We start from the raw sequence: 56,549 nt of genomic DNA, 5'->3' as shown, positions 1-56,549 counted from the left end.
CCTCTGCATACGGCGCCTCGAAAAGGCCGAGCCGGAACTTCGCCGTCAGCACTCGACGAACAGCTGCGTCGATCACCGCTTCGTCGACGAGTCCGTCGCGCACGGCCTGGGCGAGCCGCGAAAAGGCGGGGTCGAACATGCACATCTCCATGTCGACACCGGCGGAGACGGCGCGCACAGCGGCATCCGTGAGGTCTTTGGCGAAATGCTGCGTTTCGAGCGAGCGCACTGCGTTGTTGTCCGAAACCACGAACCCGTCGAAGCCGAGCTCGCCGCGCAGGACATCGGTGAGCAGACGGCGGTTGCCCGACGCCGGGACGCCGTTGTAGTCCATGTACGCGCTCATCACGTTGACCGCTCCGGCGTCGATCGCCGCCTGGAACGGCGGGAGGTAGACATTCCACAGCTCCGATTCCGAGACCTCGACATCGTCGTAGTCCCGGCCGCCCCGGTTCGCGCCGTAGCCGACGAAGTGCTTCGGTCCGGCCAGGATGCTGTCACGTCCGAGTTCCCCTTGGAAGCCTCGCACCTGAGCGGCGGCGACCGCAGCGCCCAGGACCGGATCCTCCCCCGCCCCTTCGATGATCCGGCCCCATCGGGCGTCGCGGGCGATATCGACCATGGGCGCGAACGTCCAATGGATGCCCACCGCACGTGCCTCGCGCGCCGCGGCGGACTGCGCCGCCTCGACGATCTGGGTCGACCACGTCGCAGCCAGCGCGAGCGGCACCGGGAAGATCGTCCGGATCCCGTGGATGACGTCGAAGCCGAAGATCAGCGGAATGCCGAGGCGGCTCTCCTCGACGGCGAGACGCTGCATCCGATTCGCTGTCGCCGGGTCCTTGACGAACAGGACCGACCCTGTCCCTCCCCCACGGATCGCGGCTTCCACGATCTTCGGCTGTTCGGCGTACGCGCGCTGCTCGGGCGGCAACGTTTCAAGGTCGAGGCCTTCCGGCACCTCGATGCCGAGGTGGAAGAACTGCGTCAGCTGACCGACCTTCTCCTCCAGCGTGAGACGTGAGAGAAGATCGGCGACTCGACCTTCAACAGGAAGATCTGCTCGGCGGAACGGCTCGGTCATGATGTCCTTCGATTTCGGGGCGCAATCTGCCGCTAGGGCGCGCGGAGGGGTAGTTCACGCTCTGTGGTCGCACGGGTGGGGCCACCCGACCACCGAGGGGTCAGCGGACGCTCTTCACCTTGAACAGGATGATCAGGCCACCGATCAGGGCCAGAACGCCGGCGACCACGTAGAGCAGCGGATAGTTGCTTTCGCCGGCGCTCGCGCCCCAGAGCAGTACGACCGGCGCGAAGAGGGGCGCGGCGAACTGCGGAATCGATGTCGAGAACTGGGCGATGGCGACGAAGCGGCCCGCTTCGGTGTCTTGCTCGGGCAGTACATCGAGCATCAGCGCGCCATCGACGGCGGAGAAGATGCCGAGGCCGAGGTTCATGGCGAACAGGCCGATCATCAGGAGGGTGAAGTCGGGCGCAAGCGCGGAGACCGTCGTTCCCGCGGCGAACAGCAGACCAGCCACCACGATGAAGGACTTGCGACGCTTGAGTCGATCGGACAGGAAGCCGCTCAGCGCGGCTCCTCCGACTGTCGCAGCGATTCCGACGAGCGCCGTGATCGCGATGATCCCGCCGATCTCATCTACCGGAATGCCGAGCTTCGACGCGAAGAAGAACGTCGTAAACGTGGTCGCCATGGTGACGCCGAAGTTGAACGTGAACCGGCCCAGCCAGTTCCAGGAGAAGTCGGGGTACTTCTTGACGTTGTAGCCGTAGCCGGCGAGGAACGAGCGCACCGACGCCTTCGGGCGGGTCGGGAAGCCACGGCCGTCCGGCTCCTTGATGAAGATCACGAAGAGCAGGATCAGGATGGCGCCGGGGATACCCGGAACGAGGAAGAGAAGGAGGCTTGTCCCGGCGAATGCGCTCGCAAGCACCACGCCGAAGATGGGTGCCACCATGACGGCGACGCCGTTGAGGCCCGCCACCTTTCCGCGCTGGGACTCCGGGAGTCGATCGCCCAGCGAGCTGGTGAGCTGCAGCGCGGCGATGCCGAACCCGAACTGGGTCACCGCCCACCCCGCGATCGCGATGCCGATGTTCGGAGCCGTAGCGACGATGACAAGGCCCGTCAGGCCGATGAGCGTGAGTCCGAGGAGCCACGGTCGACGACGGCCAAACCGCGACCGGGTGCGGTCGCTGAGGATGCCGATGATCGGGCCGAGGAGCACGACGACGAGCGAGCCGACACCGGTCACATAGCCGAGATACTCGTCGTGGCCTGGCGCGATGCGGCTCACCAAGACGGACAGCGAGTAGCCGATGGGCGCGACCAGCGCCATCATTGCGCCGAAGGTCGCCAAGACCATCAGCCAGATGTAGAGGGCACTCACCTTCGGCCTGTCCCCCACGGCGACTGTGCCGGTGAAAGACATCTCCTCGCCGATGACAGTGGCCTCGTTGAGGGCAGGCGAGGCTGCCGAGACAGTTGGGACCGGGAACGGCTCGGGTGCGGGGTGGTCTTGGGGCGTCATGGATCCTCCTCGATCGTGCACGCAGCGACCATCGCTGGGTGAGTCTTAGGTGCAGGCGACAGCTTCGGTATCGCGCGTTACCTGCATTGAAGCACAGCTAGGTATCGCGCGTCAACAGCGCTTATGCTGATCTCATGACGACGACCAGCGAAGACGTGGCGCGGCACGCCGGCGTCTCCCGCGGCGCTGTGAGCCAGATCTTGAACGGACGGGGCGAGCGCTTTGCGAGCGCGACGCGCGACCGCGTACGGCGTGCGGCCGAGGAACTGGGGTATCAGCCATCAGCGGCCGGAAGGACCCTCGCGAAGGGGTCGAGCGATATCGTGCTCGCCATCCTGCCGAACACGACCTTCGGCGGGAACATTCAGGACATCTTCGAGAACGCGACCGAGGACCTCGCCTCTCGTGGTCTGACTCTGCTGCTGCACCTCGCGACCTCGTCGACGGCGCCTCTGGACCGGGTGATCACCGGCATGAAGCCGCGCGCAGTGGTCTCACTCACGCCCTTCACCGTTGAGGAGCGTGCGCTCCTCAACGAACGCGGTGTGAAAGCGTTCGATCCGGTCAGCGACTACGTCGGCACGAATGTCGACGCAACGATCGGCAAGCTCCAGGCGACTCATCTGATCGAGCGGGGATACCGAAAGATCGCCTTCGCCCATCTTCACGACGCGCGCCAGGATCCGTTCGGCGCTGACCGTGAGGAAGGCGTCCGGGTGGCATGCCGCAAAGCGGGCCTCCCGGAGCCCACATCCCTCAACCTCGCGATCGATCTCTCGGACGCGTTGAGCGCGATCTCAGCGCTGGACCTGCCGGGGGTCGGCATCGCCTGCTACAACGACGACGTCGCTACCGCCCTGATCTCCGCCGCCGCAACCAACGACTGGCGCATCCCCACCGATGTCGGGATCATCGGAATGGACAACACGCCGCTCTCCGCCGTCACCTATCCTCCACTGAGCACCATCGGCTACGACGTGAAGGCGGCGGCGCATAATCTCATCACAACGACTCTGGCCGGCATCGGTGAACCCGTCGACGAGCGGCCCCAACTCGACCCAGCCTTCGAGCTGATCCCTCGCGGCACGACCTGAACCCCTTCGCGCAGCGAACCTCTTCTAACCCCTGAGCTCACCACGCTCGCGACGCCGTCCGCAGAGGCGTCCGAACTCGCGCTTCGGGTCCCGCTCGACGAATCCCGCCCCGTTCGCGGGCTGAACCGCGTGGCGCGACGCATAGACGATGGCGGCCATGCATCCATCGGGGCTGATGACCATCGACCTCAGCACTCCTTGTTCGACGACATCGCCCGAGGTGCACAGCGCCAAGCCGCGGAGCAAGGGCTGCACCTGCAGATCGGGTTCGACGACCCTGGCCTCCTGGACGCGCACATGGCCGCGCTCATTGACGAGCGCGTCGCCCGACTGTTGATCGCGCCGATGCCCGATCACCAGGCAAGCATCGAACGATCTCGCCTCACAGGATGCCCGGCCGTCGAAATTGAACTCCAACGGGACCGCTTCCTCGTGTCGGGTCGTGATCGACAACCCACTAGATGTGACCCACGTCTCGGCACACCCCAGCACGCAGGGCTTTTACCCCTCCGTCTCCCCGTGGGCAGACGGAGGGTACGACGGCGGGGACACGTCGCCGTCTGAGCAAACCGCTTAACGCCGTCTTTCCAGGGTGAGCAGACAGGGCAGCTAGAGGCGCCGAGACTCGGACTCATCCGCTGACCAGCACTTCAACCCCTGAGCCGTGCCCACATCTGAGACGGAACTACCCGGATCGAGAAGGATCAAAACCCCTGGAAACACGCCTCAGAACGACGTCAAATCGGGCGAAAAGTGGCGGAGACGGAGGGATTTGAACCTCGCCTCGAGGGATCCGCGCCGATCCCTGCCGTGCACTCTGAGTCGGTCTTCCGCGGAAGCCCGCGAACTACGCCGATGCGACTTCAGTCGTCGTGCCTTGTCGTTCCTGGCGAATCTCGCTCAACCGTGGGCACCAGGTGGGCACGAAACTGACGCCCCGCCTGGCGCTTCACGGCTGACGTGGTGCGCTTCGGCACTGCCCAGATTGCCGCGAAACCGTTCACTTGGAAAAGCCCAACACCGCACCCCGGACGTGTGTCTCTCCGGCGTGTCGTCGACGCACTCCGCGCTCCGAACGAGCAGCCTGCCGCCGCCATGAGGACGGAGAGCGCGTTCCGCATGGCGCCGACCTCCGGCACCACACGGATCCTCCTGCGCGCATAGGCACGGTCAGGGCCTCCGTCGTGCATGCTCGCTGTCAGGCGGCTCCTGTGCGCCCAGTCGTCGTGCTCGCTCTCACCGATCCGTCGGCGGGTGATGCACCAGCGCCGAGCTGCTGACGCGCATACGCGAGGCCGTATCAATGGCATCCTTCAAGACTGTTTGCAGCACGCGGGATATAGTCCTCGCGTGACCGAATTAGTGTCGAGTAGCACACGAAATGCGCGTGCGCGGCTATCCGCGCCGCAGCTCTCGGCGAGGATCAGCGTCGAGCAGTCCGCGAGCATCATGGCGCGGATGATCGCTTCCGGTTCGGCGGAGACACGCGCAGACCTGGTGCGCGAGACCGGGCTCGCGCGATCCACAGTCACGACCGGCTTGAACGCGCTTCAGCGGATCGGCCTGCTGGCGATCGACGGACATCTGCAGCAGATCGGTCGCGGGCGCCCGGGCGAGCGGATCAGCATCGCACCCGGGTTCGGGGTCATCGTGTCAGTGGAGATCGACCGACCGTTCACGAGGGTCGCGCTTTACGACTACGGCCAGGCCGAAGTCGCCTCGTCGGTGATCCCGGCCACACTGGCCGACGATCCCCGCCACGTCGTCGATGAGATCGCAAAGGTGGTGCGGAGCGCAATCGACACGATCCCGCACGCGCCGAGTCTGCGGTTCGCCACTGTGGGCGTCAGTGCGCCCGTCGACGTCAATCGCGGAATGGTGGTCGGGCCCCCGTTCATGGAGGGGTGGGACGGCTTCGCCCTCGAGCGGGAGCTGCGAGGCGTCCTGGGGTGCCCCGTGATCCTTCGAAACGAGTCCGACCTGCGAGCCCTCGGCGAGGCTCGCTCCCTCCCGCCGTCCGAGACACCGCTGGTGTACGTGCGGTTGGAACAGGGAGTCGGCGCAGGGTTCACCGATGGCGCCGCGGAGATCTTTTCAGGGGTCGACGGAGCGGCCGGTGAGATCAGCCACATGCGGTCGACCGTTCAGGAGGGTCGACCCTGTTCGTGCGGGGGTACGGACCACGTGTCGACGCACGGCTCCGTCGCGGCGATGATCGAGCGCTGGCAGGCGCTCGATCCCGCGCGCTCGGAAGACGGCGAAGCGGAGTTCTTCCGCGCGCTCCGGCTTCGCGACCTTGATGCCACGCGGATCGCGACCGACGCGGCCAGGGTGCTCGGCGCGGCGCTCACCGAGATCCTGCTGGTGCTCAATCCCGCGCGCATCATCGTCGGCGGCACGATCCTCGAGGCATCCGATGCCATCCTGGCGACGATCCGAGGCGTCATCTACGAGACGGGTCTGCCCCTGGCCACGCGCAACCTGACCATCGCCGCCTCGGTGCTGGGCGAATCGGCCGGACTGCGCGGCGGACTCATCCTCGCCCTCGAGGAGTCGCTGTCCGCAGAGAGCCTCGCAGGAGTCGAGGCGGCATCCGCCGCACACCTCGTCTGAGCGTGGTCAGAACGAGGGCAGGAGCGCGCCCGCGGCCACGTCGTGAGCCGCACATGACTGCGCCGAGTCCAGCACGGCCTGCGTGAGCTGCACCGCGCGAAGGCCGTCCGCGAAGGTGGGAAGTCCTTCGGGCGCCTCACCGCGTGTGGCGCTGTATACATCTGCGATGAAGGCCCTGAAGGCGTCGGCGTACCCCTGAGGGTGTCCGGCGGGAACGCGATTCAGCCTCGCCTGCTGCGCTGACGCCGATGGATCCCCCCGCTGCACGATCACGGCGCCGTCCTCCCGGCCCAGCCAGACCGAGTTAGGGTTCTCCTGATCGAACACGGCACTGCCGAGGCTGCCGTCCAGTTCTATCCAGAGACGGTTCTTGCGTCCGGCCGCCACCTGCGAGATGACTGTGTTGACGAGCATCCCCCGTGCGGTGGTGAATGTGGCGACGGCGGTGTCTTCGGTGCGCACCGTGATCATCTCCCCGGTGGCGGATCCGGAGAACGAAGCCCCTCCCGTCCGGGGCCTCTGTTCGTAGGCGATCGAGGTGCGGGCCTGCACCGTGACGATCTCTTCCCCGGTCAGGAACTCGACCAGATCGCACCAGTGGGAGCCGATGTCGGCGAATGCCCGCGACCGGCCACCGACCGCGGCATCCACGCGCCAACTGGAAGAGGACGGCGCGACCAGCCAGTCCTGCAGATAGGAACCGTGCGCGAGGAGGAGTTCGCCGAACTCGCCCGCGATGCGTCTCGCGCGGATCTCGCGCACGAGCGGGTGGTACCGGTAGACGAAGGGGACGGCGGTGACCACGCCGGCGGCCTGCGCGATCTCGACCATCTGCTGCGCGTCGGATGCCGAGATGGCGAGCGGCTTCTCGCAGATCACATGGATGCCGCGCTTCATCGCCGCAACGGCATAGTCGCGGTGGGTGTCATTCGGGCTGCACACGTGCAGCACGTCGATCCTCGAGTCCAGTGCATCGTCGAGCGACCGGAACGCCCGCGCGACACCCCACTGTCGCGCCGCATCCTCACCGCGGGAGGGCGAGGAACCGAGCACGCCGACCACTTCTGCGCCGGCAGCTCGGGCCGAGTCCAGGTGGACCTTGCCGATCATTCCGGTGCCCGCGATCGCGACGCGTGGAGTCGTGGTGGCGATAGTCATTTCGTGCACTCCCGGATCATGCGGACTCGGCGAAGGGATAAGCGACGTACGCGAATGCCGACGAGTCCGGAGCCCAGCTGTTGACGTTGAGCGTCCCCTGCCCGCCGAACAGGCGGACGACGTCGCGGGGCTCACCGCCCGAGGCCGGGACGATCCGCAGCGTCACGTCGACGTCTGCGGGGTGACTCACGGTGCCGGGCTCGTAGCTGATGTAGAGCACGGACTCGCCTTGCGGATCGAGATGGGGGAACCAGTTCACCCGTTCGTCGAAGGTGAGCTGTTCCGCTGCCCCTCCCTCCGCTGGCATTCGGAACAGCTGTGCATGACCCGGCGTGCGGGCGGCCTCCTCCGAGTTGTAGTACAGCCAGACTCCGTCGGGCGAGTACTCCGGACCGTCGAAGGGCACAGCACCGTCGGAGAGCAGCCGATCGGGTCCGCCGGCGGCGGGGATGGTCGCCAGGTTGCGCCGCCCGCGTGGGTCGTCCCCGAGCGGTTCCACCGCGACGTAGGCGAGGGTGCCCCCGTCCGGTGTGATTCCGTGCAACCAGTAGGTGTAGCCCGATCCGTCCGGCTGGTCGTTGGACACCTGGACGGGATTCCCGCCGCCGATCGGGATGCGGTACAGGTGTCCGGCCGCGCTGAAGTAGATGGCGGTGCCGTCAGGAGACAGCACGTGATCGTTGTTGACCGTTCGGATCTCCCCTGTGTCGATGGGGGCCAGCTCACCTCCCACTGCCGGGATCTGCCAGAGGCATCCGCCTCCGTTGACCACCAGCCGGTCGTCGGGCGTCCAGTTCGGCGCCTCGATCAGCTCATCGGTCTGGAGGACGAGCCGGTCCGTCCCTGTGGCGAGGTCATGCACTCGCAGCTGCGAGACCTGGCCAGGCTGCAGATCCTTACGTCCGGCGCCGCGGCCGGGAGCAGGCATCAGGAGAGCTCCTTGACCCGGATGTTGCGCCAGCGGCATGCGGAGTCGCGCCCCCAGCGCGCCTCACCCATCTTCGGGTCGGTGTCGTGCACCTCGAGGGCGATATGGCCGCGTGAACCGAGCGTCTCGGCGACGGCGTCGGCGTCGTAGTTCGGGAAGTCCAGATGGGCCAGATCGATCTCCGAGATCTTGACTCCGTTGATCCACGTCGTGATGACGGGCTTGAGGCCCACCACTCGGATACGGAATTCGTTCCAGCCGCCGGGGTTCCACGCGGCGAGGAACTCGTCTGCTGTGGCGCCGTAGGTCAGCAGCTCATGCTTGCCGTCGAGCGGCTCGAGGGTGGTCGCCGGGTCCTCCTCACGCAGCCGGACCAGCTGGCCGTCCTCGTCCAGGTCGGCGTCCAGGTTGAAGGAGACCGCGTGGAACCCGCCGAGCCCGTTGCCGTAGTACCCGCCGATCGAACCGGACTTTCGGTGGTCCACGAGTATCTGGAATCCTCGCCACGAGTCGCGGGTCTTGCGCACGAGGATGCCGGAATCGGCGGGCCAGTCGGGGTTGGCCTCGAGCACGAGCTCGAAGTCTCCGAAGGTGCGCTCTGTGAGGAGGAATCCGCCGAACCCGCTGCCGGGTTCGTCCTGGCGCCCAACGATCGCGCCGTCCTCGACAGTCCACGCCGCGGGGCGATTCGGCGCGGCGTCGAAGTACTCGTCTGTGAACCGTGCACCAGCGGGGCGGTCGGCTTGGAGCTCGCGCAGGGTCGGACCGCCGATCCACATCGGGCCGTAGACCCGGGGTGTCGCGAACCATCCGTCCAGGTCCTCTCCGTTGAAGAGGGACTCGTATCCGGTTTCCGTCTGAGTGGTCATGGTGTCCGTTCCTGGTCGGGTCGATCGATTCGCAGCGTGGGCCGCCGGCTCCGTCATTTGACGGCTCCGGCAGTCAGCCCGCGGACGAACCACTTCTGGAAGATGATGTAGAGGATGACCATCGGCAGGATGCTGAGGGTCATCGATGCGGTGAGGCCCGCGTAGTCGGTCGCGAACTCCCCGACGAGCCGGTTCGCCGCGGGCTGCAGCGTCTGCAGTGCGGGGGCCGGTACGAGCGCGCTCGACAGCAGCAGGTCGTTCCAGATGTTGAGCATCTGGAAGATGGCGATCGTCGCCACGCCCGGTGCCGCCAGGGGAAGCATGACTCTGCGGAAGATCTGCCACTCGTTGGCGCCGTCGATCCGCGCCGCCTCGGCGAGCTCGTTCGGCAGGGCCTCGAAGAAGGTCGTCATCAGGAACGCCGAGAACGGGATCCCGCCCGCGGCGTACACGAGGATCAGTCCGGCGTGCGTGCCGAGCAGTCCCATGGACTTCAGCTCGATGTAGATCGGGATCAGCGTGGCGACGCCGGGTACGAACAGCGCGCTGATGATCAGGGCGAACATCAGCGGCCGGCCCCGGAACCGGATGCGAGCGAACGCGTATCCGGCGAGCGTCGAGCAGACGACGATCAGAACCAGCGCGAGCCCGGTGACCAGCACGCTGTTGAGGAAGTTGCGCCAGATTCCCATCTCAACGAGCGCGGTGATGTACCCGTCGAAGACGATCTTCTCGGGGATGAGCGGCCCGCCGAACACGGTCTGGGGTTCGCGCAGAGAGGTCGCGACCATCCACAGCAGCGGGATCATCGCGAACGCCGCGAGCACGATGAGCGCGAGGTGCCAGATGATGCGGGTGGGGCGGATCTTCGCACGCGTGGGGCGACGGTGCGCCACGTCGACGGTCATAGCGGGGCCTTCCGGAATCGGTACTGGATGAGCGTGACGACACCGGTAACGACGAACACCACGAGGGAGATGGCCGACCCGTATCCGAAGGCCGATGTCGCGCCGGACGCGTTGCCGAACGTGAGGAGGTACGTGTAGGTGCTGAACGTCTCCGACGCGTGCAGGGGTCCGCCTTTGGCCATTACCCAGTTGAGGTCGAACACCTTGAGTCCGTGGATCACATTGAGCATGACGACCACGCCGATGACCGGCCGGAGCATGGGGATGGTGATGCTCCACGCCTCCCGGAACTTGCCGGCGCCATCCATGCGGGCGCTCTCCTCGATCGACGGATCGATGTTGCCGAGGCCCGCGTAGATGATCAGCATGAACAGTCCGCAGGACTGCCACAGCGTGACGAGGATGATCACGGGGAGGACTGTCGCCGGGTCGCCGAGCCACGGGTGCACGAGTGCACCTAGCCCGACGGCGTCCATGATCTTGGCGACGAAGCCCATCTCGTTGTTGAGCCCGAGCCGCCACAGCATGCCGGTGACGGTGAGGGAGATCGCGGCGGGGATGAAGAACAGCGTCCGGTAGAGGGCGCCGCTGCGGCGCGGACCGTAGTGGATGATCAGCGCGAGTGCGAGCGGGAAGACGGTGAGGAGCACGGTGGTCGCCACGGTGTAGACGATCGTGTTCCCCGCGGCCTGCAGGAAGATCGGGTCGTTCACCATGGTCACGAAGTTCCGCAACCCGACGAACTTCGTTGCGCCGAAGCCGTTCGACGAGGTCATCGACAGGTAGACCATCTGCACGATGGGGTACAGCGTGAACGTTCCGAACAGCACCATCGCCGGGGCGACGAACAGCCATCCGGTGGCGGAGCGCCGCGAGGTGCCCGCGGCGCGGGGGGCGCGCGGCAGTCCGCTGCGACGCCCCCCGGTGACGACACGCTCAGTGGTGGGCAGTGTCATGGTCATGTCAGTGCTCGTCTCGCCTACAGCGCCCGGGCCTGCTCGACCGCGCGCTGGATCTCCTCGGCGACGTCTTCAGGAGTTCCCTGGCCGCCGAAGATCTTGGTGACGCCCGTGCCCACCGCATCGCCGGTGCCGGTGCCGAAGGAGATGTGCGGAGCACCGTCGCCGTCGAGCAGCCATCCCGCGAACTCCTGGACGAACGGGTTCTCGATGCCCTCGGCAGAGGCCACCGTCGCCGGCAGCGACACCATCCGGTTCTGCATCGCCTCGTAGCGCTCGGGCTCATACAGGAACGCGAGGAAGTCCAGCGCAGCCTGCTTGGTGGCGTCATCGAGGTTGGCGCTCACCGAGAGGGTGTAACCCGCCTGGTTGCCCGTCCAGTGACGGTCCCCCGACGACCACGCCGGGTTCTTGAAGACGCCGAGGTCGTTCTGGACGAAGTCGGGCGCAGCCTGCTCGAGCCCGGTGAGGCCGCTCGACGAGAAGTAGAACATCGCCGACTTGCCCGTGTAGAACGACGCGTAGGCGGCATCCTGGTCGACGCTGAGCACACCGGGGTCGAAGACGCCGCCGTCGACGACCTCCTGGAGCTGGGTGAGCGCGCTGATCACCGGCTCGCTGTCCCATGACACGTCCGGATCCGTCAGCGCGTCCAGCGCGTAGGCCAGCTCGGTGTCGTCCTCCACCTGCGAGATGAGGGGCCAGAAGAAGTCCGCGAGCTGGCTGGGGTTGTTCCCCACGATCGCCACCGGGTTGAGGTCGGACTCCGCGCGGATCTGCTGCGCGAGCGCGATCAGATCGTCCCAGGTCTCGGGCTCCTCCCACCCGTGCTCCGCGAAGACGGTCTTGTTGTAGTACAGACCGAACATCTGCGCCGCCCACGGCACGGCGTACTGCCCGCCGTCATACTCGGCCTGACGATTCGTCGACGGATAGAACTGATCGATGAACTCATCTCCGAGCTCCGCCTTGAGATCGAGCGTCCGCCCCGCCTCAGCAAGCTGCAGCGCGAGCGCCGCCGGCATGTAGACCGCGGGATCGTCGTCGGCCTGCAATCGGGCCTGCAGTGCCGGGACGTACTCCGCGAAGGCGTACTGCTGCATCTCGACGGTCACGTTCGGGTTCTCCGCCTCGAACTCGTCGATCGCACCCTGCAACTCGGACTCCCACGGGACCATCCAGTTCCAGAACTGCAGTGTGATCTGTTCATCGCCACCGGCACCCGACGGGTCCGCCTGGCATCCCGTCAGGCCGGCGACTGCCGCCGCGACGACGGCGAGCGAGACTCCGATGGCACGGAATCCTCCTGGCTTGGTCATGCTGTCCCTCCACCTCTCTGTGATGAGCAAGACGCTCGAGTTCCCAGCCCGTGTGACGCACTCCCGGCATCCTCGATCGGGTGGGACTGGTTCGAATTGAACGCGGGGCAACGATAGGTCGGCATCGTCGGCGGTATCAACGATCGTTCAAGGATCATTCGAGAAAGATTTCGGCATTATTCGCGTCGTTATGTGTCAACTTTTGAACTGAAAAAGCCTTATTGAGTCCTTGGATGTCATCGTGGCGGTAGGTCAAGATCGCTTGACCCCGCGATCCATCCACAGACTCGAAGGCGAGAAACCGGTGCTCCTGATCGACAACCCCGAGATGCCCCCTCTCCGTGGCGGCCCCCCGCTCCGATGGGGCACCGTGGGCGCCGGCCTGGCAGCGGGCTGGTTCGTCACCGGTCTGCACAGGCACACCGATCACCGCGTGCAGGCCGTGGTATCGGGGCGACCCGAGCGAGCCCGCGAATTCGCGGAACGTGAAGGCATCCCGCGGACGCATCCGACCGTCGAGGCCCTGCTGGAAGACGAGTCCGTCGACATCGTCTACATCGCGACACCCAACAGCACGCACGCGGCGATCGCCGAGGAGTGTCTGCGCGCCGGGCGGCACGTTCTGGTCGAGAAGCCGTTCGCGACGACGGCCGAGGATGCCCGGCGCATCCTCGAGCTCGCGCGGGAGCGAGGTCTGCTCGCACTCGACGCCACCTGGACGCGGTATCAGCCGAAGTCAGCGGTCGTGAGGGCGGTCATCGCGCGCGGCGACATCGGCACTCCCCTCAGAGTCGAGGCTGCGCTCGGACACGTCAGCGACATCGGTTCCACACGCCGCCAGTTCGACCCCACGCTCGACGGCGGAGTGCTGTTCGAGATGGGGATCTACAGCGTCGACATCGCCGTTCGCCACCTCGGACTCCCCTCCCGCATCTCAACGACCGGCGTCGTCGGGCCCTCCGGGGTGGATGTCGAAGCATCCGTCGAGATCGAATTCGCCACCGCGAGCGCTTCCGCATCGGCTTCGTTCGTCTCGGCCCCATCGAACCGGGCGATCATCACGGGAACCGAGGGCACGATCGAGGTCGCCGACCAGTTCGTGCTCGGCAACACGGTGATCGTCGACGGGCGCCACGGCCAGGGCGTATGGATCGACCAGACGCTGCCCGGTCCCGACGGACTCGCGTGGCAGGCGGTGCACGCGGCCGACTACATCGCGCGTGATCTCGTCGAGTCGCCGCTTCACCCACATGTCGAGACGATCGCCACGATCGGCGTGCTGGAGCGAGCACGCCACGAGCTCGGAGTGACGACACATTGAGTGCCGCCGACACCTTCGCCGACCTTCGCACCGAGCGTCGGTCCCCCTATCGCTTCGTCACTCCCCCCGCGTCGGCACGGGTGAGCGCTGAGGAGACGGCGAGCACATTGGCGAAGCTGATCTCGTGCGCGGCGGCGAACACCAAGGTCGACCTCGTCGCGCAGACGGGGCTGTCACGCTCGGCCGTGGGGCTCGGACTGCAGACTCTCGCGGAAGCGGGGCTGGTACGGATCGCAGGTCAACGGGCGACGCCAGGGCGCGGCAGGCCCGCCGACCGTCTCGAAATCGACCCCCGATCGGGCGTCATCCTCGCCGCGGAGTACAACGTCTCCCGCGCGAGGGTGCATGTCTACGACATGGGACAACGCCTTCTCGCCTCACGCGTGCTGACCATCGACATGTCAGACGGGCCGGAGGCAGTGCTCGGCGATCTAGTCGAGGTCTACCGCGACCTGACGGGTTCCGACAGCCCTCAACTGCGAGCCGTCGGCCTGGGCCTGCCGGGGCCCATCGACACGCATCGCGGCGTCCCCGTGCGCCCGCCCGTCATGCCCGGCTGGGACGGGTATCCGGTCGCCGACTTCCTCAGTGCCCAGCTGCAGTGCGACGTCGTCCTCGAGAACGATGTCAACCTGCGCGCGCTCGGCGAAGCTCGAGCGCTTCCCGCCGACCAGAGCCCCCTCCTCTACGTCCTGGTCGACGTCGGCATCGGCGGGGGCCTCGTGCAGTCGGACGGGCAGCTGTATGAAGGCTCCGACGGAGCAGCCGGCGACATCGGACACATCCGGGTCGCGGGCGCCGCGGACGTGCCGTGCGTGTGCGGGCAGTACGGATGCCTCGAGGCGGTCGCCTCCGCCTCCGCGATGGCCGAAGCATCCTCTGACAGTTCGGGCGACGTAGCGGATGTCGCGGACTTCCTGGTTCGTCTGCGCCACGGCGACGAACGCGCTGTTCGGGCCGGCAGGGAATCGGCCGCCGTCATCGGCGGAGTGATCGCGGACCTCGTGCACTTCGCCAACCCGGCGCGAGTCGTCATCGGCGGGCCGGTCGCCCTCGCGCACGAATCGATCCTGTCGCGCATCCGCGGCGTGGTCTATGACCGCGCCCTGCCGCTCGCCACCCGAAACCTCGCGATCTCGGGCCCGGTACGCGGTGTCGAATCCGGAGTCGGAGGCGCACTCGTACTCGCCATCGAGCGGGCGCTCGGCCCGGCGGCGATCACTCGCGCGATCGCCGGACGCGGCGGCCACGATGCGACGACCGGACCGGCGGCGGGAGCGCGACGTGGCTGAGCATGCGGTCACCCTGTTCACCGGGCAGTGGGCGGACCTGCCGTTCGAGGAGGTCGCGCGACTGGCGGCGTCATGGGGGTACGACGGCCTCGAGATCGCGGCCTCCGGCGATCATCTCGATCTGCAGCGCGCCGACGAAGATGACGCCTATGCGAAGTCGCGGCTCGAGATCCTGGATCGTCACGGGCTGAAGGCGTTCGCGATCTCGAACCACCTCGCCGGTCAAGCGGTGTGCGACGCGCCGATCGACTTCCGCCACCAGGCGATCCTGCGCCAATACGTGTGGGGCGACGGGGACGCGGAAGGGGTGCGGCAGCGCGCCGCCGAAGACATGAAGCGGTCCGCACGAGTAGCCCGCAAGCTGGGCATCGAGGTCGTGGTCGGGTTCACGGGGTCGAGCATCTGGCCGTACCTGGCGATGTTCCCGCCGGTGCCTGGATCCGTGATCGAGGGCGGCTTCGAGGACTTCGCCGCGCGCTGGAACCCGATCCTCGACGTATTCGACGGCGAGGGCGTGCGGTTCGCGCACGAGGTACATCCCGGCGAGATCGCGTACGACTATTGGAGCTCGGTGCGAGCTCTCGAGGCTATCGAGCATCGCGAGGCATTCGGGTTCAATTGGGACCCGTCGCACATGATGTGGCAGAACATCGACCCGGTCGGGTTCATCTGGGACTTCCAGGACCGCATCTACCACGTCGACTGCAAGGACACACGGATGCGGCCGCGCAACGGCCGCGCGGGTGTGCTCGGCTCCCACCTGCCCTGGGGCGATCCGCGCCGCGGCTGGGACTTCGTCGCCACCGGGCACGGCGACGTGCCCTGGGAGGACTCGTTCCGCGCGCTCGACGCGATCGGCTACACAGGCCCGATCTCGATCGAGTGGGAGGACGCCGGCATGGACCGCTTCCACGGTGCCGCCGAGGCCGTCGGCATCGTCCGATCCCTGCTCTGGCCGGGCCCCGAAGCGTCCTTCGACGCCGCCTTCCGCAACCAATGATGAGGACCGACATGACCGAGACCGCCAACTTCGAAGACACGATCTCGAAGCTTCAGGCGCAGCGAGGGATCTGCACCTTCCCCGCTCTCGACCACGCCGAGGCACGGAAAATCGGAGCCGCCGTCGCGCGCCTCGCCGAGGCCGCGGAGCATCCCGTAGCGATCGCCGTCTTCCTCGGAGAGCAACGGGTATTCCACGTTGCCTTCGCCGGCACGACAGCCGAGCACGACGACTGGCTGCGACGAAAGCGGAATACCGTGCTGCGTCATGACGCACCCAGCCTCGAAGTGGCGCTGCAGTACCGGGTCAGCGGTCGAAACCCCGACTGGCTCGACCCGAGGGAGTTCGCGGTAGCGGGCGGCGCATTGCCTCTTCGCGTCGGCGACAACCTCGTTGGCGTGGTGGCGGTCTCGGGTCTCACCAATTCGATGAGTGCCGATCACGACCTGGTGATCGAGGCGCTGGCGTCGCTCGAGCGGTAGATGTCGAGACGCGCCCGCGACGAGATGCCGTCGAGCACGCGGCGGGCGCGCGAGATACCCGCAGTTCGCAGTCGGGAGGAACATCAGTCGGCTGCTCCGCACCCGATCGCTCCGCGCGCTGATTCCGGCTGAGGGTGGCGACTCGGCGCGTCGACGGAGTCGGACGGTAGCGGGTCCGCTCGCGCGCAGTGCTCGGTCAATGAGCGCAGCCGTGCATCGTTATGCGCCATCCGACCGCGGCACTGACGGGACGCACCGCGTGCGGGTTCAGACACGCCCACGCCTTGACGAAGGTCGGCGGACCCCGCCTCGCTCGGGCAGGAGTGCCTGCGCAGTCGCCGCTCTCATGGCCGAACGTCGGAGGCGAGCGACTGTGCTTGCGATGAATCCAGCGAGCTTGCTGGCGACTCGGGCGGCAAGCCCCGTGCGGGCGTGGACGACTTGTCCCATTCTTGGATGGACTCTTCCAGGAAGCCGTCCCAGTCCTTTGCACGGCGAACAGAAGTTGGTGCACCTGATCATCCGTGGGAACCATGAACCTGTTGTTGAGGATCGCGTCGACGACCTGCTCCCCCACCTCCTCGGGCAGCTTCGGGAGGAACTGCGCGCCGGGCCCCGTGTCACCGTCCCCGATCCGAAGGTGCGGATGGTGGCGGCGATGTTTGTGATAACCGGCCCCGGACACAAGACGGTTACCCGATCCCCTTCGGACGGAGATAGAGTGCCAGACCCCCCGAGAGCTGAATGATTTCAGCCTTCGATGCTGCGTACGGCAGCCGATCGAAGGCATGCGAATAGAGCCCCGCGCAGGAGGCGGTGTTGACGATGTGCCCGGCCCTCTGCTCGAGGAGCAACGGGAGGAAGGCTGCGTTGCTTCGCACCACGGGCATCAGGTTGATGTTAAGCACGCGTTGCCATTCGTCGACATCAATGTGGCTCTTCGGAATCAAGGGTGTAGGTGGGGTCTGAAGCCTCCGGCCTCGAGCAGCGACCGCGCGATGTAGTGGGGGAGGTTGCGGAACCCGAGCGCGGAGCCGCGGAGGTGCTCGAGCCGCCCGTTGATCGCCTCCGTCGGCCCGTTGGATGTGCCGGGCCGGTCGAAGAACGCGAGCACGTCGGCGGCGCGTTGCTTCAACGTCCGACCGAGGCGTCGCACCTCGGTGCGAGCGGCAGGAACGCTGTTGCTGACCGCGTCGATCACGGCCTGCATCATCTCCTTGGCCTCCTTCTTGTCGGGTTCGCGGTAGGCCGCGACGATGCGCTGGTAGATGCCCCAGGTTGCTTCGACCTCGACGTGCTCCTCGTTGCCGAACACCGCGTCCAGTCGGATCTTCTGCTTGTCAGTGAGCAGGTTTGCACCGGTAAGGAGGGTGCGTCGCGCTTTGTAGAGAGGGTCGTTCTTCATCCCGCGGCGCCCGAACAGGTCCTGCTGAACGCGTCGTCGGCACTGGTCCAACGCGTCGCCGGCGAGGCGGACAACGTGGAAGGGATCCATGACCGGGATGGCGTCGGGGAGTTCTTCGGCGGCAGCGGTCTTGAAGCCGGCGAACCCGTCCATCGCGACGACTTGGATCTGCTTGCTCCACTCGGTCGGCCGCGCCGCGAGCCACTGCTTGAACACTGCCTCCGAGCGGCCCTCGACCATGTCCAGCAGCCGCGCCGGCCCGGTCTTGTTTCTCGCGGGTGTGAGGTCGATGATCACGGTGACGTACTTGTCGCCGAACCTGGTGGGACGCCAGACGTGCTCGTCGACACCGATCGTGGTCACCCCGTCGAACCTGGCCGGGTCGTCGATCAGCCGCCGCTTGCCTTCGGCGAGGATCGCGCTGTTCGCGGTATGCCACGACACCCCCAGGCCTGCTGCGGCGCGGGAGACGGTGAGGTGGTCGACCACGGTCGCGGTGAGTGCCCACCCGACCCCGCCGCGGGAGATCTTCGCGCGCGGCGCCGCTGCCTTCGTCGTGTCCTGCCGCCAGGTCCGCCGGCAGTGGCCGCACCGGTACCGGCGCACCCGGACCAGCAGCGTCGTCGGCCGATGCCCGAACGGCTCGTGCGCGAGCGGCCGGGTCACGGTGTCCCGCGGAACGCCCTCCGCACCGCACTTCCGACACCACGGGTCGTCCTCGACGACGCGGCACTCCAGCACCGCCCGATCGGGCTCGATCACCTGCCCGACGGCTTCGAAGCCCAGACCGTCGAGACGGCAGAACGTGGTCAGGTCAGGGGTCGCGAACGTAGGGTGGTGCACGTCGAGGTCTTCCGGCGGATGGGCAGTGTGAGAACTCCCATCCTGGAAGACCTCGACGCCCATCCGTGAACTTTCACGGGCGCAGCGTCGACGAGCCTCCGCAGCTCGTCGGCCGGTTTGTGCCCGCGCCTAATCGAAGCGAGCGCCCTCGGCGCGCGGACTGCGAATCGCAAGCAGCAGAACTACAACCGCACCCACAGGAACGATCGCGAGCAATGCCCACCATCCAGACAGGTTCGAGTCGTGCAGCCGACGCGCGGCCACGCTCACCCCAGGGATAACCGTCGCGAGCATCCACAGCCCCGCGAAGAGGAGCGCGAAGGACGCGATCGGGTTGCTCGGCACATCGCCTACTGCCCAGGCCGGGATGCCGAGGTGCGCATACAAGAGCGAACCGAACGGCCCCAACGCTACCGTCGGCTCCGGGGTCTGACCAGTCACCAGCACCGGAACACCGACCTGCGCGATCAGCAGCACGACAGCATTGATCAGCTGCCACCACCAGTACTCGCTCCGGCTCGCTCGACCACGCACACGAAGAGCGTGGCCGACGAAGCGACCCATCGCGTCGGCCATCGACGCGCCGCGAAGCGGCTCACTGATGGGAATCGTCACCGCCGCGTAGCTCACGTCGCGATCCTAGCGGGACGAGCCTCACTGACCACGTCCCGAACAACGACACTTACACCCTCAACTTCGAAGAGCCATCAATGTCCTCAGGAGCTCCGCGTGTGAGAACTCCTGCATTGTTCATCACGACGTCGACGCTCCCGTAACTGCGGAGGGCAGCTTCGCGCAACTCTTCGAACGCGCTTACATCTGCGACATCCGTGTGAACGGCCACAGCATTCGCGCCTAAATCCTTGATCTGGGAAACAGTGGTCGCTGATCCAGCGTCGTCGATATCCGCGACCACCACGTTGGATCCTCGCCGCGCGACAGCGAGAGCCGCACCTTTACCGATTCCGCTTGCTGCCCCGGTGATGATGACCGTGGCATTGACGAGCGCATCCATCCGTGCACCTCTTTCGTGTTTTCGTGTAAGCCCACCGTTTAGTCACTCACCGGCGGAGAGCGTGACGATCGCGTCGCCCAACCCCTCCGCGGTTGCACGCACCGTGATGACCCCGACGCCCGTCGGCCTGATCACCGCGAGAGCCCTCCCATCGAAAGTGGTGGTGGAATTTGCCCGATACCCATCTGTCGGGTCCGGCCGCGCCGATCCGAGACCCTGCAGCTCTCCTGGACCGTTTGCTGTGACCGTTACTCTCCGCTCGCTCGAGGGTGCCAACCGTCGTCCCGACTCGCCCTCGTGGCAGCTACGCAAAGAGCGCCGCCATCCGCATCAAGGTCCTGGACGCGTGCGTCGAAGCGTTCGCCAAGACCGGGTTCTACGGCGCCACCATGAAGGACATCGCTGCGCGCGCCGGCATCAGCTACAACGGACTCCTGCACCACTTCCCCAACAAGGAGGTGCTGCTCATCGCCCTGCTGGAGCATCGTGACGCGCGCAGCACTCACGTCTTCGAGGAAGCGGACGCGAGGATCGCCAACACCCCGAACCACTCCATTCGCGCCATGCTCGACGTCGCTGTCGACAACGAGCTCGAGCCCGGCCTCATCGAGCTGCACGCAACCCTCTCCGCGGAAGCCACTTCACCCGGCCACCCCGCGCACGAGTACTTCCGGCGGCGGTATCAGGGCCTGCGCAACTTCTATGAGTCCGCATTCCAAACGATCGCGGATCGTGGAGAACTCACCACGACTCTTCAGCCCAAGGCACTCGCGGCCATGTTCATCGCGCTCATGGACGGCCTCCAGGTGCAGTGGCTGTACGCACAGGACAGCCTGCACATCGCAGCGCCGCTGCGCGAGTTCCTCGACTCCGTCATCGCGACCGATCCGCCGCGCTGACCCTCAGTCGAAGAGCCGAGAGACGGCACAGAGGTGACGCAAGAGCTCCGCCCCCTTGTTACGACACGGCCTTTTCGGGGTGGTGCCCACCGCCACTCTGAAGCTGTCACCAATGTGTTGGCACACCCTAAGACGGAGGACTTTTGCCCCTGCGTCTCCTCGTGGGCAGACGGTGCGCACGGCGGCGGGACAGTTCGCCCTCTGAGCAAAACGCTAAACGACGTCCGCCCAGAGCAAGCAGACAGGGCAGCTAGAGGCGCCGAGACTCGGACTCATCCGCTGATCAGCACTTCCGCCCCTGAGCCGTGCCCACATCTGAGACGGAACTACCCGGATCGAGAACGATCGAAACCCCGGAATCACGCCTCAGAACGACGTCAAATCGGGCGAAAACTGGCGGAGACGGAGGGATTTGAAACACGCCGAGAGCGATCCTGGTTGATCCGTCTGAACCTGACTCGGCCGAGATACCGCGCAATCACGCGGAACCCGATCAGTGCGATTGCATCATCCTCGGTCCTGAATCCACCTCATTCCGCGTCGACTGTGGGCATGCCGTGGGCAGGAATTGTTCGCCGGCGTGATCGTGGACACGACCGGATCCTTCGACCTCGTGTTCTGGACGGCCGCCGTCATCTCCCTCCTCGGCGCCGTGTTCTACCACTACTTCGTACGCAAGCCGATCATCCGTCCGGAGGAGCTGGGCCTGGCGCCCTCCCCGGCGGCCGACGAGTCCGAGAAGGCGCAGGTCGACGCATGAAGATCACCGCGATCGACACGTTCGTCCTGACCAGTCCGCTCCCGAAGCCCCTCGCCTACTCGCAAGGCTGGGTCACGGCCCGCTCGACCACCGTCGTCAAGGTCACGACCGACGAAGGTCTCGTCGGCTGGGGCGAGACGTTCAGCGTGGGCCTCTAGCCGCCCGAGATCGCGGCATCCGTCATCCGCAGCGCGCTCGCACCGCTCGTGATCGGACGCGACCCGCTCGAGACCGACGTCATCTGGGACGAGCTGTACGTCCGCAGCCGCGACTTCGGACGCAAAGGTGTGGTTGTCGGCGCGATCAGCGCGATCGACATCGCGCTGTGGGACATCCGGGGAAAGGCCGCGGGACTTCCGGTGTTCAAGCTGCTCGGCGGCGCGTTCCGCGACCGCATCCAGTGCTACGCGACCGGCTTCTTCCGTCTGGAGGGCCAGGGCGAGAGCGCAGGAATGGCGGCGGAGGCCGAGCGCCACGCCGACGACGGGCACACCCTCATGAAGGTGAAGCTCGGTTTCGGAGTGCGCGACGACGTCGTGACGATGAACGCGATCCGGGATGTTGTGGGCCACCGGGCCGACTTCATGATCGACGTCAATCACGGCTACGGGCCGAACGACGCAATCCGCCTCGCGAGCGCGCTCGAGGACTTCGACCTGCGATGGATCGAGGAGCCGGTCGTGCCGGAGGACCTCGCCGGCTACCGCCGCGTGCGAGACGCCATCCGCACCCCCGTGGCCGGTGGCGAGGCCGAGTACACGCTCTACGGCTTCGCGGCGCTGTTCGATGCGCAAGGCGTCGACATCGCGCAGCCCGACATCTGCCTCGCGGGCGGCTTCACGGCACTGAAGCACATCAACGTGCTGGCCCAGTCCCACGGCGTGCAGGTCAACCCGCACGTCTGGGGCACCGCGATCGGACAGTACGCGTCGCTGCACGCGCTGGCCAACACTCCGACGACGCATCCTGGCCTCTACGCCGATCAGCCTCTGTTCGAATACGACACCTCGTCGCACCCGTTCCGCACCGCGCTCGTGTCGGAGCCCGTGCAACACGTCGACGGCTGGCTCGACATCCCGCGGGGTGTCGGGCTCGGCTTCGAGCTGGACGAGGAGTTTCTGCGCGCTCACGCGAGTCCGCAGATCTGAGGACCCGCCGTCTCGCGGCCGTCGGGCACAGGAGATCCGGTCGGATGTGGCGACACGTCCGACCGGATTCTTCTGTCACCCGGCTGGTGGTCGACAGCGTCGCCAGGACCGCGATGTCCGATCGCACCCGCCCGCGGCTCGGACGGCGGGGCGCGCTCAGTCGGTGAAGATCTGACCGATCGGCGTGCGCTTCTCCGACTGGAACGCGTCCTCGGAACGGCCGTCTGCCCAGTACGCCGAGAGGGACATCTCCTGTCGCGGGATGCCCCACTCTTCGTTCAGGATCGCACCGATCCGCTTGATCGCCTCCCGCTCACCGTGCGCGAACACATCCACCGCGCCCGCGGGACGCTCGAGGCGCCGCACGGCGTCGACGAGCAGCGCGCCATACGGAGCCGTCCCGCCGGCAGCGGCTGCGCCGTCGCGGTGCAGCCACACCATCTGCACCCCGGCCGGGGCGGCCAGTCCCACCTCCGACTGCGTGTCAGCCACTTCGATCAGGGCGATGCCGCGGGCATCGTGCGGGAGCGCCTCGAGGGCTGCGGCGAGCGCGGGGATCGCCGAGTCGTCCGCGACGTACAGGTACGTGACGTCGCCGTCGGCGGGGGCATACCCACCGCCCGGGCCAGACAACGCGACCCGGTCTCCCGGCTGTGCCTTCGCCGCCCAGGGACCGGCAAGTCCCTCATCGCCGTGCACGACGAAGTCCACCGCGATCGTCCGCGCGTCGTGGTCGACGGAACGCACCGTGTACGTGCGCCGAACGGGCAGCTCGTCGCGCCCGAGGGTCTCTCGCAGCGCATCGAGATCGTACGGCGGTTCCAGACCCGACCCCGGCTTCGCGAAGAGGAACTTCACGTACTTGTCGGTCTGCGACAGCTTGACAGCATCGGCCTCGTCGACGAATCCTGCGAACGCGTCGCCGCCCAGGTGGACGCGCACGAGCTGGGGCGCGATACGTTCGGTGCGCACCACCTCGAACACCCGTTGCACTCCGCGGGGTCGACCGCCGCCGCGTCCTCGCTCACCCCGCGGCTCGCGCCCGTCACGTGCCCCGCCGCGTCCGCCGCGCGTCGTCCCGTTCGATCCCGACTCGGTGCTCACGAATCCACCCGCATCAGTCATGTCCTCAGTCCCTCACTCTCACAACGAGCTTGCCGGTGGCGTGCCCACCCGCGATCTCTACCAACGCCGACCCCGCGTCCTCCAGCGGCACGACGCGGCTCACCGTCGCATCGAGCACGTTCGCCTCGACGAGCGCCAGGAGCTCGGAGAGCATGCGACCCAGATCCCGGACGTGCCGATCCCGGCCCGCGCTGTAGGCGGCGCCGAGGGAGATCTCATGAATGGAGGGCGAGATCGTGAATGGGGCGACCGCATCGAGCTCGGCGCGCCCGGCGATGCAGGCGATACCGCCGGCGTGGCTGAGTAGTCCGAGGTTCGCCGTCGCACTCGTCGCGCTGACGGTATCGACGACCGCATCGATGCCGTGGTCGCCCGCTGACGATCGGATGAGCTCCTGTGCTTCGGGGTCGCGGTAGTCCACCACGGCATCGGCGCCCAGCGCGCGCAGGCGGTCGAACCGAGAGGATGCCGTGGCGATCACTCGGGCGCCCGCGCGTTTGGCCAGCTGGACCGCGAATCCGCCGACACCGCCGTTGCCTGCTGTAACGAGCACGGTGTCGCCGGACTGCACGTGTAGCCGACGCACGACTGCCTGGTAGGCGGTCATGCCGGCGCACGGCAAGGCTGCCGCGGCGGTGAAGTCGACGCCGTCTGGGATCCGCGCCAGCGCGCGCTCGTCGGCGATTGCGTACTCCGCGAGGCCTCCGCGTGCACGGAGGTCGCCGTGGAAGGCGACTCGTTCACCCGGCTCGAACTCCGCTTCGGGACTCACAGCATCCACGACTCCGGCGACATCCAGACCGAGCACGTGCGGCCACCGCCACGCCGGGCTTCCGCGCCTCGCGAGTCCCGCATCGACCGGATTGAGCCCGCAGGCCTCGACACGAACCCGCACGTAGCCCGGGGTGGGCTCGGGTCGGTCGGCCTCGCCCGGCACGAGAGCGTCCGGTGCACCAGGCGCAGGGAGCAGCATCGCGCGCATTCGACTCATGTGGTGACGACCTCGGGCTCGGGGCGGGACTCGGCGACGAGGAGCCTACCCACACTTCCTCGGGGATTCAGAACTTGTAGCGGAAGGTGTCGGGGTCCATTCCGGTCCGCTGGTCACGGTTGAGCGCATCGATGGCGGCCATCTGGTCTGCGGTCAGCTCGAAGTCGAAGAGTGCGATGTTCTCGCGCATGCGCTCGGGGGTCGAGGACTTGGGGAAGACCACGATGCCGGACTGGAGGTGCCACCGCAGCACCACCTGCGCCGGCGTGCGCCCCAGTTCCGCGGCGATGCCGCCGATGACGTCGTCCTTCAGGAGCAGCCCCTGGCCGATCGGCGACCATGCCTCGGTGACGATGCCGTGGGCCTCATCGAAGTCGCGGATCGGCTTCTGCGACAGATAGGGATGGAGCTCGATCTGATTGACGGCGGGAACGATGTCGGAGTCGCCCAGAAGTCGCTCGAGGTGCGGGATGTGGAAGTTCGAGACGCCGACCGCCGGGAAGATGCCGTCACGGTACGCCTCTTCGACGGCCCGCCACACGATCATGTAGTCGCGCACGGTCGGCAGCGGCCAGTGCAGGAGGAACAGGTCGGGCGTCTTGACGCCGGCGTCGACGATGGTCTGGTCGATCGCCCGGTGTGCTTCGTCGTAGGTGAGGTGCGCGTTGCTGAGCTTGCTGGTGAGGAAGATCTCGGCAGGGTCGATGCCCGACTCGGCGATCGCCTCGCCCACCTCGCGCTCGTTCCGGTAGCCCTGCGCGCCGTCGATGTGGCGGTACCCGGCTTCGAGCGCGGCAAGGACGGCCGCCTTCGTGTCCTCCGGTTCGATCTGGAAGACCCCGAACCCGAGCTGCGGGATGCTGACACCGTTGTTCAGGACGATCTGGGGAGCTGTCATGCGACGCGACCTTTCATTCGCAGTGAGCGTGCGCGGTCTGCGCGCGCGCCGCTCGATCGGGAGGATGTCCCGACTCGGCCGTGTTTCCGCGGCCAGAGCACGGATGAGACGATAGCCGCGGACACGCGACTCCTCGCGCGTCTAACGTGCAACCTAACCCTGCACGCCTCCTCGAGACCGTGCGTCCCTCCCCCGGATAGGGTGGGTGCGCCGACAACGGTGTCATCTCCGAGAGTCGCTCAGGGACGAGACGCAGAAGGCGGAGACCATGACCACACCAGATGCAGGGGCATCGCAGGCGAGAGCCCACGCGACCATCCGCGATGTCGCGAAACTCGCCGGCGTCGGCATCAAGACGGTGTCGCGAGTGATCAACGACGAGCCCAACGTCTCGGCCCTGACCCACCGAAACGTCATGCGCGCGATCAGCGAGCTGAACTATCGACCGAATTACAACGCGGGTTCGCTTCGACGCAGCGGCGGCAAGACCCAGACGTTCGGACTGGTGGTCGGAAACGTCGCCAATCGCTTCTGGGGCGCGGTCCACCGGGGTGTGGAGGATGTCGCATCCGAGCACAACGTGGCCGTGCTCGCCGCGAGCCTCGACGACGACACCGCACGCGAGGAGCGGATCATCGGCGAGCTGCTCAGCCGCCGCGTCGACGGACTGATCCTCGCCACGGTGAGGCCAGATCAATCCGCGCTGGTCGTCGAGCAGCAGCGCGGCATCCCGATCGTGTTCGTCGACCGGGAGCCCGAGAACATCGACGCCGACGTGGTCGTGACGAACAATCGCGGTGGGGCCGAGCAGGCGACCGCTCACCTGATCGCGCACAGGCACCGTCGCATCGGATACCTGGGAGAGCCGGGCGGGATGTCGCAGGCTCAGCGTCGTCGCATGGGGTTCAACGACGCTCTCGCCGCCGCCGGCATCGCTGCGAGCGACTCGCCCGTCATCGATGACCTCCGCGACTCCGACGCCGCGCACGCGGCGACGCTCGAGATGCTGACCCGGGCCGACGCGCCGACCGCGCTCTTCTCGAGTCAGAACCACGTCACGATCGGCGCACTGCATGCCCTCCGCGAGCTCGGCCTGCAACGCGAGATCGCGATCGTGGGGTTCAACGACGTCGCGCTGGGCGACCTGATCGAACCAGGCCTCACCGCAATGGCCCAGAACCCTTACCAGATGGGTCGCATCGCAGCTGCGCGCGCGTTCGCACGGCTCGAAGGTGACACCGTCTCACAGCGCATCGTCGTGCGCAGCGTCCTGATCCCGCGCGGCTCGGGCGAGATCCCGCCGAGGCGGACGTGAACGCGGCCGGACCGGTGCTCGGTTCCTCATCGGCGCTGTGGGATGCCGACCCTCGTCTCGCCGGCATCCTCCATCGCCTGTCGGCCACCCTGCAGACAGCCGAGGCTGCGACCACGGATGCCTCGGCGCGCCGATTCGCCGCACAGTTGGTCGACGATCACTTCGTGGACGACGACACGTTCGACGCTGTGTTGGACACGCTCGGTCCGACGGGGGTCGTCCGCCTGATCGGGGCAATCGGAGGGGAGCTCGTCGAGGGATATGCCCGATGTCTCGACACAGCCGAGGACGCTCCCGTCCTCGCGCTGCCGGACGACAGCTCGCTGCAGCATCCGTCCCGTCCGTCCCGCCGCCGACGCGTCGACCCGGACAGCCCGCTCAGCCCCGATCAGCTCGCGGCGCTCGGCGCCGGCGACCGACCCGCCGCCCTGCGCGGGCCGTTCCGGCTGTGGGCGCTGGCACCCGACATCCACTCCGTCGTCGAGGAGCTCGGCACATACTGCCAGCACGAGACGACGCTGCCCGAACGCATCGGCGAGCTTGCGATCATGACCGTCGCACGACGCCGGGATGCGCAGCACCCGTGGATCGCCCACCGCGAGAAGGCGCGCGCATCCGGCATCCCGGAAGCCGCCCTCGAGGCGCTCGCGGCCGGGGACCACCCCGCCTTCGACGATGCCGCTGACGAGGCGGTGTTCGATCTCGTCGACGCGCTCGCCCGCGGCGAGCGCCCGGCCCCCGAGACAGTCCTCGAGGTGCGCGCCGCGCTGAACGACGCGCAGCTGGCGGATCTGATCGCCTCGGTCGGCGTCTACGCGATGAACGCGCTCATCCTCAATGCCTTCGAGCTGCCGCTGCCCGGCGGCGCCGAGCCGCCCTTCCCCGATGTGCGGGACTTCCGCAAGGTCGCCTCCGCCACCCCGATCCCCGACCCCGAGGAGAACTCATGGATCCGTTCGAACAGGTGAAGATCTTCGAGCAGGACTGGCTCGACCCGATCTCGGACGGCGAGGGCATCGCCGACTTCGTCGTCTACCCGCAGCCCGCCCGCGGGCAGGACGCCGAGGGCAGCGCCTTCGTCTACCTCCCGCCGACCTACCCCGACAACCCCGAGGCGCGCTTCCCCGTGCTCTACTGGCTCCACGGCGGCTTCGCCCACTCGCACCAGTCACTGCCGGGCATCGCGCGCATCGACGCCGCCATCCGCGACGGTCGGATGCCGGAGATCATCGTCGTCGCCCCGCAGGGCCTGCCGATCGGCTGGTACCTCGACTCCAAAGACGGCGCGCGCCCGATGGAGCAGATCACCGCCCGCGACCTCGTGTCGTTCGTCGACGCGACCTACCGCACCATCCCCGATCCCTCTGCCCGCGCGCTCGAAGGCTTCTCGATGGGCGGCTACGGCTCGCTGCACCTCGGCTTGAAGCACCCCGACCTGTTCGGACGGATCACCGCCATCGGACCGTCGATCCTGCGCGACATGTCGCTCGAGCCGGCCTTCCGCACCGACAACACCTTCTTCGGCGACGAGGACTACTTCGCCGCCGTGAGCCCGTGGACCCTCCTGCTGGCCAATGCCCCCGAACTGCGCGAGCGCACGTACGTGCGACTGCTCAACGGCAAGGAGGACAACCGGCTCGCCGACGAGATCCGCGCCTTCGGGCAGCAGCTCGCCGACCTCGGCATCCCGCACGAGTTCCGCGAGATCGAGAACGTCGCGCACGACTACCTCGCGGTGATCGACGCCCTGGGCGACGACTACTTCGCCTACTGGCGCGCCTGGGAACCGGCGCTCGCGTGACCGGCGCGGTCGACCCCCGGCTCCGCGCGGGTGCCGGCCGTGCACGGATCGCCTATCCCCCGACGACGTGGCCTCTCGAAGGGTTCACGGGCGAGCACGACCCGCTGTACGCACGGGTGCTCGTGCTCGCCGGCACGGAGCGCGTCGTGCTCGTCGTGGTCGATCAGACGTCGCTGGTCGATGAGACGATCGACGAGGTGCGGGCGACCGTGTCGAAGGCGACGGCGACGGATGCCTCGCACGTGGTGGTGTGCGTGAGCCACACGTTCTCGGCGCCGCACATCCTGGCCCGTGGCGAGACGCCCGATCCTCTCGCCGCCCGGATGGCGGAGGCGAGGGACGCGCTGCTGGGAGCGGTGGAGGCGGCTGCCGCGGATGCCGCCAGGACATGCCGCCGAGCCACCGCCGCGTGGTCGCAGGATCAGTGCGACGTGGCGGTGAACCGGGATGTCGAGACCCGCGAGGGCTGGACGATCGGCGCCGATTCACGGGGCACCACCGACCGGCGTGTGCTCGTGCTGCGCATCGACGACGAGGCGGGCGAACCGATCGCGATCCTCGCCAACGTCGCGGTGCAGCCGTCGGTCATGAGCGACTCGGTGGAGAGCGACGGGTCGCGCCGCACCACGGGCGACCTCGCCGGTGCCGCCGTCGAGGTCGTCGAAGAGACGTTCGGCGGACGGGCCGTCGCGTTCTTCCTGCTCGGCGCGGCCGGCGACCAGGCACCCGTCGTGACGGCCGTGCGCTCGGTGCAGGATCGAACCGGCTCGTCCTTCCGCCTCGATGCCGGCGGTCCGGCGCACCTGGTCGCGACGCTGCTCGGGGAGCGCCTCGGCGCGGTGATCGTGCGCGCCGCGCTCGCCGCGGACGCGGAGCCGGGGCATCCGGTCGTGTCGCTCACGCACCACGAACTGACCGCGCCGGGGCAGGAACCGCTCCCCCGCGAGCGGATCCGGCCCACTCGTGGGCACGAGTTCCGGTCCGCACCCGAGCGGCGACTGCCGTTCTCGATCCTGCGGGTCGGAGACGGCGTGCTCGCCGGTGTGCAGCCCGAACTCAACGCCATGACGGGCCTCGGGATCGCCGCTGACTCCCCCTGGCGCTTCACCGGCGTCGTCACGATGTTCAACGGCGGCGCCAAGTATGCGCCGGACGCCCGCTCTTACGACCGCTTCACGTATGAGGCCCTGTCATCCCGCTATGCGAAAGGCACGGCCGAGCGGCTCTCGGAGGCGATCGCGGCGGCGCTCGCCGACACCCCGCGCTGAGGCATCCACAGGGCGCATCCTTTGTTGCACCATCGGTGTGTTGTGAGCGGAGCCGCGATCTGAGAGATTCGAAAAGTTGACAACGTTGTCGTCGCGCGGCGCGCGACGACAGGAACGGAGCGCAGATGTCCGCAGAGGCAGTGGCCACACGCGTGATCGTGACGACCGAGAGCGGCCGCGTCGCAGGCGAGTCGCGGGGTGCAGTCTCCTCGTTCAAGGGCATCCCTTACGGCGCACCCACCGGAGGCGACGCCCGCTGGCGCCCCCCGACTCCCCCGGAGCCCTGGGACGGCGTCCGTGACGCCCTCGATTTCGGCGCCGTCTGCCCCCAGCACCACCCCGACTTCGACCCGCCGATGAGCGAGGACTGCCTCTTCCTCAACGTGTGGACACCGGATGCCTCCCCCCAGGCCGGCCTGCCCGTGCTCGTGTGGATCTACGGAGGGCGGTTCATCTTCGGCGCCGGAAGCGACCCTGTGTACGACGGGTCACGATTCGCCGCGAAGGGCGCCGTCGTCGTCACGCTGAACTACCGGTCCGGGGTGTTCGGGTTCCTCGCGACGCCCGAGCTCTCAGAGGAGTCCGGTCACGGCGGCTCGGGCAACTACGGTCTGCTCGACCAGATCGCGGCGCTGCAGTGGGTGCAGCGCAACATCGCCGCATTCGGGGGCGATCCCGCCAAGGTGACGATCGCCGGCCAGTCGGCCGGCGCCGCATGCGTGATGAATCTCGTCTACTCGCCCCTCGGCGATGGCCTCTTCCGGGGCGCGATCGCCGAGAGCGGAGCTCTCTACCCGCGCGACCCCGGGCTCGCGTATCTCGCGGCCGCGTATCGGACGATGCCCGACGCCGAGGCCGAGGGGCTGCAGTACATGGCCGAGCATGGGGTCTCCTCGCTCGCCGAGCTGCGTGCGCTCGATGTAGAGTCCCTCCTCGTCGGCAACGACGTCGACGAGAACAGTCACGGTCACCCGCACCGCCCGCCGCCCCTCTTCCGGCCGATCCTCGATGGCCGCGTCTTCCCCCGCACGTATCTGGAGACCCTCGAACAAGGACTCCAGAAGGACGTGCCCGTGATCACCGGGACGAACCTCGACGAAGACGGCGCGTCCCCGCGCCCTCGCGTGACGCTAGAAGCCTTCCGCGCCAAGTCGGCCGAGAAGTACGGCGATCTCACCGACGAGTTCTTCGCCCTCTACCCTGCCGCCACGGATGCCGAGGCGGGAGAGATGTCGAACCTCGCCGCCCGTGAGCAGTCGCGCACCTCGAGCTTCCTGTGGGCGTCGCTGCGAGCGGAGCACTCGACGTCCCCGGCGTACACGTACTTCTGGACCCACGCCGCTCCGGGGCCTGACGCCGAGGAGCGCGGAGCGTTCCACGGATCCGAGATCTGGTACTTCCTCGACAGCCTCGACGCCACAGACCGCCCCTGGAGCGACACCGACCGGCACATCGCACGAACCGTGTCGGCTCACGTGTTCTCTTTCGTGGCGAACGGCGATCCGAACGGCGCCGGGCTCCCGCAGTGGGCTCCCGTCGACCCGGCCCGCCCCGTGACGACCGAGATCGGAGACTCGTTCAGCCCGCTCGAGGTCGCTCCGCCCGAGCGCTTCGACTTCCAGCGCCGCTACCTGCAGAGCCGCGCCCGCGCCCGATGACCGGCGCGTCGCCACGCACGCCTCGGGCAGGGCTGATCCTCGCGCTCGGCGCCATGTCTGCGCTCGGCCCGTTGTCGCTCGACATGTACCTGCCGGCGCTCCCGGCCCTCGCCGACGACCTGGGGGCGAGCGACGCGGTCGGTCAGCTCACGATGTCGGCCTGTCTCATCGGGCTCGCGCTCGGCCAGATCGTGATCGGGCCGCTGAGCGACCGATTCGGCCGACGCCGCCCTCTCCTCATCGGGCTCGGCGCCTACACGCTGCTGAGCGTCCTGTGCGCCCTCGCACCGTCGGCGGCGCTGCTGGTGGCCCTGCGTGCGCTGCAGGGCTTCGCGGGTGCCGCCGGCATCGTGCTGGCCCGTGCGGTCGTCCGCGACTCCTACCGCGGACGCGAGGTGGCCCGGCATCTCGCACTGCTCATCGTCGTCTCCAGCATCGCCCCCCTGGCGGCTCCGCTCCTGGGCGGACAGCTGCTGAAGCTCATGGATTGGCGAGGCGTCTTCGTCGTGCTCGCCGGAATCGGCGTCGCACTCACCGTCCTGGCGGCTTTCGCCGTGCGCGAGTCGCTTCCGGGTGAGGACCGGCACGGCGGCGGACTCGGGGCGATGACGGCGGGGTTCGGTCGGGTCCTCCGCGAACCGCTGTTCACCGCGTCGACGATCGGCCTCGCCCTCAGCGGCGCCGCGATCTTCACCTACATCTCTGCGAGCCCGTTCGTCCTGCAGGGACCCTACGGACTCACCGACGAGCAGTTCTCGTTCGTGTTCGCCGCCAACTCCGCCGGCGTCGCCTCTCTCGGCTACGTCAATGCGGCACTGGTGCGGCGGGTGCACCCCCGCGTCCTGCTGCTGTGCGGCTCATCGGCTGCCGCACTCGGCTCGCTGTGCTGCCTCGCCGCTGTGCTCGTCGGGGCGGGGCTGTGGCCGATGCTCGCCGGGCTGTTCGTCACCGTCGCGTCGGGGGCGTTCTTCAACCCGAACGCCACGGCGCTCGGACTGAGCCTGCACGCGCGCGACGCCGGGACGGCGTCCGCGGTGATCGGCACGGGTCCCTTCCTCGTCGGATCGGCGATCGCGCCCCTGGCACTGGCCGGAGGCGCTTCCGCGGCGACGATGGCGGCGCTCATCGCCGCCCTCATGGTGCTCGCCTGGCTCGTCGCCCTCGTGTTCGTCCGCCCGCTGAGCCGCCGCGCTCATGAGCTGTCCGGCGTCTCGGCGAGCGAGGAGTCGGCAGCGCCGGCCGACCCCGTGGTCCCGCTGCCGCTGAACCCGGCGCCCGATCGGCCCTGATCTCACCCCCGCACACGGTGCGCGGAGAGCTTCCCCGCCCCGTCGCTCGAAAGGACCCATCCATGCGCGACTTGCCCGAAGATCTCGACGATCGAGCCACCGCTCTCCTCTCCCGGGTGGTGCCGGGCGGATTCGTCCCGCCACCCTTCCGCATCTGGGCGCAGAGCATCGACCTCGCCGAGCACGTCGAGCCTCTCGGCAAGTACTGCCGAGAGGAGTCCGCGCTCTCTCCCGCCGCCCGCGAACTCGTGATCCTGCTCGCCGCCGAGCGTTTACGTTCGCCCGGCGCCTGGCAGGCTCATGCCGACAAGGCGCTGGCCGCGGGCCTCCCACGCGAGACGCTGGACGCGCTGGCGTCTGGCACCGAGCCCGCCTTGCCTGACGCCGAGTTGTCGGCGACTTATCGGCTCGCCGACCGGCTGCTGGCCGCGCGCGGGGTCGATGACGAAACGTTCGACCGGGCACGCGACGCGCTGGGCACACGCGGGATCGTCGATCTGATCGGATGCCTCGGCAGCTTCGCGATGTCGGCGTGGGCCCTCAACGCCTTCCGCATGGGCTTCGACGACGCGGCGGCCTGGCCGTTCGAGCAGCCGGCGATCTGAGCCGGAGAGTCCGGCGCGTCGAGCGGCCCGTGTGTCCACACACGAGCCGCTCGAGCTGTCAGCCGGCGAGCGCCTCGCCGTCGTCGAGGAACCGGCGCCGCTCCTCGCGACGCCGGCGCTGCTCTGCGGGGTGCGGTACGGGCGCTGCCATGAGCAGCGCCTTCGTGTAGTCGGCCTGCGGGTTCTCTGCGATCTGCGCCGCGGGTCCACGCTCCACCACCTGGCCGCCGCGCAGCACGACGATCTCGTCGCTGAGGTAGCGGACGACCGGCAGGTCGTGCGAGATGAACAGGTAGCTCAGCCCGCGCGAGCGTTTGAGCTCGGCGAGCAGGTTGAGCACCTGCGCCTGGACGGAGAGGTCGAGCGCACTCGTCGGCTCGTCGCACACGATGAACTCGGGCTCCATCACCAGCGCGCGCGCGATCGCGATGCGCTGGCGCTGGCCGCCTGAGAACTGGGTCGGGTATCGCTCGGCCGCCGTCGACGGGAGGTTGACGTCACGGAGGGCACGCTGCAACCGGTCGGCGATCTCGGCCTTGCCGAGTCCGAGGTTGTGCCTGAGCGCCTCGGTAACGGTGTCGCCGACGGTGCGAGCGGGATTCATCGATCCGTAGGGGTCCTGGAAGATCACCTGCATGCGGCGCGCGAGAAGACGCCGCTCGGCACGCGTGGCGTGCGTGATGTCGACGCCGTCGAAGGTGATCGTGCCGCCGGCCACAGGGGTGAGCCCGAGGATCGCGGCACCGATGCTCGACTTCCCCGAGCCCGATTCGCCGACCAGTCCCACCGTCTGCCCACGCCGCACGTCGAGACTCACGCCGCAGACCGCGTTCACGTCGCCCTTCCGGCCACGGCGCCGATAGGTGACGTCCAGATCCTCGATGCGGAGGATGCTATCGGGGGCTGAATCGCCGCTGCCGGTCATCGGACGACTCCTTCGCTGATGCGGACGGCTTCCTGAACGACGCCAGCGGGCACCATGGACTGTGCCGCCTGCTCGTCCAGGTGGATGCAGCGAGCGCTGCGCTCGTCCCCGCGGCCCACGACCGGGACGAGGGGGATCGTGTTCGTGAGGCAGTCCGGCCCGACCAGCGGACAGCGGTTCTGGAAGCGGCATCCTCCCGGCCAGTCCCGGGGCTGCGGCACCGAACCCTCGAGCACCGGCAGCGGCTGACCCGGCAGCGCGTGGTGGGGGTCGGACTCGAGCAGCGCTGTCGAGTAGGGATGAGCGGGTGTGGTGACGACGTCGGCGACTCTCGCCTGCTCGACCACCTGGCCCGCGTACATGACGACTGCGCGCTCGCAGAGGTCGGCGAGAACACCCCAGTCGTGGGTGATGAGGATGATGGCGGTGCCGGCCTGGCGCAGCTCGCGCAGCAGCTCGAGGATGTCCGCCTGCACGGTCACGTCGAGCGCGGTCGTCGGCTCGTCGGCGATCACGAGCACGGGATCGTTCGCGATCGCGGCGGCGATGCCGACACGCTGGGCCATCCCGCCGGAGAGCTGATGCGGATAGCTGCGGTAGACCCGCTCGGGGTCGGGCAGGCGCACCTTGGCGAACAGGTCGAGCACCCGACGCTTCGCTTCGGCGCGCGAGCAGCGCGTGTGCGCGCGGATAGCCTCGGCGACCTGAGACCCCGCGGTGAAGAGCGGGTCGAGGCTCGCGATCGGGTCCTGTGAGATCCAGCCGATGCGGCCTCCGCGCACACGCCGCAGCTTCGCCGGCGCGGCCGTCGTCAGGTCGAGCCCCTGGAACGTCACAGAGCCGCGGGCGATCGCGCCACCGGCGGGGAGGAGTCCGAGCAGCGAGACGGCGGTGATCGTCTTGCCGCATCCGCTCTCGCCCACGATGCCGAGGGCCTCGCCGGGCAGCAGATCGAAGTCGACGCCGCTCACGACCTCGGTCGGCGCGCCGTCGATCAGCAGCTCGACCGTGAGATCGCGCACGCTGAGCAGAGCGTCGGGGATGGCGGCATCCGTCACCGCTCGTCGTGCGGGCGCCGTCGCGGCAGCGGCGACCCGGCGAGACCTGGCCGTCGGCTTGGGGCTGCGGCGCCGTCCGGTGTGCGCCTGCGTGTATCGCTCGGCGATCGCGTCGCGCAGCCCGTCGCCGAGGAGGTTCAACGCGAGGACGAACGTGATGATGAGCGCGCCGGAGGGGATGAGCAGCCACGGATTCGAGCCGATGTTGCGGGATGCCTCGCCCACGAGGTTGCCCCAGCTCGCCTCCTGCGTTCCCAGCCCGAGGAAGCCGAGCCCGGTCTCCATGAGGACGGCGCCGGCGGCGAACACGCTTGCCTGGACGATGACGGTTCCCACGACCAGCGGGAGGATGTGGCGCGCGATGATCACCAGGTCGCGCAGGCCCGATGTGATGGCGGCCCTGACATACAGTTCCTCGCGCACGCCGAGCGTGGCGGACCGGACGACGCGGGCCAGCCCGGGGGCGGCGATGATGCCCCACGCCGCCATCGCGACCAGCTCGTTGCCGGGGAAGATCGCGAGGATCACCAGGAGCACGATCGTGTTCGGCACCGAGAACGAGATGTCCGCGGTCTTGAGCACGATCTGGTCGAAGGCGCCGCCGCGGTATCCGGCGATGATGCCGGCGGGCACGCCGATGAGGACGAAGCACGAGACGGCGATAAGGGTGGCCGAGAGCGTGATCTGGCCGCCGTACATCATGCGGCTGAGCACGTCCTTGCCGAGTTCGCCCGTCCCGAGCCAGTGGGTCGCGCTGGGTCCCTCGAGGACGTGGTTGAGATCCTGCTCGTTCGGGCCGTACGGGGCGAGCACGGAGGCGAAGACCGAGGCGACCACCACCAGCAGGAGGAACAGCCCCGAGATGACGGCGGACGGCTTGCGGATGAACCGGGCGAGAACGCCGCGATTCTCGACGGACTTGCGGACGACCAGCGTGCCCGTGGGCGGGAGCGAGGCTTTGCGCGGCGTGAGGATCGTACCGGTCATGAGCGGACCTTGGGGTTGATGAAGGCGTAGACGAATTCGATGATGAGGCTCACGATCATGACGATGATGGTGAAGACGACGGCGAGGCCCTGGATGACCGGGATGTCGTGGGTCGACGTCGCGATGACGGACAGGCCGCCCAGACCGGGCATGACGAACACCGTCTCGACCAGGACGGTGCCGCCGAGGAGCACGACCGCGACGATGCCGAGCACCGTCACGACGGGCGAGGCCGCGTTGCGCAGCACGTGCTTGAAGATGATGGACGACTCCGCGATGCCCCGCGCCCGCAGCACCCGCACATAGTCCTTGCCGAGTGAGGCGAGCATTCCGTCGCGCGTCTGCTTGGCGACGGGGGCGGCGGCCGGGATGCCGAGCGTGATCCAGGGCAGTACGAGCGAGCGCAGCCACTCCGTGACCGATTCGGTGGGAGGGGTGTATCCGGTAGCCGGGAAGATCTGCCACGTCACCGCGAAGAGGGCGACCAGCACCAAGCCGAACCAGAAGCCGGGGATCGCGAGGCCCAGCAGGGCGATGACGTCGACGAGCTTGCCGGCCCACCCCCCGCGCAGTGCGCTGAAGACGCCGAGCAACACGCCGACGACGGCCGCCAGGACGACGGCGCCCACGATGAGCGAGATCGTCAGGCCGATGCGATCTGCGATCAAGCTGCTGACGGGTTGACCGTTGATGACCGAGGTGCCGAGATCGCCGTGCACCGCGTCGACGAGCCAGTTCCAGTAGCGGACGAACACGGGCTGGTTGAGGCCGAGCTCCTCGGTGAGCGCGTCGATCTGCTCCTGGGTCGCATTGACCCCGAGGATGACGCGAGCGACGTTGCCCGGGATGAGGCTCGAGAGCACGAAGGTCAGCACCGACACCAACAGGAGCACCGGCAGTGCGCTTGCGGCCCAGCGTCCGAGGATCCGAAGCATGAGGATCCGCCTCTTCTCGCTTTGCTAGAGACTAACCCGCGGGGGCGATGCGCCACCGCCCCCGCGGGTCGGTCGTGGACGGGTGTCAGCCTGCCGGGTACCAGGCGATCGGCGAGGCGAACGGGTTCCCCGCACTCGTCTCCACGCCCCCGATGTCCTCGGCGGCGAAGTAGATCACCGGCGCCCAGAACACGGGCGCGAACCACGCGTTCTCGACGATGTACTCCTGCATCTGTGCGTCCAGGTCTGCCCGCTCGTCGTCCGAGGCACCGGCCGCCTGGTTCCACAGGTCCGTCAACTCCGCCGACTCGGTGTGGAACGGGTTGAAGAAGTTCGAACCCGGGAGCCAGAAGTCCTTACCCTGCTGGTACATCGGCGCCGCCTTGTAGCCGCCGACGAACCCGGGGAACTCCCCGCCGGTGATGTTGGCCTGGTACACGGTGATGTCGGTTGCGACGTCCTGCGTCATCGTGATGCCGACCTCGGCCAGCTGCGCGGCGATCGCCTCGCCGACGATGTCGAATCCGACGAACACCGCGGCCTGCACCTTCATCTCGAACCCATCGGGGTAGCCCGCCTCGGCGAGCAGCTCCTTCGCCTTGTCGGGGTCGTAGGTGTAGTAGTCGGCGAACGCCTCGGAGTATCCGTCGGCACCCTCGATGGCGGTCTGGAAGGTGGGCGTGCCCATGTCGCCGAGGATCGCCTTGGTGATCGCGTCACGGTCGATCGCATAGTTGATCGCCTGGCGCACCTTCGGGTCTGCCAGTGCCGGAACGACCTCGCCGTCGCGGTCCGTGAGGAACAGGCCCGTCATGATGCCGGGGTTCGCGATCACCTGGAGTCCCGCCGACTGCGCCTGCTGGGCGGAGTCGGGCGAGCCCTTGTACACGTCGATCTGGCCGGTCTTCGCGGCGTTCAGCGCGGCCTGCGCGTCCGCCGTGATCTTGTAGACCACCTTGTCCCAGTACTGCTGCGACTTGTCGTAGTAGTCCGGGTTCGCGGTGTATGTGTAGTGGTCGCCCACCACGCTGTCGTCGGGGTCGTAGATATATGCGCCGGCGCCGTGCGAGGTGTTGTCCAGCGACAGCGACTCGGGGTCCTCGAGCCCCGTCGGGCTGATGATCTGCCCGATCGGGTACTGCTGGGTGAGCAGCCACGGGATGAGCGGGTTCGGGACGGCGCTGGTGATCTTGAGCTCGAGATCGCTGACGGCCTCGAACGTCAGGTCCGCGAGCAGCGCCGAGTGGTTTCCTTCGGAATCCCGGGCGTACTCCAGCGAAGCCTTCACCGCGTCCGCCGTCAGCTCGTCGCCATCGGAGAACGTCACCCCGTCACGGAGCGTGACGTCGAGGACGGTGTTGCCCTCGCCTTCGTACTCCCAGGACTCGGCGAGGCGGGGTTCGACGCTGCCGTCGGGAGCGAGGTAGAACAGCGGGTCGTAGGCGACCATCGTGAAGTCGATGTACGCCGAGTCGAGTGTGCCCGGGTCGAGCGTGGGGGGCGCCTGCTGCTCGCCCACCGTGAGCGTTCCGCCCTTCCCGGGGGTGCCGGATGCCTCCGGCGTAGAGCCGGACGAGGAGCATCCGGCGAGAGCGAGAGTGACCACGACGGCAGCGGCGGCGGCGAGCTTCAGCCGTCCGCCGCGGCCGTGGCCACGGGAAGAGATTGCAGACCTCATGAGGACTCCTTTGTCGGGTTCGACACCGTTGTCAAACGATGCCGGAACTTCTGCTGTTTCAAAGTGTGAGGGCTGCTCCCGCCCTGCACAGGAGGGGAGCGTGCAAACTATCGTTGCCTATCCGACAACGGTGTCAACACCCTCCTCCCCCCAGGTGAGCCACTCGAGCTGACTCGCGGAGAGCGTGATGCGCGATGCCGAGATCGCGCCGTCCAGGTGCGCGAGGGTGCTGGGCCCGATGGTAGGCCACACCCCCGCGTGATTCAGGGTCCATGCCAGGGCGATGGAGGCGGGCGGTTCGCCCAGCTCGGCAGCGAGGACTGCGCACCGGTCACGGCGCGCGCGGTTCTCCGGCGTATCGAAGGGATCCTCACGACCCTCGACCGGCGACGTGCGTGCGAAGAACCCCTGCGCCTGCGCCGACCAGCTGAGAAGGGGCAGCCCGCGCGTGCGCACCACCCCCAGCACCGCGTCGTCGGCGGCGAGTCCCATGGGCGCGAGCACCTCGGGCCGCGGTGCGGCCAGGCTCCAGTGGTAGCTCGCGACGAGCGGGGGGGGATCCTCCGCCACCTCGATGGCGAGAGCCTCGAGACGCGATGCCGGCCAGTTCGAGACGCCGACGTTGCGAGCGAGGCCCTCGGCCGTGATCTCGCGGAGCGTGTCGGCGAGCTCTTCGACGGGGCGCTCGGGATCGTCGCAGTGGTACAAGAGAACCTCGAGCGGCTCGCCACCGAGCACCTCGATCGACTCACGCACGTGTGCGAGCACCGTCGCCCTGTCCAGGGGGATGTCGGCGCCGTCGAGGCCATGACCGACCTTGGTCACGACTCCGAGCGGAGCACCGTGAGCGCGCAGCCACTGGCCGACCACCTGCTTGCCCCGCCCGCGGGCGTAGCTGTATGCCGTCTCGACGAGCCGGCCGCCGCTCTCCACGAAGCGGTCGAGCTTCGCGAACGAGGCGGCATCCTCCTCGCGACCGAACGCGCCGCCCAAAATGATGCGGGCCGGACCGTCCGCGGCGGGGTCGAGGAGGACCCCGCCGCGAACGGGCGCCGTCGGTGTCATGCCGCGACCTCGGCCGCGCCCGAGATGGTCGCCCGCTCGTCATCGGTGACGTCGTCGAACGGCCAGCCCAGCTGCGGGTTGATGGCGACCTGGAAGGCGTTCAGCGCCATGCAGCTCAGGCTGAAGCTTCCGAGGCATCCGATCGCATCCAGCAGCCCCTCCTCCCCGAGGAGCGTCACGGTCGCGGAATAGGTGTCGTCGTCGACGCCGCGACCGGCCAGAGTCTGGACGGCGAAGGCGTGGAAGATGCGTTCGTCCTCATGGGCGAACCTGGGGTCCTCGCCCCGGGCGAGACGATCGAGCGAGTCCTGCGTGAAGCCGAGGCGGAGAGCCTCTTCGCTGTGCGCGTTCCACATCGAGCCCGAGCGGAAATGGCGGCCCGGGATCAGCATGCTGAGCACGCGAAGGCGGGGATCGAGGCGCGACGCGTTGCGGCAGTAGTCCCCGAGGCCTTCAACCCAGTGGGCGACATCGAGGTTGTGCGCCCACATGAGGAAGGGCGGCGGCGGCGGCACGTCGGCGCCGACGAGCGTGGCGAGGAGGGCCTTCTGGCCCTCGTCGAGCGAGGGGATCGGGGAGAGTCGCATGGTCACCTTCCGGGCCGAATGGCCGATGGATTCATGCTAGGGAGAAAACGACTGACACCGTTGTCGGAAATCGCAACGATAGTTTGCATACCCGGCGTCGACGTGGATGCCGGAACTGCCGGAATCGCAACCTCATCGACGAAGGCGAGCAGGTCGACAAGGTTGTCACGACGGACACGCCGAAGGGCATCGGAGTCCAGCCGCTCGCGGAGCCGCGGGACGACGCGCCGCTGTACATAGTCGAGCCCCGGCATCCCGCCATACGCAACGTACCGCGAAGCGCGTGCGACATCACCACCGAGAACGACTCCCCCACTACCCCCGGCCTCCGCGACGGCGACGAGGCAGTCGATGATCGCGGAGTCCGGGGCATCGCGGTGTCGTGCCCAGCCGTCGTACCCGAGCCGTGCGCCGGTCGCGATCAGCTCTCGGTGCAGCCCCGGGTCGAGGTTGCGGTCCATGTGAGCGAGCACGATGTGTCGCGGCTCGACGTCGGCGTCGCCTAGGACCTCGAGGACCTCGAAGGCGGCGGAGCCGTGGTCGAGGTGAATCATGACCGGCGCCCGCGTCTCGCGGTGCGCGTGCGCGACCGCGGCCAGCGCCCGCCGCTCGAAGGAGCCGATGGACCAATAGCGGATGCCGGCCTTGAGCATTCCTGCCCGTACCGCGGGCTTCTCGCCGCGGCGGAAGCCGACGGTGATGTCCTCGACGAACCGTTTCGCGAGTGCAGCCTCGGACTCCTGCCGAAGCGGGTGGTCGTCGGGGTAATGCCCGCCGTGATGCAGACCGGTGACGTGCACCACGTGGAGGCCGGTCGACCTGCTGATTTCGGCGACATCCCCCGGGCGCGCGCCCAGTCCGGCGGGGGTCGCCTCGACCATCAGCGTCACGCCGGCGCGCAGGAACCTGGCCGCCTCTTCGCGCGACCGCTCGACATCGGCGAGCTCGTCACCCGGCAGCATCCGGCTCACCTGGAAGAGGTGCTCGTGATAGTCGGTGTCGCCGACGACCTCCGGAGAGATGTCGCCCAGCACCGTTCGGATGCGCGGCCCGTCTGTCACGGCAGATCCTCGAACCAGCCCTCGAGGCGGCGGTAGGCGTCGGTGAACCGGGCGTAGCCGCGTTCGTAATCGGCATGGCCGCGCGCATCGGGAAGGTGGTCCCCTTCGCGTCGCGAGAACTTCGACGCGACCTCGAATCCGTCGAAGATGCCGACGCCGACGCCTCCGACGATCGCGGCGCCGAGCGCGTTCGCCTCATCGACCAGGTCCCGACGGCTGACCGTGATGCCCCACACGTCGGCGAGGAGCTGCACGATGAACGGGGACTTGGCGGCGCCTCCGATCACGTCGATCCGGCCGAGCCCTCGCCCGTTCTCCGAGAAGGCGCGGAGCCCTGATCGCAGATTGAACGCGACGCCCTCGACCACCGCGCGGACGAGGGCGCCTCGTCCGTGGTGGCGCTGAAGCCCGAGGAAGGCCGCGCGGGCGCGCGGGTTCCAGTAGGGCGAGCGCTCGCCGAGCAGATGCGGAAGGAAGAAGAGACCATCGGATGCCCCGGAGCCGGCCGCCGCCGCAGCGAGGAGCGTCTCGTAGTCCGCGGCCGGGTCCGAACCGAGGACGTCGACGATCCATTGGAGCGAAGCGCCCCCGGCCTGCATCGTCGCGGTGGGGACGAACAGGTCCGGGATGACGTGGTTGAACGTCATCGACCGCATGGCCGGATCGTGCATCGGCGCGGCCGCGCTCACCGAGACCCACGACGACGACCCGAGGTAGGCGTAACCACCGGAGTCGGGTGTCGTCACTCCCGCTCCGAGGGCGGCGAGGGGGCCGTCTCCACCGCCTTGCACCACCGCCGTCCCTGCGAGCAGCCCGCTCTCCCGTGCGGCCTGCGCGGTGATCCGGCCGGTCACCGACGACGAAGGCACGATCTGCGGGAAGAGGGTGTGAGCAAGCTCCGCAGCGTCGATGATCTCCTCCGACCAGCGACCCGCTCGCTGGTCGAACGCATTGGTGCCGGACGCATCCGACGGATCGGTGGCGAGAACCCCGGTGAGCCGATGGACGAGGAAGTCCTTCGCCTGAACACTGACGGCGGTACGCCGGAAGGATTCGGGCTCTTCGTCGCGCAGCCATAGCAACTTGGACAGTGAGTAGGTCGCATTGAGGCGGTGACCGGTGATCTCGTACACACGCTCGATGGGCACGCGCTCAACGAGCCGTGCAGTTTGGCGTGTCGACCGGGTATCGGCCCAGATGATCGCCGGGCGGACGACCTCCCGCGCGCTGTCCAGCGGCACCACGCCCATCATCTGCCCGGAGAACGACACGACGTCGATCGATGCGGGAGCTGTGTCGGTCTGCTCGAGCAGGCGGCGCGTCGCCTCGCAGAAGGCATCCCACCAGTCTGCGGGATCCTGCTCGGCCTTGCCCTGCGGCCCGAACTGGGTGTCGTAGCGCTGCGTGACCGCGGCGATGACGCGCCCCTCGTCCGAGACGAGCGTGGCTTTGTCGCCGGTCGTGCCGAGGTCATGCGAAAGGATCACGCCGTCGGGCTCCTTGCTGATGTGGTTCGGATGGCTGGTTAGCGAAACTACACGAATGACCTACTGCGGGCGAGCAATCCGGGTGAATTCATTGCAGAACACGAACGCCTCGCTACTTTGATGTAGTTTCACTACCAGTTGCTCTTGCATGAAGGGATGCCGATGTCCATCGATCTGAAATCCGCCGTTCCGGTCGGCGTGCCTGTGCGGCTCGCGATCGGCCCGCACGGAGAGATGGAGGGCGCGAGTGGGCGCTACGAGAAGCGATGGGGTGAACTCGACGGGATCTACCGCGACACGGCCGCCTTCGACGCGATCGTCCGCGAACGGGGCCGGGCGACCGTCGCGTATCACGTGAGCGAGCACCGCTATTCCTCGCAGCCCGGTGCGCTCATCGTCGGCACCAGCACGGTCCTTCCCGGCGTTGTGGGCGCGGAGTTCGCCATGACCCGCGGCCACCTGCACGGCATCTCCGATCGCGCGGAGCTGTACCACTGCCTCAGTGGCCACGGCGTCATGCTCCTGGACAGTGTCGACGGGCAGTCGGTCGCCATCGAGCTGCGACCGGGACAGGCCGTGAACGTGCCGGGAGATTGGGTGCACCGCAGCGTCAATGTCGGCACGGAGCCGTTCGTGACCCTCTTCTGCTACAACGCCGATGCGGGGCAGGACTACGGCATCATCGCCGACGCCGGGGGGATGAAGACGCTGGTCGTGGGCTCCGGTTCCGGCTGGGAGCAGGTGCCGAATCCCGACCACAGGGGCTACGCGTCGGGGCGCGCGCGATGACCCCGTTCGCCCTCCCCGCCCGCATCATCCCCGTCGTGGAGATCGAGGATGCGTCGGCCGCGGCGCCACTCGCGGCGGCACTCCTGGCGGGCGGTCTGCCTGTCGCGGAGATCACGCTGCGCACGCCGGCGGGCATCGAGGCGATCAGGATCATCGCGCGCGACTACCCCGAACTGACCGTCGGCGCCGGAACCGTCCTCGACGAACGCGCCGCCGAAGCGGCGGTGGAAGCCGGGGCCGGATTCCTCGTCTCGCCCGGCTTCTCCCCCGATGTGTCGCAGGCGGCCGCCCTGCTCGGCGTCCCGCTCGTACCCGGCGCGGTCACCGCGACGGAGATCCTCGCGTGCCTGGACGCCGGTCACCGCACCGTGAAGTTCTTCCCCGCCGAGACGGCGGGGGGACTCGCGGCGCTGCGCGCCCTCGCCGCGCCGTTCGCCCATACCGGGTTGAGGTTCGTCCCGACCGGGGGGATCCGCCTGGAGAGCCTGGGAGGCTACTTCGCCGAGGCATCCGTCGTCGCCGTCGGCGGAACGTGGATCGCGACCCGCGAGGCGATCGTCGATGGGCGTTGGGCCGACATCGAAGAAGCCGCGCGGGTCGCCGTAGCGACAGCCGCCGTCGGAACGGAGGTCGCCGCATGACCCGCACCTTCACGGCGCAGACGCTGCGAGCCGCACAGCGCCCGACGTTCTACTTCGTCGGTGTCACGACGGGCCAGTCCTCCATCCGCCGGGTCTTCCCGGCTTGGGCCGAGGCGCTCGCGCTCGGCGACGTCGAGATGACCGGAATCGATCTGCCCCTGCACGCCCCGGACGAGGACTACCGCGCCGTGGTGGAGTTCCTGGCACGGGACCCGCTCAGTCTCGGCGCGCTCGTCACGACCCACAAGATCGATCTCTTCCGCGCCGCGTCCGATCTGTTCGACGAGGTCGACCCGCTCGCTGCCCTCATGGGCGAACTGAGCTGCATCGCGAAGCGCGAGGGACGGATCATCGCGAGCGCGAAGGACCCCTACTCCGCCGGGCACGCGCTCGAGGCGCTGCTGCCGGACCAGCATTTCGCGCGGAACCCCCAGGCGGAGGTCTTCCTCATGGGGGCCGGGGGCTCCGCGATCGCGATCGACTGGTACCTCACCAGACCCGAGCGGGGAGTGAACCGGCCGGCGACAGTCGTGGTCTCCAACCGCAGCCAGGGACGCCTGGACGCACTGAAGGAGATCCACGAGCGCGCAGGCGACCATCGACCGCTGCGCACCGTGCTCGCATCCGACGCCCGCAGCAACGACGCGATCCTGCGCGAGCTTCCGGAAGGCAGCCTCGTCGTCAATGCGACGGGTCTGGGAAAGGATGCCCCGGGCTCCCCGCTCACGGACGACGCCGTGTTCCCGAACGGCGCAGCCGTTTGGGAGCTCAACTACCGCGGCGATCTGGTCTTCCTCGACCAGGCACGGCGTCAGGCCGATGAACGCGGACTCCGCGTCGTCGACGGGTGGGTGTACTTCCTCCACGGCTGGACACAGGTCATCGGCGACGTGTTCGACGTCGACATCCCCACCCGCGGACCCGCGTTCGAGCAGTTGTCGCAGATCGCCGCGGGGTTCCGGTGAGCGCGCCCGCGCGCATCCTCGTCACGCCCAGATCGCTGACGGCCGACGACGGCGTGTCGAGGCATCCGTCTCTCGCTCCGTTGCGTGCGCACGGATTCGAGCTCGTCGCCGGGCCGCCGGGGCGGCTCCCGCGGCCCGACGAGCTGCCCGAGCTGCTCGACGGGGCCGTGGGGTGGCTGGCGGGCGTCGAGCGCATCTCCGCCGACGTGCTGTCGTCGGCCGGCTCCCTCAGGGTCATCGCGCGCAACGGGACTGGTGCCGACAGCATCGATCTCGAGGCGGCGACAGGTCTCGGCATCCGCGTGATCACCGCCCCCGGCGCGAACGCGCAGGGTGTGGCGGAACTCGCGCTCGCCCTCGCCCTCGCCTCGGTGCGGGACATCGTCGCCGCGGATCGCACGATGAAGGCGGGTGGCTGGACCCGCACGTCGGCCCGCGAGTTGTCGGAGTTGCGCGTCGGAGTCGCCGGATACGGCGCGATCGGCCGTCGAGTCGCGACGCTGTTTGCCGCTGTCGGCGCAGAGGTCCGGATCTACGACCCCTGGGCGTTGGAACCGGTGGCTCACCGGCGGGTCGGGTCACTGGAGGAGCTTGCGGAGACCTCTGACGTGCTCTCGCTGCACGCGCCGCCTCCCGCGGACGGCTCTGCGCTGGTCACCGCACACCTGCTGGAACGCGTGCCGCCTGGGGCGATCCTCATCAATACGGCGCGGTCGGCGCTCGTCGACGCGGACGCCGTCGCGCGCGCACTCGACGACGGACGGCTCGGTGCCTACGCCGTCGACGCGTTCGACACCGAGCCACCGGTTCTCGACAGGCTGCTCCGCCACGAGCGCACCATCATGACGCCGCACATCGGCGGCTTCACGGCGGCGAGCGTGCAGCGTGCCACCGACGCCGCCGTGGCCGCGCTCGTGACTGCGCTAGCCTCCTAGCAGACACGACGAGGAGCCCATGCCGACCGACCGGATCCCACCGCTGCTCGAGCGGCTCTCGAACGCGCGTCCTTCGCTGCGCCGCTCGGAGGCGAAGGTGCTCGACCTCGTGATGACGGATCCCCGCCTCGTCGTGGATTCCACGATGGCGGGAGTCGCCGCGGCCGCCGATGTGTCGGAGCCGACCGTCATGCGCTTCTCCACGAGTCTCGGCTTCGATGGCTTCCAGCAGTTCCGGCTCGCGCTCGCCGAAGCCCTCGCGCTGGGGCTCCCGGCGGGGTTGTCGACGATCGGGACCGACGACGACGCCCCGACGCTGACCGCGAAGATCTTCGACCACACTCTGAGCAGCCTTGATCGTGCCCGGTCGTACCTCGATCCCGACGCCGTCGACCGGGCTGTCGCGGCGATCCTGGAGAGCACGTCGATCGTGCTGATCGGCCACGGCGCCTCGGCAGTGATCGCGATGGATGCCGCGCAGAAGTCGGTGCTGTTCGGTGTGCCCTGTGTTGCGCCGGATGACCCGCATCAGTGGTTCATGAGCGTCGCGATGGCGTCACCGGAGACTCTGGTCGTCGCGATCTCGAACACGGGGTCGACCCGGTCGGTGCTCGAGATCGTCCAGCACGCCCACGATCGACGGTTGCGCGTGGTCGCCCTCACGGGCTCGGATGACACTCCGCTCGCCCGCCTGGCCGACATCGCGCTCGTCGTCAAGACCTTCGAGAACACCGACCTCTACACGCCGACCGTCTCGCGGCTGGCGGGTCTCGTGGTCGTCGACATTCTTGCCACCGCGGTCGCCGTGCGTCGCGGTGAGGCCCACGCGCAGGATCTCGCGCGTATGAAGTCCGGCCTGACAGCGTTCCGCCGAGACTGACTCTCACCCGCGCACCACCTGCGCGGCTGCCGTGCGCGGTACGGGACCTCGGGGTTCCTCGCTGTCCGGCGGCGTTGCCTCCCCTGTGTGGTGTGGCGAAAGCTTCCCCTCAGGCACTACAGGAAGTAGTGAGACTACCGATACTGGCGACTTTTGATGTTTGCGAGAGAAGTTCTGGCGCAGAAAGCGCCATTCATGTAGTTTCACTAAACAGAGCGACATCCGGTCGCTCGTCATCACTGGGGGCGGTGCCTGGGCGGCACCAACCGGTCCGCATGACGCTCGAACACGCCCGCCGACGCGGCGGCATCACACAAAGAGGTGTAAGTCATCAAAATGATGCAGATCAAAGAGCACACCCGGACGACGTCGAAGCGTCGGCTTGGGGCGATCGCGGCAACGACATTGGTCGCCACAGCCCTTCTCGTGGCTCCCGCTACCGCGAGCTTCGCTTCCGAGTACGACGTCGCGAATCCGTGTCCTGCGGTCGTCCCGACGGTCGTGGCGTCCAACGCAGGGTGGACGCGCCAGCAGACCGGTCAGGCGTGGGCGACGGCGAACCTCGCCGCTTCGCCTCGCGCCGCCACCTCCGAGTGGGTCACCATCACGGTGAGCGGCCAGCAGCTGAAGGCATGGGTGGACTACCCGCTCGGCACGGAGAAGGCGTCTGCGGTGATCGTCGGCCATGAGGTCTTCGGCCTGACGGACTCGACCCGCAACACCGCGGATCAGATCGCCGCCATGGGTTACATCGCCATCACGCCCGACTTCACCTCGGGACTCGGCCCCGACGGCACCGGAGATGTCCAGACCCTCGTCGCAAGCGACGGGCAGACCTCGACGCTGCTGACGTCGCTGTCGGACGACCAGATCAACGAGCGGTTCGACGCATGGGTCGACTATGCGAAGGGCCTGTCGCGCTCGAACGGTCTCGTCGACATCGTCGGGCTCTCGTGGAGCGGCGGCGCGGCGTTCCGCTACGCCCAGTCCGGGACGACGGACGTAAACGCGATCGCGGTGTTCTACGACGTCGGAGCGCCGACCGTGACGCAGGGCTGCCACCGCAACGACGGCCTGACCGACTACCCGGTCGACGATATCCGCGTGCCGATCTACGGCTTCTACGGTGAGACCGACACGCGAGCCACCGGCAGCGTGCCGCTCACCACCACGACGATGGCCGCGTACGGCAAGTTCTTCGATCCGGTGGTCTACGCCGGTGCGGACCACGCGTTCATGCGCGTCGGCTCGACGCCCACCGCGAACGCCGCCAACAAGGCGGCGGCGCAGGCGGCGACCACCCGACTGCAGGGCATCCTGGCTGCGTCGTTCGCCGGAAGCGGCGACACCGGCATCGACGTGGACGCGACGGTGCCGGCGGCCGCCCCCGGCTCCCTCGCGCTGACCGTCGCCGGAGACCACGTGACGCTCTCGCAGGCAGCAAATGCCGGCGACCACCTGCGCTTCATGGGGCAGCTCCCCGCCGTCACCGTGACCGACTCCCGCAGCGCCCAGCAGGCCGGCGCGGGCGGCTGGTCCGTCGCCGGTCAGGCGAGCGCGCTCACCGGGCCGATGGGCACGGTCGACGCCGACAATCTCGGCTGGGTCCCCTACCTGCTCACCACCCGTCCCGGGCTGGCCGCAGGCACGAGCGCGGTCTCCGCGCTCTCGGGCGGGGCCGGACTGTCGACCCCCGCGACGCTTGCCTCGGCCAGCAGCGCCGGACGCTACGGATCGGCCCAGATCGGCGCCGGGCTCTCCCTCGACGTCCCCGTCGACACGACGCCGGGGACGTACGGCGGCACCCTGACGGTGTCTCTGTTCCCGGTCGACTGACCCCCTGACCGTGGGGCCGGCCGGCGCTCCTCCGCCGACCGGCCCCACAACTCTCTTCCTGGAGGCCACCATGCGTTCGCGCTCCCTTCTGCCCGCATCGGCTGTCGTCACCGCAGCGATCCTGATCGGGCCGCCGCTCACCGTGCACGCCGACACCACACCGTCGCCGACCCCGTCGCCCTCGGAAGCGTCGGTCACCTGGGCAATCGGTCCCGCCGCGGTCGAGGGCAGTGACGACCGGGTCTCGCTGCGCTATGAGCTGGACCCGGGCGCGAACGCGACCGACGCCGTCACCGTGACCAACTTCAGCGACACCGACGAGGTCTTCCACATCTACGCCAGCGACGGCGTGTTGTCGGAGGACGGCAACTTCGACCTGCTTCCCGCCGGTACCGAGCCTGCCGACGGCGGATCCTGGGTGACGCTGACGGCCGTCGACGGCGCATCGGCGTCTCCCGACGGCGGACTCATCCTCGCCATGGCCCCCGCCTCGACCGCGACCATCCCCGTCGAGATCTCCGTGCCCGACAACGCCGCACCCGGCGACCACCCTGCCGGCATCGTGGCCGAGCTCATCCCCGGGTCGACGTCCGACGTGCAGTTCGCCTCGCGCGTCGGTGTCCGCATCCATCTCCGCGTCACCGGAGAGGTGGCCGTGCAGGCGGTGCCCGCGGTGGCCGAGGAATCCTGGACCCCGTCGTGGAACCCGTTCGCACCCGGCATCGTCACGGTGACGTACACCACGACCAACACCGGCAACGTCCGGGTCGGAACAGCCTCAGATGTCGCAATCACCGGGCCGTTCGGAGTCGCCGGAGCATCTCGATCGGACGCGCAGCGCGAGATCCTGCCATCCGGATCCTCCACGACCACGACCGAGCTCGAGGTGTGGCCGCTGTTCCTCGCACTCGGGACGATCACCACCACGCCGTCCGTTGTCGGCGACGACGACATCGACGCCGGCCTCTCCCCCGCGAGCACATCCTTCACGGTGTGGACGATTCCGTGGTCGCAACTGGTTCTGATCGCCCTCGTCGTCGGCGGATTCTTCCTCGTCCGCATACTCCGCGCACGTGCGGCCGCAAGAACCCAGGCGCGCATCGACGAGGCCGTCGCACGCGCCCGGGCGACGGATGCCCCGGCATCCGATCCCGACTCCGACCTGTCCATTCCCGAATCAGAACAACATCACGATGAGGTGACCCGATGAATCATGAGGACAGCGCACAGCTCGCCATGCGAGCCGGCAGGACCAGACGACGCCTCAGAGGGGCGAAGCTCATCGCAGGGCTCGCGGCGACGACCGCGGTATGCCTGCTCGCGGCCGGCGTCCCCGCCGCCAACGCCGACGAGGACAACGTCGTCCTCACCGTCGCGGGCGCGCCGGCGGCGAGCACATACGACCGGATGAACGGCGGCAACGGCGACTACGCCTTCACCTACACGCTCCTGTGGAGCGACATGCTGTTCGCCTCCGACGAGCGGGGCAACTACACGCCGTGGCTGGCAACCGACATGGGGACCTGGTCGGCGGACTATCTGACCTATACGGTGTCGATCCGGCACGACGTCACCTTCCAGGACGGTACAGCGCTCACCGCGGACGACGTCGCCGCGAGTTTCAACCGCCTCCGCAGCGAGACACCGCTGAGCTCGGTGTCGCCATGGAACGACTACGTGACCGCCGCGACCGCGACGGGCACCTACGAGGTCACTCTCGACTTCCGGGTGCCGATGCCCAACTTCTACGGGCAGGCGTCGATGTTCCCGATCATCCCCGCCGAACACGTTCGTACGGGGGCGACCGACACGACGTTCTGGAAGCATCCGATCGGCAGCGGCCCGTACGCGTTCGACCCCGCGGACGCGACCAACATGACGCTGGTCCGCAATGACGCCTGGTGGGGCTGGGGTGTCGAGGGCGACAGCAATGTCGATCGGATCGTCTTCTCCACCGCCGGCGGCGACCCTGCGATCCATGCGGCGGCTGCGGGCGACGCCGACATCGTGATGCGGGTGGCGCTCGGTGCGAGCAGCGCCGTCGACGCGGCTGTCGCGGCGGGCGCCGTCGACGTGCCGCACTCCTACGACAAGCGCGAGTACATGGCCTACACGATCGCACGTGCCGTCAAGGACGGGAACTACATCGCTGCGGCGAGCGCGTATGACAGCGCCGGCCAGCTGCAGCCGGGTGTGACCGTGCAGCCGGGGCTGTTCGCGGATGAGCGGCTGCGGGAAGCCGTGTCTCTCGGCCTGGATCGCGCGGCACTCGCCACGCTCCGCGGCGGTGAGGTCGAGCTGTGGTCGGGATCGCCCGGGGTCATCGGCTACGACGACCGTCAGCCGTACGAGTACGACCCCGAAAGGGCGCGGCAGCTGCTCGCCGATGCCGGGTACGACCCGAACACGGTCGTCTACATGTTCGCCGAGAATGCCGCGTTCCTCACCGCCGTCACCCAGATGCTCGGGCAGATCGGCATGAAGGTCGAGCCCACGGCATTCAATCCGCTCAACACGAACACCTGGGCTGCCAACGCGCAGAAGCCCGCCGACCTGAACTCTCAGGCGTTCAACGCGCGCAATGCCGAGACCATGAATGAGCTCACCGGTCTCATCGCCGCGGACAGGCAGAACACGGGATACATGCTGACCGACGAGGGCAAAGCGGTGAAGGCAATCATCGACCAGGCCGTCGTGACGCCCGAGCTCGAGTCCTCCGGCATCCGCCACGAGATCTATCAGGCGATGCGCGACCAGTACGCGCCCTTCGCCTGGATGTACCTGCTCGGCAACCGCTATGTCGTCGCCGGCGATGTGGTCGGCTATCGGATCATGGGGTATCCGAGCCTTGACCTTCGCTTCGTCACTGTGGGGGCCGTCGCCTCCGGCGGGGTGGATGTCGAGGCCACGGTCCCGGCCGACGCGCCGGGCACGCTCGCACTCACCGTCGCCGACTACGGCGACCACGTCACGCTGGAGCAGGGAGAGAACGCCGGCGACCGCCTCCGGTTCACGGGTTCACTCCCCCAGATCACCGTCACCGACGCTCGGAACCCGCAGCAGGCAGGATCCGGCGGATGGGCCGTGACCGGCCGGGCGGGCGACTTCGTCTCGGCGACGGGAAGCGTGGACTCCGGGCACCTCGGGTGGAATCCGCAGGTGACGACCGCGCGCGCCGGCGTCGAGGCCGGTGGCTCCGTCGCCACGACCCTGAGCGGCGGCACCGGCCTCAGCATGCCGGCGTCACTCGCCACGGCCGACGCGGCGGGCCGCTTCGGCTCAGTACAGCTCACCGCCGGTCTGACGCTCGACCTCCCGGTCGACACCGCTCCGGGCATGTACAGCGGGACCGTGACGGTCTCGCTCTTCCCCGTCGACTGACACCATCCGGGGCCGGGCGACGAGATCGTCGACCGGCCCCTTCGTGAGCAGGGATGCTGTGGCGCTCGGCCCTGCGCGGAATCAGGCGGCGGCGGTTCCGCGGTGCGACTGCGCGAATGTCCAGAAGCCGGTCCCGTCGTGGCCGGTGTCGAAGGGTGCATCGTGTCCATTGCCGTCGCCGCGGCCGAAGTACCTGTTCTCCATCCAACTGAAGCGATCGCCGGTCCGGCCGCCGTATGCCTGCGCGAGACGATGGAGCGCGCCTTCCAGCTCGTCCAGAGTCGCGTGTTCGTCCGCGAAGGTCGCCGCGGCATCTGCGATCGCGACCGCGAAGCTGTCGTGATAGTCACGCGTCACCCACATCGCGCCGGAGCTGATATCGCTTCCGTCCCCCTCGACCGACACCGCCACCGCGGCGAGCGCATCCCGCGCCATCTGGATGGCGGCCGCGAGCGCAGGGCGTGCACCGTCGCCCCGCGAGAACCCGATCGTGATGCCTGTCGGCGACAGCCACTGGATCATCGGCGCCACGGTCTCGCCCAGCATGGCGATGGCGCGGATGGGCTGCGAGGGCCGGTTCCAGGCCTCGGCGTACTGCAGGGTCAGGCGCGAGTCGACGATGGCGGCTCCGTCGACCGTGCCGGCCACCTGACCGTCCGCGGATTCGGTGACCGCGACCTCGACGTTCCGCGGGGTCGCGCGGGCGAGATGCCAGCCAGCGGCATCCTTCCAGTACCGGACGACGTCCTGGTCCCGCGGGGCGCCTTCCACGTTCGCGACAGGGAACCGCAGCGTCGACGGGTCCGGCTTACCAGTGCTCGTATCCCCGCGGCCTCCGAGGGTGATCATGATCGCCGCAGCATCGTGTCGGACGGTGCGCGCGAAGGCCACGTCGAAGATCGTCGCATCGAGGCCGACGATGAGCCCGTCGACGAGCGTGAGGCGGTAGGTCAACCCACGGAGCTTGGTGATGTCGTCGACATAGCCTACGACGGCCTCGTCGTAGGTCTTGTTCTCGCCGTTGAAGAGCACCTGCACGTTCCATGACCAGGTGCCGTCATCGTTCAGCCACAGTGCGCGATCGCCGTTGATGTCGATCCGTTCGGCGGTGAAGGTGCCGTCGTCGCGCGGAGTCGGCACGGCTGTGTCGTTGATTCTGACTCCGTCGGCGGCGATGAGGGCCGCGAGTCCGCGCGCCGCGTCTCCCCCGGGGAACAGCGCGTCATAGACGGGAGCGGCGATGCCGATCACGCCGTCAGCCGCGATCGTCCTGGTCTCAATGCGTCCGGATACCGATGGGAGACGTTCATGCATGCTGCGACGGTAGCCGCATCGGCAGCTGGCGGGGCGCTCTGGCCATGCAAGATAAGCCTGCGACGCGCTATCTCGAAACCGCGGCTTCCGGGGGCATCACGCACCTATGGGCTGCCGCCCATGGCACGGTGATGAGCTCGAGCAGCTGCAGAGCATCGTCGAGGCGCCGGCAGCGGTGTCGTGAGGCAGCTACCGCGGCTGATCGGAGTTCGGGTCCGCGACGTACACGAGGCCGTCACCGGTAAGGCTGAGCTGCTGCTCGCCGGACGCGTACAGTGCGCGGCCCGCAGTGAGCGTCACGGCGCCGTCCCCGCCGGCGACGGTGACGGTCCCCGCTGTTACGATCGCCACCGTCGGGTGAGGCGTGGATAGCGAGGTGGGCATCGATTCGATCGAAGCGACCCGCCGGAGCCGGAAGTCCGGGACATCCGGCGTGAACGTGGTGACACGTTCGGAGGTGCTGACGGGCTCCAGGATCCTCGGCGGGCCCGGTGTCGGGTCAAGGATGCGGAGGAGCTCGGGCACATCGACGTGCTTGGGGGTGAGGCCCCCGCGGAGGACATTGTCGCTGACTGCCATCACTTCGACGCCGAGTCCCTCGAGGTAGGCGTGGAGCGTGCCGGCCGGCGCATACAGGACCTGTCCCCTGTCGAGGGAGACCAGATTCATCAGTAGCGCGACGATCACGCCCGGGTCACCCGGGTAGCGCTCCGCGATCACTCGCACAGCTTTGACCTCTGACGCGAACTCCGTGGCCTCCGCGTCGTGGACTGCGGCGATCAGCGCCGGGATGGGGGCCTCACCCGAGAGCAGCCACTGGATCACGTCTCGGAGGATGTCTGGCGGGTTGTGGCCGTTGAGCCGGGACCCGAGCGACTCAGCGGCGGGACCCAACTGAGTCACCAGCCGCCGAGTGGCGTCGAGGTCACGCAGCCCGGCGAGTGCGGTGAAGCCGTCGTTGACGGCCGCCAGGACTTCCGGCTTGTGGTTGTCGTCTCCATAGTTGCGGGACGCGGCCGAAAGCGGCACGCCAGCCGCCTCCTCGCGCTCGTACCCTTCGACCGCCTGGGCCTTCGAGGGGTGCACCTGAATGGAGAGCGGGGCCGCGGCGGCAAGCAGTTTCACGAGGAACGGCAGCCGCTCGGTGGCCAGATCCGGGAGAGGCTGCCCGTCTATGGCGCACGCCGGAGAAGCGGGATGGTCGCCGAACCAGATTTCAGCTTCCGGCGAGCCGGTGGCGGGCCGGCCCTGCATCTCGGCGATCAGCGTGGTCGATCCCCACGCGTACTGTCGCGGGGTGTTGGTGATCTCGATCAGCATGGTCGGATGCTCATTCCTTGAGGGTTGGAGTACGGCGACCCAAGCGGCCGGTCGCGTCGACGTCGCCGGACAAACCGGGCAATCGGCCCGACTCGTGTTGTCAGGCTGACGAGGCGATCCTTCTCGACGCGCGTCGCTCACTCAAAGCGAGGACCCGCGATCTGTTCGAGAAGCGGGTCTGGGGCGAGACTCGAGGTGAGGACGGCGAGCGGGTGTGTGTCCGACAGACCCGCGAGAAGCTCGGCTCCGTCGATGCCCTCCCCCACCTCGGCCTCGATGTTGACACCCGGGTGCCGCGCGGTCATGAGCGATGTGAACTCATCCGCGACGGGCTGGGACTGGAAGAGTCCCCCGATGGGAACAACGGAGCGAGCACCTGCCGTGTCACCGCTGCAGCCTGCCTTCTCGAGCGCGGCTGCTGCCGACGCAACGAGCTCGGCTGCTCCGTCGACCACGATGCGGTGGGCGACCTCATCGCGCCCCGACAGCTCGCTGACCGCGCGAGCGAAGTCGGCGATGATTCTCACGCGATCAGGGTCGGCCTGCAACGTCATATAGGCCTCGGCAAGGTTCGGCCAGCGCGCACAGACGACCTCGGTCAACGCCGTTGCCGGGCCACGACCGTCGTAGGCCCGCATGACGTCGTCGAGGGCGCGCCGCCCGAACCAGTAACTGCTCCCCGCATCGCCCATGATGTTCCCCCACCCGTCGACGCGGGCGACGCCCAGGGGTCCGACAGCGAGCGTAACGACACCAGTGCCGGCGGCGACGACAGCGCCATCTCGAAGCCCCAAAGCACCCAGAAAGGAGGTGATCGAGTCGTGGGCGACAAGAATGCGGCCAGCGGCGACGGCACCCAGTTCACTCCGGAGCCAAGCCGCGTGACCCTCCTCATGGAGCAACCCGGACGCGCCTACGGCGATGACCGCCGGCACCCTTCGGGCACGCGCCGTCGTCTCGTGGATAATCGCAGCGATCTGGGGAAGAACGGGTCGATCCGTCACCACCCCAGGAAAAGCCGCTTCGGTCGGCGATTCCCCGAGACCACGGATCCGGACCTTGGTCGATGTCTGCCCGGCGTCGATCGCGAGCGTGATCACGACGCCTTGGTCGAGAATGCGGCGTCGAACGCCGCAGCGGGAGGCGTGATCGCGTTGAGCTTGCGCACGAACTCGATCGCCTCGGGGGCG

At 68.3% G+C, this 56,549-nt stretch carries 53 protein-coding genes, 1 tRNA gene and 1 pseudogene (1 of these 55 running past the window's edge); 25 read left to right on the top strand and 30 right to left on the bottom strand.

The genetic code is table 11. The features are described 5' to 3' along the window. Nucleotides 1–1,084, bottom strand: partial view of a glycoside hydrolase family 3 N-terminal domain-containing protein gene (locus Q9R33_RS18885; protein ID WP_311294727.1) — the 5' end (the start) only. It extends 1,220 nt beyond the left edge of the window; the window shows 1,084 of its 2,304 coding nt (coding positions 1–1,084); the start codon lies at nt 1,082–1,084; the stop codon falls past the left edge of the window. A 100-nt stretch (nt 1,085–1,184) separates the two neighbouring features. Next, nucleotides 1,185–2,552, bottom strand: a complete 1,368-nt coding sequence (locus Q9R33_RS18880) for an MFS transporter (RefSeq protein WP_311294726.1) — start codon at nt 2,550–2,552, stop codon at nt 1,185–1,187. A gap of 134 nt (nt 2,553–2,686) precedes the next feature. Between Q9R33_RS18880 and Q9R33_RS18875 the strand changes: the two genes are divergently transcribed. Further along, on the top strand, nt 2,687–3,646 hold the full coding sequence (locus Q9R33_RS18875; protein ID WP_311294725.1) for a LacI family DNA-binding transcriptional regulator: 960 nt from the start codon (nt 2,687–2,689) through the stop codon (nt 3,644–3,646). A 24-nt stretch (nt 3,647–3,670) separates the two neighbouring features. Here the strand turns inward: Q9R33_RS18875 and Q9R33_RS18870 are convergent, their stop codons facing one another. Next, entirely contained in the window at nt 3,671–4,063 is a 393-nt protein-coding gene (locus tag Q9R33_RS18870) for a hypothetical protein (RefSeq protein ID WP_311294724.1), read from the bottom strand. Nucleotides 4,064–4,400: 337 nt separating this feature from the next. After that, nucleotides 4,401–4,488: transfer RNA gene (locus tag Q9R33_RS18865), tRNA-Leu, on the bottom strand. Nucleotides 4,489–5,104: 616 nt separating this feature from the next. Here Q9R33_RS18865 and Q9R33_RS18860 point away from each other — a divergent pair. Next, on the top strand, nt 5,105–6,259 hold the full coding sequence (locus Q9R33_RS18860) for an ROK family protein (RefSeq protein ID WP_311294723.1): 1,155 nt from the start codon (nt 5,105–5,107) through the stop codon (nt 6,257–6,259). Nucleotides 6,260–6,265: 6 nt separating this feature from the next. Here Q9R33_RS18860 and Q9R33_RS18855 read toward each other — a convergent pair whose 3' ends face one another. From Q9R33_RS18855 to Q9R33_RS18830, 6 genes are read right to left on the bottom strand one after another with little or no spacing between them, the layout of a single operon-like run. Then, nucleotides 6,266–7,552 carry a Gfo/Idh/MocA family oxidoreductase gene (locus Q9R33_RS18855; protein ID WP_311294722.1) on the bottom strand — a complete coding sequence of 429 codons (1,287 nt, stop codon included), beginning with the start codon at nt 7,550–7,552 and terminating at the stop codon, nt 6,266–6,268. Next, entirely contained in the window at nt 7,434–8,345 is a 912-nt protein-coding gene (locus Q9R33_RS18850) for a biopolymer transporter Tol (RefSeq protein ID WP_311294721.1), read from the bottom strand. Before Q9R33_RS18850 ends, Q9R33_RS18855 begins: the two co-directional genes overlap by 119 nt. Next, nucleotides 8,345–9,214: a DUF1080 domain-containing protein gene (locus Q9R33_RS18845; RefSeq protein WP_311294720.1), complete on the bottom strand. Its 870-nt coding sequence runs from the start codon at nt 9,212–9,214 to the stop codon at nt 8,345–8,347. Before Q9R33_RS18845 ends, Q9R33_RS18850 begins: the two co-directional genes overlap by 1 nt. 53 nt (nt 9,215–9,267) lie before the next feature. Next, the gene (locus Q9R33_RS18840; RefSeq protein WP_311294719.1) at nt 9,268–10,122 is read right to left on the bottom strand and encodes a carbohydrate ABC transporter permease; all 855 of its coding nucleotides are present in this window, start codon (nt 10,120–10,122) and stop codon (nt 9,268–9,270) included. Continuing rightward, nucleotides 10,119–11,084: a sugar ABC transporter permease gene (locus tag Q9R33_RS18835; RefSeq protein WP_311294718.1), complete on the bottom strand. Its 966-nt coding sequence runs from the start codon at nt 11,082–11,084 to the stop codon at nt 10,119–10,121. Before Q9R33_RS18835 ends, Q9R33_RS18840 begins: the two co-directional genes overlap by 4 nt. Before the next feature lie 17 nt (nt 11,085–11,101). Beyond that, entirely contained in the window at nt 11,102–12,400 is a 1,299-nt protein-coding gene (locus Q9R33_RS18830) for an extracellular solute-binding protein (RefSeq protein WP_311294717.1), read from the bottom strand. 304 nt (nt 12,401–12,704) lie between these two features. Here Q9R33_RS18830 and Q9R33_RS18825 point away from each other — a divergent pair, with 304 nt between their 5' ends. From Q9R33_RS18825 to Q9R33_RS18810, 4 genes are all read left to right on the top strand, one after another. Further along, nucleotides 12,705–13,721 carry a Gfo/Idh/MocA family oxidoreductase gene (locus tag Q9R33_RS18825; protein WP_311294716.1) on the top strand — a complete coding sequence of 339 codons (1,017 nt, stop codon included), beginning with the start codon at nt 12,705–12,707 and terminating at the stop codon, nt 13,719–13,721. A 107-nt stretch (nt 13,722–13,828) separates the two neighbouring features. After that, complete coding sequence (locus tag Q9R33_RS18820; RefSeq protein ID WP_311294715.1) at nt 13,829–15,013, top strand: ROK family protein; 1,185 nt, start codon at nt 13,829–13,831, stop codon at nt 15,011–15,013. Next, entirely contained in the window at nt 15,006–16,013 is a 1,008-nt protein-coding gene (locus Q9R33_RS18815) for a sugar phosphate isomerase/epimerase (RefSeq protein WP_311294714.1), read from the top strand. The genes Q9R33_RS18820 and Q9R33_RS18815 overlap by 8 nt, the downstream gene beginning before the upstream one ends. Nucleotides 16,014–16,024: 11 nt before the next feature. Then, the gene (locus Q9R33_RS18810; RefSeq protein ID WP_311294713.1) at nt 16,025–16,495 is read left to right on the top strand and encodes a heme-binding protein; all 471 of its coding nucleotides are present in this window, start codon (nt 16,025–16,027) and stop codon (nt 16,493–16,495) included. Between the two features lie 692 nt (nt 16,496–17,187). Here Q9R33_RS18810 and Q9R33_RS20480 read toward each other — a convergent pair. From Q9R33_RS20480 to Q9R33_RS18790, 5 genes are all read right to left on the bottom strand, one after another. Beyond that, on the bottom strand, nt 17,188–17,445 hold the full coding sequence (locus Q9R33_RS20480; protein ID WP_396654132.1) for an SDR family oxidoreductase: 258 nt from the start codon (nt 17,443–17,445) through the stop codon (nt 17,188–17,190). Continuing rightward, a complete protein-coding gene (locus tag Q9R33_RS18805; protein WP_311294766.1) occupies nt 17,442–18,743 on the bottom strand; it encodes an ISL3 family transposase in 1,302 nt (433 codons plus the stop codon). The genes Q9R33_RS20480 and Q9R33_RS18805 overlap by 4 nt, the downstream gene beginning before the upstream one ends. A gap of 129 nt (nt 18,744–18,872) precedes the next feature. Further along, the gene (locus tag Q9R33_RS18800) at nt 18,873–19,373 is read right to left on the bottom strand and encodes a DUF805 domain-containing protein (RefSeq protein ID WP_311294712.1); all 501 of its coding nucleotides are present in this window, start codon (nt 19,371–19,373) and stop codon (nt 18,873–18,875) included. Nucleotides 19,374–19,425: 52 nt separating this feature from the next. Next, the gene (locus Q9R33_RS18795; protein ID WP_311294711.1) at nt 19,426–19,758 is read right to left on the bottom strand and encodes an SDR family NAD(P)-dependent oxidoreductase; all 333 of its coding nucleotides are present in this window, start codon (nt 19,756–19,758) and stop codon (nt 19,426–19,428) included. Between the two features lie 42 nt (nt 19,759–19,800). Next, a complete protein-coding gene (locus Q9R33_RS18790) occupies nt 19,801–20,034 on the bottom strand; it encodes a hypothetical protein (RefSeq protein ID WP_311294710.1) in 234 nt (77 codons plus the stop codon). On the opposite strand from Q9R33_RS18790, the gene Q9R33_RS18785 reads away from it, so the two are divergent. From Q9R33_RS18785 to Q9R33_RS18770, 4 genes and pseudogenes are all read left to right on the top strand, one after another. Beyond that, entirely contained in the window at nt 20,028–20,657 is a 630-nt protein-coding gene (locus Q9R33_RS18785) for a TetR/AcrR family transcriptional regulator (RefSeq protein WP_311294709.1), read from the top strand. The genes Q9R33_RS18790 and Q9R33_RS18785 overlap by 7 nt on opposite strands. 580 nt (nt 20,658–21,237) lie before the next feature. Beyond that, the gene (locus Q9R33_RS18780; RefSeq protein WP_311294708.1) at nt 21,238–21,417 is read left to right on the top strand and encodes a hypothetical protein; all 180 of its coding nucleotides are present in this window, start codon (nt 21,238–21,240) and stop codon (nt 21,415–21,417) included. Beyond that, nucleotides 21,414–21,782 (top strand): annotated as a pseudogene (locus Q9R33_RS18775) (mandelate racemase/muconate lactonizing enzyme family protein); the annotation flags it as partial. The gene Q9R33_RS18780 and the pseudogene Q9R33_RS18775, both read left to right, overlap by 4 nt. An 87-nt stretch (nt 21,783–21,869) precedes the next feature. Further along, nucleotides 21,870–22,565: a mandelate racemase/muconate lactonizing enzyme family protein gene (locus Q9R33_RS18770; RefSeq protein WP_311294765.1), complete on the top strand. Its 696-nt coding sequence runs from the start codon at nt 21,870–21,872 to the stop codon at nt 22,563–22,565. A gap of 156 nt (nt 22,566–22,721) precedes the next feature. Here the strand turns inward: Q9R33_RS18770 and Q9R33_RS18765 are convergent, their stop codons facing one another. From Q9R33_RS18765 to Q9R33_RS18755, 3 genes are all read right to left on the bottom strand, one after another. Further along, nucleotides 22,722–23,540, bottom strand: a complete 819-nt coding sequence (locus Q9R33_RS18765; protein WP_311294707.1) for a siderophore-interacting protein — start codon at nt 23,538–23,540, stop codon at nt 22,722–22,724. Between the two features lie 154 nt (nt 23,541–23,694). Next, nucleotides 23,695–24,663, bottom strand: a complete 969-nt coding sequence (locus tag Q9R33_RS18760; protein WP_311294706.1) for a zinc-binding dehydrogenase — start codon at nt 24,661–24,663, stop codon at nt 23,695–23,697. A gap of 85 nt (nt 24,664–24,748) precedes the next feature. Then, nucleotides 24,749–25,579, bottom strand: coding sequence for an aldo/keto reductase (locus tag Q9R33_RS18755; protein ID WP_311294705.1), 831 nt, complete (start codon nt 25,577–25,579; stop codon nt 24,749–24,751). Between the two features lie 268 nt (nt 25,580–25,847). Between Q9R33_RS18755 and Q9R33_RS18750 the strand changes: the two genes are divergently transcribed. From Q9R33_RS18750 to Q9R33_RS18720, 7 genes are all read left to right on the top strand, one after another. Further along, nucleotides 25,848–26,894 (top strand): LacI family DNA-binding transcriptional regulator, encoded by a 1,047-nt coding sequence (locus Q9R33_RS18750; RefSeq protein WP_311294704.1) that lies wholly within the window; start codon nt 25,848–25,850, stop codon nt 26,892–26,894. Then, the gene (locus Q9R33_RS18745; RefSeq protein ID WP_311294703.1) at nt 26,891–27,862 is read left to right on the top strand and encodes a hypothetical protein; all 972 of its coding nucleotides are present in this window, start codon (nt 26,891–26,893) and stop codon (nt 27,860–27,862) included. Before Q9R33_RS18750 ends, Q9R33_RS18745 begins: the two co-directional genes overlap by 4 nt. Next, nucleotides 27,841–28,695, top strand: a complete 855-nt coding sequence (locus tag Q9R33_RS18740) for an alpha/beta hydrolase-fold protein (RefSeq protein WP_311294702.1) — start codon at nt 27,841–27,843, stop codon at nt 28,693–28,695. Before Q9R33_RS18745 ends, Q9R33_RS18740 begins: the two co-directional genes overlap by 22 nt. Then, nucleotides 28,692–29,963 (top strand): hypothetical protein, encoded by a 1,272-nt coding sequence (locus Q9R33_RS18735; RefSeq protein ID WP_311294701.1) that lies wholly within the window; start codon nt 28,692–28,694, stop codon nt 29,961–29,963. Before Q9R33_RS18740 ends, Q9R33_RS18735 begins: the two co-directional genes overlap by 4 nt. A gap of 125 nt (nt 29,964–30,088) precedes the next feature. Continuing rightward, nucleotides 30,089–31,621 (top strand): carboxylesterase family protein, encoded by a 1,533-nt coding sequence (locus Q9R33_RS18730; RefSeq protein WP_311294700.1) that lies wholly within the window; start codon nt 30,089–30,091, stop codon nt 31,619–31,621. After that, nucleotides 31,618–32,910, top strand: coding sequence for a multidrug effflux MFS transporter (locus tag Q9R33_RS18725; RefSeq protein WP_311294699.1), 1,293 nt, complete (start codon nt 31,618–31,620; stop codon nt 32,908–32,910). The genes Q9R33_RS18730 and Q9R33_RS18725 overlap by 4 nt, the downstream gene beginning before the upstream one ends. Nucleotides 32,911–32,972: 62 nt before the next feature. Then, complete coding sequence (locus tag Q9R33_RS18720; RefSeq protein WP_311294698.1) at nt 32,973–33,515, top strand: carboxymuconolactone decarboxylase family protein; 543 nt, start codon at nt 32,973–32,975, stop codon at nt 33,513–33,515. A gap of 58 nt (nt 33,516–33,573) precedes the next feature. Here Q9R33_RS18720 and Q9R33_RS18715 read toward each other — a convergent pair whose 3' ends face one another. From Q9R33_RS18715 to xylB, 8 genes are all read right to left on the bottom strand, one after another. Continuing rightward, entirely contained in the window at nt 33,574–34,440 is an 867-nt protein-coding gene (locus tag Q9R33_RS18715) for an ATP-binding cassette domain-containing protein (RefSeq protein ID WP_311294697.1), read from the bottom strand. Further along, nucleotides 34,437–36,485, bottom strand: a complete 2,049-nt coding sequence (locus tag Q9R33_RS18710) for a dipeptide/oligopeptide/nickel ABC transporter permease/ATP-binding protein (protein WP_311294696.1) — start codon at nt 36,483–36,485, stop codon at nt 34,437–34,439. The genes Q9R33_RS18715 and Q9R33_RS18710 overlap by 4 nt, the downstream gene beginning before the upstream one ends. Further along, a complete protein-coding gene (locus Q9R33_RS18705; protein ID WP_311294695.1) occupies nt 36,482–37,420 on the bottom strand; it encodes an ABC transporter permease in 939 nt (312 codons plus the stop codon). Before Q9R33_RS18705 ends, Q9R33_RS18710 begins: the two co-directional genes overlap by 4 nt. A gap of 85 nt (nt 37,421–37,505) precedes the next feature. Beyond that, nucleotides 37,506–39,098: an ABC transporter substrate-binding protein gene (locus Q9R33_RS18700; protein WP_311294694.1), complete on the bottom strand. Its 1,593-nt coding sequence runs from the start codon at nt 39,096–39,098 to the stop codon at nt 37,506–37,508. A gap of 117 nt (nt 39,099–39,215) precedes the next feature. Continuing rightward, a complete protein-coding gene (locus tag Q9R33_RS18695) occupies nt 39,216–40,163 on the bottom strand; it encodes an aldo/keto reductase (RefSeq protein WP_311294693.1) in 948 nt (315 codons plus the stop codon). Further along, nucleotides 40,160–40,750, bottom strand: coding sequence for a hypothetical protein (locus Q9R33_RS18690; RefSeq protein WP_311294692.1), 591 nt, complete (start codon nt 40,748–40,750; stop codon nt 40,160–40,162). Before Q9R33_RS18690 ends, Q9R33_RS18695 begins: the two co-directional genes overlap by 4 nt. A gap of 2 nt (nt 40,751–40,752) precedes the next feature. Beyond that, a complete protein-coding gene (locus Q9R33_RS18685; protein ID WP_311294691.1) occupies nt 40,753–41,811 on the bottom strand; it encodes an aryldialkylphosphatase in 1,059 nt (352 codons plus the stop codon). After that, the gene (gene xylB / locus Q9R33_RS18680; protein WP_311294690.1) at nt 41,808–43,298 is read right to left on the bottom strand and encodes a xylulokinase; all 1,491 of its coding nucleotides are present in this window, start codon (nt 43,296–43,298) and stop codon (nt 41,808–41,810) included. The genes Q9R33_RS18685 and xylB overlap by 4 nt, the downstream gene beginning before the upstream one ends. 162 nt (nt 43,299–43,460) lie before the next feature. Here xylB and Q9R33_RS18675 point away from each other — a divergent pair, with 162 nt between their 5' ends. From Q9R33_RS18675 to Q9R33_RS18655, 5 genes are read left to right on the top strand one after another with little or no spacing between them, the layout of a single operon-like run. Further along, nucleotides 43,461–44,087: a glucose-6-phosphate isomerase family protein gene (locus Q9R33_RS18675; RefSeq protein ID WP_311294689.1), complete on the top strand. Its 627-nt coding sequence runs from the start codon at nt 43,461–43,463 to the stop codon at nt 44,085–44,087. Further along, complete coding sequence (eda, locus tag Q9R33_RS18670; protein ID WP_311294688.1) at nt 44,084–44,728, top strand: bifunctional 4-hydroxy-2-oxoglutarate aldolase/2-dehydro-3-deoxy-phosphogluconate aldolase; 645 nt, start codon at nt 44,084–44,086, stop codon at nt 44,726–44,728. The genes Q9R33_RS18675 and eda overlap by 4 nt, the downstream gene beginning before the upstream one ends. Beyond that, complete coding sequence (locus Q9R33_RS18665) at nt 44,725–45,693, top strand: shikimate dehydrogenase (protein WP_311294687.1); 969 nt, start codon at nt 44,725–44,727, stop codon at nt 45,691–45,693. The genes eda and Q9R33_RS18665 overlap by 4 nt, the downstream gene beginning before the upstream one ends. After that, the gene (locus Q9R33_RS18660) at nt 45,690–46,628 is read left to right on the top strand and encodes an NAD(P)-dependent oxidoreductase (protein WP_311294686.1); all 939 of its coding nucleotides are present in this window, start codon (nt 45,690–45,692) and stop codon (nt 46,626–46,628) included. The genes Q9R33_RS18665 and Q9R33_RS18660 overlap by 4 nt, the downstream gene beginning before the upstream one ends. A 19-nt stretch (nt 46,629–46,647) precedes the next feature. Next, nucleotides 46,648–47,508 carry a MurR/RpiR family transcriptional regulator gene (locus Q9R33_RS18655; RefSeq protein ID WP_311294685.1) on the top strand — a complete coding sequence of 287 codons (861 nt, stop codon included), beginning with the start codon at nt 46,648–46,650 and terminating at the stop codon, nt 47,506–47,508. Nucleotides 47,509–47,744: 236 nt separating this feature from the next. Here Q9R33_RS18655 and Q9R33_RS18650 read toward each other — a convergent pair whose 3' ends face one another. Beyond that, nucleotides 47,745–47,924 (bottom strand): hypothetical protein, encoded by a 180-nt coding sequence (locus Q9R33_RS18650; protein WP_311294684.1) that lies wholly within the window; start codon nt 47,922–47,924, stop codon nt 47,745–47,747. 85 nt (nt 47,925–48,009) lie between these two features. Between Q9R33_RS18650 and Q9R33_RS18645 the strand changes: the two genes are divergently transcribed. From Q9R33_RS18645 to Q9R33_RS18635, 3 genes are all read left to right on the top strand, one after another. Further along, nucleotides 48,010–49,344, top strand: a complete 1,335-nt coding sequence (locus Q9R33_RS18645; RefSeq protein ID WP_311294683.1) for a dienelactone hydrolase family protein — start codon at nt 48,010–48,012, stop codon at nt 49,342–49,344. 70 nt (nt 49,345–49,414) lie between these two features. Continuing rightward, nucleotides 49,415–50,554 carry a hypothetical protein gene (locus Q9R33_RS18640; protein WP_311294682.1) on the top strand — a complete coding sequence of 380 codons (1,140 nt, stop codon included), beginning with the start codon at nt 49,415–49,417 and terminating at the stop codon, nt 50,552–50,554. Beyond that, on the top strand, nt 50,551–52,725 hold the full coding sequence (locus tag Q9R33_RS18635; protein WP_311294681.1) for an ABC transporter substrate-binding protein: 2,175 nt from the start codon (nt 50,551–50,553) through the stop codon (nt 52,723–52,725). Before Q9R33_RS18640 ends, Q9R33_RS18635 begins: the two co-directional genes overlap by 4 nt. A gap of 81 nt (nt 52,726–52,806) precedes the next feature. Here the strand turns inward: Q9R33_RS18635 and Q9R33_RS18630 are convergent, their stop codons facing one another. From Q9R33_RS18630 to Q9R33_RS18620, 3 genes are all read right to left on the bottom strand, one after another. After that, on the bottom strand, nt 52,807–54,039 hold the full coding sequence (locus tag Q9R33_RS18630) for a hypothetical protein (RefSeq protein WP_311294680.1): 1,233 nt from the start codon (nt 54,037–54,039) through the stop codon (nt 52,807–52,809). Nucleotides 54,040–54,228: 189 nt separating this feature from the next. After that, nucleotides 54,229–55,359 (bottom strand): mannose-6-phosphate isomerase, class I, encoded by a 1,131-nt coding sequence (gene manA / locus Q9R33_RS18625; RefSeq protein ID WP_311294679.1) that lies wholly within the window; start codon nt 55,357–55,359, stop codon nt 54,229–54,231. Between the two features lie 137 nt (nt 55,360–55,496). Then, nucleotides 55,497–56,459 carry a BadF/BadG/BcrA/BcrD ATPase family protein gene (locus Q9R33_RS18620; RefSeq protein ID WP_311294678.1) on the bottom strand — a complete coding sequence of 321 codons (963 nt, stop codon included), beginning with the start codon at nt 56,457–56,459 and terminating at the stop codon, nt 55,497–55,499. Between the last annotated feature and the right edge of the window lie 90 nt (nt 56,460–56,549).

It is taken from the genome of Microbacterium sp. PRC9 (assembly GCF_031844125.1).
In the GTDB taxonomy this organism is placed as follows: Bacteria; Actinomycetota; Actinomycetes; order Actinomycetales; family Microbacteriaceae; genus Microbacterium.
Note: the sequence above shows the minus strand (reverse complement) of the source record. Positions and strands in the feature narration are given on the sequence as shown.

What these genes read in the sequence shown, in the direction of transcription:
- Q9R33_RS18880 (WP_311294726.1), bottom strand. Translation starts at nt 2,552, where the DNA reads ATGACGCCCCAAGACCACCCCGCACCCGAGCCGTTCCCGGTCCCAACT.
- Q9R33_RS18875 (WP_311294725.1), top strand. Translation starts at nt 2,687, where the DNA reads ATGACGACGACCAGCGAAGACGTGGCGCGGCACGCCGGCGTCTCCCGC.
- Q9R33_RS18860 (WP_311294723.1), top strand. Translation starts at nt 5,105, where the DNA reads ATGATCGCTTCCGGTTCGGCGGAGACACGCGCAGACCTGGTGCGCGAG.
- Q9R33_RS18850 (WP_311294721.1), bottom strand. Translation starts at nt 8,345, where the DNA reads ATGCCTGCTCCCGGCCGCGGCGCCGGACGTAAGGATCTGCAGCCTGGC.
- Q9R33_RS18845 (WP_311294720.1), bottom strand. Translation starts at nt 9,214, where the DNA reads ATGACCACTCAGACGGAAACCGGATACGAGTCCCTCTTCAACGGAGAG.
- Q9R33_RS18840 (WP_311294719.1), bottom strand. Translation starts at nt 10,122, where the DNA reads ATGACCGTCGACGTGGCGCACCGTCGCCCCACGCGTGCGAAGATCCGC.
- Q9R33_RS18835 (WP_311294718.1), bottom strand. Translation starts at nt 11,084, where the DNA reads ATGACCATGACACTGCCCACCACTGAGCGTGTCGTCACCGGGGGGCGT.
- Q9R33_RS18830 (WP_311294717.1), bottom strand. Translation starts at nt 12,400, where the DNA reads ATGACCAAGCCAGGAGGATTCCGTGCCATCGGAGTCTCGCTCGCCGTC.
- Q9R33_RS18810 (WP_311294713.1), top strand. Translation starts at nt 16,025, where the DNA reads ATGACCGAGACCGCCAACTTCGAAGACACGATCTCGAAGCTTCAGGCG.
- Q9R33_RS18795 (WP_311294711.1), bottom strand. Translation starts at nt 19,758, where the DNA reads ATGGATGCGCTCGTCAATGCCACGGTCATCATCACCGGGGCAGCAAGC.
- Q9R33_RS18770 (WP_311294765.1), top strand. Translation starts at nt 21,870, where the DNA reads ATGGCGGCGGAGGCCGAGCGCCACGCCGACGACGGGCACACCCTCATG.
- Q9R33_RS18760 (WP_311294706.1), bottom strand. Translation starts at nt 24,663, where the DNA reads ATGCTGCTCCCTGCGCCTGGTGCACCGGACGCTCTCGTGCCGGGCGAG.
- Q9R33_RS18755 (WP_311294705.1), bottom strand. Translation starts at nt 25,579, where the DNA reads ATGACAGCTCCCCAGATCGTCCTGAACAACGGTGTCAGCATCCCGCAG.
- Q9R33_RS18750 (WP_311294704.1), top strand. Translation starts at nt 25,848, where the DNA reads ATGACCACACCAGATGCAGGGGCATCGCAGGCGAGAGCCCACGCGACC.
- Q9R33_RS18740 (WP_311294702.1), top strand. Translation starts at nt 27,841, where the DNA reads ATGGATCCGTTCGAACAGGTGAAGATCTTCGAGCAGGACTGGCTCGAC.
- Q9R33_RS18730 (WP_311294700.1), top strand. Translation starts at nt 30,089, where the DNA reads ATGTCCGCAGAGGCAGTGGCCACACGCGTGATCGTGACGACCGAGAGC.
- Q9R33_RS18725 (WP_311294699.1), top strand. Translation starts at nt 31,618, where the DNA reads ATGACCGGCGCGTCGCCACGCACGCCTCGGGCAGGGCTGATCCTCGCG.
- Q9R33_RS18720 (WP_311294698.1), top strand. Translation starts at nt 32,973, where the DNA reads ATGCGCGACTTGCCCGAAGATCTCGACGATCGAGCCACCGCTCTCCTC.
- Q9R33_RS18715 (WP_311294697.1), bottom strand. Translation starts at nt 34,440, where the DNA reads ATGACCGGCAGCGGCGATTCAGCCCCCGATAGCATCCTCCGCATCGAG.
- Q9R33_RS18710 (WP_311294696.1), bottom strand. Translation starts at nt 36,485, where the DNA reads ATGACCGGTACGATCCTCACGCCGCGCAAAGCCTCGCTCCCGCCCACG.
- Q9R33_RS18705 (WP_311294695.1), bottom strand. Translation starts at nt 37,420, where the DNA reads ATGCTTCGGATCCTCGGACGCTGGGCCGCAAGCGCACTGCCGGTGCTC.
- Q9R33_RS18700 (WP_311294694.1), bottom strand. Translation starts at nt 39,098, where the DNA reads ATGAGGTCTGCAATCTCTTCCCGTGGCCACGGCCGCGGCGGACGGCTG.
- Q9R33_RS18695 (WP_311294693.1), bottom strand. Translation starts at nt 40,163, where the DNA reads ATGACACCGACGGCGCCCGTTCGCGGCGGGGTCCTCCTCGACCCCGCC.
- Q9R33_RS18690 (WP_311294692.1), bottom strand. Translation starts at nt 40,750, where the DNA reads ATGCGACTCTCCCCGATCCCCTCGCTCGACGAGGGCCAGAAGGCCCTC.
- Q9R33_RS18675 (WP_311294689.1), top strand. Translation starts at nt 43,461, where the DNA reads ATGTCCATCGATCTGAAATCCGCCGTTCCGGTCGGCGTGCCTGTGCGG.
- eda (WP_311294688.1), top strand. Translation starts at nt 44,084, where the DNA reads ATGACCCCGTTCGCCCTCCCCGCCCGCATCATCCCCGTCGTGGAGATC.
- Q9R33_RS18665 (WP_311294687.1), top strand. Translation starts at nt 44,725, where the DNA reads ATGACCCGCACCTTCACGGCGCAGACGCTGCGAGCCGCACAGCGCCCG.
- Q9R33_RS18655 (WP_311294685.1), top strand. Translation starts at nt 46,648, where the DNA reads ATGCCGACCGACCGGATCCCACCGCTGCTCGAGCGGCTCTCGAACGCG.
- Q9R33_RS18640 (WP_311294682.1), top strand. Translation starts at nt 49,415, where the DNA reads ATGCGTTCGCGCTCCCTTCTGCCCGCATCGGCTGTCGTCACCGCAGCG.
- Q9R33_RS18635 (WP_311294681.1), top strand. Translation starts at nt 50,551, where the DNA reads ATGAATCATGAGGACAGCGCACAGCTCGCCATGCGAGCCGGCAGGACC.
- Q9R33_RS18630 (WP_311294680.1), bottom strand. Translation starts at nt 54,039, where the DNA reads ATGCATGAACGTCTCCCATCGGTATCCGGACGCATTGAGACCAGGACG.
- manA (WP_311294679.1), bottom strand. Translation starts at nt 55,359, where the DNA reads ATGCTGATCGAGATCACCAACACCCCGCGACAGTACGCGTGGGGATCG.